This window comes from Rhizobium sp. Leaf341, from assembly GCF_001424325.1.
GTDB lineage: Bacteria > Pseudomonadota > Alphaproteobacteria > Rhizobiales > Rhizobiaceae > Ferranicluibacter.
The window spans coordinates 77,224-120,312 of the sequence record NZ_LMPE01000016.1 but is presented as its reverse complement, the minus strand read 5'-3'; the positions used below and the strand labels follow the sequence as shown (position 1 = coordinate 120,312).

Genomic DNA, 43,089 nt, shown 5'->3' with positions numbered 1-43,089 from the left:
TTTAGGTGCTAGTACCTTTCCCTTTCGGTAACGAAGCTAATAACCTCAAGACCTTAGCTGGTCCTGGGGTTTTTTGTTGCAAAATTATCTTCAGTAACGTAGACATTCCGTTATCGAAGTGACATTGAAGAATGGAGACATCATGCCCGAAGCCGTTCGCCTGACTCTCGAATTTGCCCTGTGGGCCGTCGTCGCGATGAGCGTATGTGGTGCCACGGTTGTCCCGCTGTACCTCTGGGGCTCCCTTCAGTACCGCCGCTTGATCGCCCGGAGACGGGCCGCTCGCAAGGCACTGTAATCGCTGCGGATTTCTCAAAGTATCTTCGATAACGAAGACATTAGGGCTTCATACAGCACATCCGAACAACCCGAGCCACCGATGAGGCCCGACATGACTGACAACGACCTATACCGCGCCGAGCTGGCCCTCGAAGAGGAGGCTCGCGGACTGACTATCTCCAGGTTCCATAAGGATCACTCTAAGGGAACTGAGAGTGAAACCTTCAGTGAAACCTTCCTTGGTTCTCACTTCCTGAAGAACTACCTTGTCCCTGTAACTCAGGGTGTCTCTGAGTGGCTCAAGGCCTCCAACACCGGCAAAGCTGGAAGGCGCAGTAGAGCGGCTGTCCTGATCGAACACGTCGATCCGGCCCTCCTGGCCTTTCTGTCCCTGAAGGGCATCCTGAACAAGGTAGGCGTCTACCAGGAGAACAAGGCTTGCACCTTCACTGGTCTCGCCATCTATGTCGCCGGGCTTGTCCACGACGAGCTGCGGCTCCAGGCGTTCGACGCCGAGCACACCAAGCTCTCCCGCCGCATCCATGCAGACTTCGCATCCCGTGAACTGCCCCGCATCAAGCGGGAGGAGTACATGCAGCGCGTCTTCGTCAAGCAGGGCATGGAATGGGCGGTCTGGAGCAAGACCGAGATGGTGCAGGTGGGTGCGGCCCTCCTGGATGTCTTCCGGGCAGTGACCGGCGATATCGAGGTGATCACCGAGGGAAGCGGGAAAGCGAAGCGGGACGTTGTCCAGCCGTCGCTCGGTCTCCTCCAGGCGGTGGAGCTTTGCGCCGACCACTGCGAAGCGATGTTCACGACCTACTTCCCGACCGTCATTCCGCCCCGTGAGTGGACCGCAGACACCCTGGAGTGCGGCGGCTATCACTCGCACAACGTGACGCCCTATCCGCTCGTGAAGGCGTCCAAGCGGGTCTACCGGTCCATCCTCCGCAAGGCGGTGGACGAGGGCAGGGTGCATCGCGTCCTGCATTCCCTCAACGGCCTCCAGAACACCCGGTGGCAGGTCAACGTCCGCGCCCTGGATGCCATCGAGCACGTCTACGCTCGCAACATCCGCTGCGGCAAGCTGCCCCGTGCCGACCGCCTGATCCCCGATCCGGCCCCCACGTCCCTCGAAGGCCTCGCGGCTGACCATCCCGACGTGAAGGCGTATCGCGCCTATTGCTTCGGGGTCCACGAACACAATCGCCGCATCATTGGCAAACGGGTCATGGCTCAACGGGCCTTCACCCTCGCACGGAAGTTCTCGCAGTTCGATGCGATCTACTTCCCCCACGATCTCGACAGCCGGGGCAGGGCATATCCCAAGCCCTCCGGCCTAAACCCTCAGGGACCAGACTATGTCAAAGGCATCCTTCAGTTTGCGGACAGCAAACGTCTCGGCAAAAGCGGCCTCTTCTGGCTGGCAGTGCACGGAGCTAACTGTTTTGGGAAAGATAAGCTACCTCTGGACGAACGTGCGGCTTGGGCAAAAGCTAATCTGGACCTCGCCCGGAGTGTGGCCCGGAACCCACAAGAAGACACCCGGTGGGCTGGATGTGATAACCCTGTCCAGTTCCTCGCGTGGTGCCTCGAATGGGCGGAAGCCCATCTCCTCGAAGACCCGACCCAGTTCCAGTCGCGACTTCACGTAGACCTCGACGCGACATGCTCGGGCCTCCAGCACTTCTCCGCAATGCTGCGGGACAAGGTGGGCGGTTTCCACGTCAACATGACCCCGAACAATGTCCGCCAGGATGTCTACGGGGCTGTCGCCAAGGTCGCCCTGGAGCTGATCGAGAATGATGACGATGCCGACAAGGTGGCCCTCAAGGACGCCTGGAAGGTCTTCGGGATGACCCGAGGGACAACCAAGCGTTCCGTCATGGTCAAGCCCTACGCTGGCACCCGCATGTCCTGCACCAACTACGTGTCCGAAGCCGTCGAGGACGAGCTGAAGGAGGGCGTGGCGCTTCCTGTACCGAGGGAGATGATGTGGGAGTTCAAGATGTATGGTGCCGACAAGGTCTGGAAGGCTATCCCCAAGGTAGTCGTCGCGGCCGATGGTGCTATGCAGTGGCTCATGGCCGTGTCCCGCCTCGTCGGCCGGTCGCAGCCGAAGGAACGCCGTATCGAATGGGTGACCCCGATGGGCCTCCCGGTGCACCAGTACAAGTTCGACACCGCGTCCCGTCAAGTGAAGACGTTCTTCGACGGCTCTATGATCCAGCCGCGCATCACCGAGGACCTCGACACCCTCGATCCCCGACAGATGGCAACCTCGGTTGCCCCGTCGTTCGTCCATTCGCTCGATGCGGCCCACCTCCAGGGCACCATAAGCGCAGCTATGGACGCCGGTATGACCCACTTCGCCGCTGTCCACGACAGCTTCGGGGTCCATGCCGCCGATGTAGAGGACTTCACCCTGATCATCCGTCAGGCCTTCGTGCAGATGTACGAGGAGCATGACGTGCTGGCTGAGTTCCTTGAAACCGCAATGCCGCTCATCGCCAAGGACCTCCAGGAGGAAATCCCGGCGCTGCCAGCAAAGGGCTCACTGGACCTCCGGGGCATCCTGGAAAACCAGTTCTTCTTCTCGTAACCAAATACCTTCGTTAACGGAGATAATCATCATGACTGACTTCAAAGTAGGCGATACGGTCCGTCGCATCAAAGACCCTTGGGGAGAGTTCAACCTTGGTGACGAGGGCGTTGTTACCCACGTCTCCTCCGGGGGCAAATCGCTGCGGTTTGCGGTTGATGACCGCTCTTACGCCGCGAGTGCGTTTGAACTCGTAGAGCCTGTCCCGCAGTCTCTCCCGATCACCGCGATCCTCCGCATGGACCGCGCCATTGCATCGGCCGGGGCGGCACCTGACACCCTTGAGCGTTACCTCGACCTCCCCCTGAAGGATTTCGTCGAGAAGGTGATGATCCCGAACGGCATCACCTTGCACAAACACGCCTGAGTTTTGACCCGATCTCTTCGTTAACGAAGGGATTAGGGCTTCATACAGCACATCCCAAGTTTCCCTCCAGATCGAAAGAACGATCATGACCAACATCCTCAAGAACCTGTACCGCCACTTCACCACGCCGAGCACCTCCAAGGCCCTCGGTGGCCTGGACAAGGCCCTAACGCAGCTCAACAAGGCCGCTGCGCAGCATGAGCGCCGGGCCGCTGCCTCGCTTCGGCTGATGGAAGCGTTTGCCGAGAAGGCCCTCATCGAGAACTCTCAGGCGAAACGCGCACACCGCGTCTCCGAGCGCCTCGAAGACCTCCTGGCCTAATCCTCCCGTTCCCTTCTTTTTTCAATTATCTTCGTTAACGAAAGTATCCGCATGACCCCGACTGCACAGCTCCGCACGATCCGTTCCAACACGCGCTACGTCGAAGCCTCCGTCCACTACAATCGCCGCAAGTTCGACAAGAAGTACGAGATCGTCGCCCGGCTGTACGATGACGCCCTGGAAGACCTCGGCGTCACCATCGGCGGCGAAGTTGTCCTGGCCGTCTTCGAAGACCGCCACGATGCTCTCGACGCGGTTCGCTTCTTCCGCAACCAGGGCTGATCCATGAGAGCCCGTCGCTGCACCTCCTGTGGCCTCCGGTTCTACGTGAACCCCGAGGCCCCCTCGGCCACCTGCCAGGAGTGCGATGGGTCTTATGACCCGTCCGCTCAGGCCAAGGCCGACGCCGACCGCATCGCTGCGGTGAACGACAGCCGTACCCTCGGCCGTCGCAAGCAGACCTTGGACATCAACGTCCTGCGCAATGCCACCGAAGCGGTCACCGCTGAAGAGGCACCTGCGGTTACCCCGAGGGGACGCGGCAAGAATGCGTCGTGATATCCCGTTCTATCTGATCGCTCGCGAGAGCTGCTTCGAGTTTCTCGAAGACCAGCACGAGATCATCGATCTCCTGGACAGCCAGCTCTCCGACGATCCCTCCGTTCAACGGTTCTCCGACGCCATCTCCGAAGAGTGGGATGACGAGGAGCTTCGCCTTCAGGTCTTCGGCCCCGACTTCACCGAAGAGACCCTCAAGGACACACTCGACCTCTGCGAGGCGGTCGAGGCAATCAACAAAGGCTACATTCTTTAAATGGCAAATCCCGTACTGACATCCACGAAGGGTGTCGCAGTTTATCCGGCGCTGAATCGACCGGACACCAAATTCGACGAGCTTGGCCAGTACAAGGCCGACATCAAGTTGTCCCAGGAGGCAGCAGCTCCGCTCGTCGCGGCGATCCAGAAGGTCGCCAAGGAGCACATGGGCAAGGTCATGCCGAAGGCGAAGAACTCGTGCTTCGAGTCCGTGCTCAATGACGACGGCGAGGAGACCGGCGAGGTCCTCTTCAAAATCCGCGTCAAAAACAAGCTCCGCAAGTCCGATGGCAAACTGTGGGACCGCCGTCCCCTGATCATCGATGCCAAGAAGAATGATCTGCCGGTCGCCGTCGCCATTTGGGGCGGCACGACCATGCGGGTGCAGTTCGAGGTCTACCCGTGGAACACGGGTGCCAAGAAGGGCATCTCGCTCCAGCCTGTCATGGTGCAGGTGATCGACCTCGTTACCGGTGGTGGACGTGGTGATGCCAATGCCTTCGACGAGGAGGATGGCTACGAGGCCGAGGAAGAGTCTTCGGTTTCTAAGAATGCCTTCGATAACGAAGACACCGACTCCACCCCCGCCACGGACGATGACGAATACTAATCGTTACCGCTCCGGCCTGGAACGACAGGTGGCCCGTCAGCTTGAGCTGGCGGGTCGCCCCTTTGGGTTCGAAGAGGACAAGATCGAGTACGTCAAACCGGCTCGACGGTCCAAATACAACCCCGACTTCCATGTGCTCAAGAAGCGCGATGGGTCGAAAATGTATATCGAGAGCAAGGGCCGGTTCCTCACGGAAGACCGCGCCAAGCATCTCCTCATCCGAGATCAACACCCCGAGTTGGACATCCGCTTCGTGTTTCAGAACGCGAACGCGAAGATCAGCAAGACCTCGACGACCACCTACGCAAGGTGGTGCACCGACAAGGGCTTCAAGTTCTCCGACAAGGGTCAAATCCCCAAAGACTGGCTGAATGAGTGAAGCGATCCTGACGCACCAGCCGTGCGACGACTGTGGCTCCTCGGATGCCCTCTCGGTCTACCCCGAGCACACCTACTGCTACTCCTGCGAAACAAGGACGAAAACCGATGGGGACAGTCCATCCCATTCCCATTCTGCCAAAGCTCCTTCCTCATCCGCGTCACTTTACCGATGCTCCTACTCGGCACTCGCCAAGCGGAACATCAACGAAGAAACCGCGCGATTCTGGTCCTACGGCAAGACTGACGTAAACGGTAAGACCGGCGTCCACTGCGCCAACTACCTCGACGAGAACCGCAGGACGGTCGCGCAGAAGCTCCGCTTTCCCGACAAGACCTTCCCCTGGACGAACCGCCAGGACTTCAAGGGCCTCTACGGCCAATGGCTTTGGCGGGACGGGGGCAAGCAAGTCGTGATCACCGAGGGTGAGATCGACGCGATGTCCGTCTCCCAGGTCCAGGCGAACAAGTGGCCCGTGGTGTCCCTCGTGGACGGCGGCGGGAAGAACGCGGTGCGCCCGATCAAGGAAGCCTACGAGTGGCTCCAGAAGTTCGAGAAGATCATCCTGTTCTTCGACAACGACGAGAAGGGCCGTCAGACGGTCGAGATCGTCAAGCGTATGCTGCCCCTCGGCAAGGTCTACATCGCGTTCGCCCCTGAGGGCTTCAAAGACGCAAACGACATGCTGATGGCTGGCAAGGGCAAGCAGATCATCGACTGCATCTGGGGTGCCAAGCAGTACCGCCCCGAGGGTCTCGTGAGCGGCTCGGCGGTCCTCGACCGGCTCCGCAAGCAGGAGAACACGGTCGCCTTCGCCTATCCCGATTTCATGGACAAGCTCAACTACAAGACCGGAGGCGGTATCCGCCTGGGCGAGCTGGACACATGGACCTCAGGGACGGGGATGGGCAAGACGACCATCATCAAGGCCCTCCAGAACCACTTCTTCCACACGACGGACTTCAATCAGGCCCTCATCCACCTTGAGGAACCCCTTGAGGACACCGGCAACGACCTGATCGCCTACGAAGTGGGCAAGCGTTTCCAGATCGACGACCCGGCCTACCGGGAAACCCTGGAATACAACGAAGCGGCCGAGCGCCTCTTCCTGGCCAAGGACGAGTTCGGCAACGAGCGGCTCCAGCTCTATGACGCCTTCGGCTCCATGGAGGACGACAGCCTCTACGAGATCATCCGCTACGCCGCCAAGGCGATGAACTGCAAGATCATCTGGCTCGACCACCTGTCCATCCTCGTGTCGGACATGGGCGACGGGGCAGGGACCGACGAGCGCAAGCGGATCGACAGCATCATGCACAACCTCAAGTCCCTCACGGTTGAGCTTGGCATCTACATCGGCCTCATCTCCCACCTCAGGAAACCCCCAGGCAATGGCAAGAGCTTCGAGCAGGGCGCTGTCCCATCTCTCGATGACCTTCGCGGTTCTGGCGGCATTAAGCAGCTCTCCAATGGCGTCTTCGCCATCTCCCGAGACCAGCAAGCCACCGACCCCGAGGTTCGCAATACTTCCACGGTTACCGTTCTCAAATGTCGAAAGACCGGACGGACTGGGACCGCGGATTTTCTAACCTTCTCGGACGCCACAGGGCGCATCGAGCAGGGCAAAGACCCCGCACTGTCGGACGGCAAAGCCGCTTTCGACGACGAAACCCCCGGAGAATACTAATGGACATCAAAACCTTCCGCGACCTGTGGTGGGACGACATGCTCACCTCTGTAGACAAGGATGTTGATGACGCTTGGCGGCACGGCAACTATGTCAATGAGGTCTTTGTTGATGAGCACGGTCAGTATTGGCAGGTCTTCTATCAGGTCACCGGCGACGGCGAATACAACTCGCTTCGGGAAGCCGATTGCGACGACCCGGTGCGTGTCTATCCGCACACCAAAACCGTGACGGTCACCGAGTATCTTGCCACCCCCGCATCCTGACGAGCCCTTTCACAGGGCCGAGCGGCTGACCCTTGAGGCCACCGCCGAACCTCTCCTGATCCCCCAATACCAAGAAGCAATGCAACTCGCTCGGACGCTCGAAGGCGCTCCGGGTTGGAAAGGACGTACTAAAATGACTCAGGTCGAGAAAATCCTCAACCACATCAAGAAGAACGGCTCCATCACGCAGCGCGAGGCTTACCTCGACTACGGCATCCAGAGCTTCCACCGCCGCCTCTCGGACATCCGCGAGATGGGTATCAAGTTGCTCCCGGTGCAGAAAGTCCACCCGACATCCGGGCAGGAATACACGCGCTACTACCTCGCTGGCGACAAGGCCAACGGCAAGGTCCGCAAGGCCGCATGACTTCGTTCCTCTTTGCCGTCGCCCTCACAGGGCTCGCCGCTTTCCTCGGGTGCGTCATGGTTGGCGCACTCACCCTCATGATCAAGGACCTCGCATGGCCGGACCTATCCTGATGTTCCTCGGCATCCTCGCCGGGCTGACCGCTTGCGTCACCTATCAGCCGCCCGGCGACGGGCTCTACCTTCTCCTCCGCTGAAACCGAAAGCTCCCCCTATGATCCGTAAGTTCCTCGCCGTGTCTCTCGCGGCCCTCATGATGACCGCTGGCATTGCCGAGGCTCGCAGCAGCTTCAGCAGCCGCTCGTTCTCCAGCCGGTCCTATACCAGCCGTTCCTACTCGGCTCCTCGACCGGCCTACCGCTCGACCACGGTGAACAACAACACCTACATCCGGCAGAGTTCTGGCGGCGGCATGATGTCGAACATCTTCGGCACCATGATCGGCATGGGTGCCTACAACTGGTTGTTTGGTGACGATGAGAAGCCGGTGGAAACCCCGGCTGTCCCTGCCGCCCCTGTGGTGCCCACGGCTCCGGCAGTGGCTCCCGCGCAGTAATGCACGACCACACGAACGAGAACCTACCCAGTGATCTCAAGGTCTCCCGCAAGGGGGACCTTCTCATTTTTAAGACCCGCACCGCGACGATCCACCTGGACTTCAAGCGCCGTGCCGAGCTGATCGAAGCGATCCGCAGTCTTACCTAAGCGTACCGGGGCAACCCATTGACAACTTTGATATTTGACATCGAGACCGATGGGTTTCTCGAAACGATGACCCGTGTCCACTCGCTCGTCATCAAGTGCGTAGAGACCGGAACCGTATGGTCATGCACTGACGTAGCAAACACCCAAGATCGCGACCCCGAGCGTTATCCGACAACAGAGGCGGGGCTCCGGGTTCTGATGTCCGCCGACTGCATCGTCGGCCACAACATCATCAAGTTCGACCTCCCGGCGATCCAGAAGGTTTACCCCTGGTTCACCTACGACCAGTCCAAGGTCTTCGACACCCTGGTCGCCTCCCGCGTCATCTGGACCGCCATCGTCGATACCGACATGGGCAAGATCAGGAACGGGACGACAACCCTCCCACCGAAGCTCGCCGGTCGCCACGGCCTCGAAGCCTGGGGCCACCGCCTGGGCAACTGGAAGGGCGACTATGCGAAGATGATGGAGGAGCGTGGTCTCGATCCCTGGGCCGAATGGTCCCAGGAGATGCAGGACTATTGCGAGCAGGACGTAGAGGTCAACGCGGCCCTATACCAGCTCGTCCTCGGCAAGGACTACTCCGCTCAATGCCTTGAGCTGGAGCACCGCATCGCCTTCATCATGGCCGAGATGGAGCGCAACGGCTTCGGCTTCAACGTTGATAAGGCCGAGAAGCTCTATGTGGACCTCGCCGGAAAGCGCGAGGAACTCTCCCAGTCCCTCCGAGACCTCTTCACGCCTTGGTTCACCAAGGATGGCGTCGTCAAGGAGCCGAAGAAGCCCCACAAGACCCTTGGGTACTGGGGGGACGAAGGCCCCGTGGTCGAGGAGACCTACGTCTCTCACTACACGGAGGAAGGCGAGCCGATCTTCAAAAAGCGGAAGACCCGGTCCTTTAAGGGCTACCCGTTCCAGAAGATCAAGCTCACTGTCTTCAACCCCAACAGCAGAGATCACATAGCCGACCGTCTCCAGACGGTGCGCGGCTGGAAGCCCTCGGATTTCACACCCGGTGGCAAGCCCAAAGTGGACGAAGATGTCCTCAGTGATCTCAAGTACCCCGAAGCCAAGGCGCTGACCGACTACATGACGCTCCAGAAGCGCATCGGGCAGTTGGCCGAGGGGGACAATGCCTGGCTCAAGAAGGTGAAGCCGAACGGTCGCATCCACGGGTCTATCAACCCGAACGGGGCGGTGACCGGCCGGGCCACCCATAGTGACCCCAACGTCGGACAGGTTCCGGCTGTCGGTGCCCTCTACGGCGCTGAGTGCCGGGAGTTGTTCGAGGCCAAGATGAAGGGCCGGGTGCAGCTAGGGTGCGACGTGTCGGGTCTGGAGCTGCGAATGCTCGGGCACTTCATGGCCAAGCACGACGGCGGGGCCTACGCGAACGAAGTCATCAACGGTGATGTCCACTCGACGAACGCGGCGGCTCTCTTCGGCCTCGACGCCGAGCAGTTCAAGCAGGGACGCAAGTGCAAGGACCCGATCCAGTCCATCACGGATCAGGTCAAGGACGCCTACGACTGGCTCCGCAAGCTCCCGAAGGACAAACAGTCCACGAGCCTCGTCAAGGACTTCTACGACAGCCTCAGGAACACCGCGAAGACCTTCATCTACGCCTTCCTCTACGGCGCTGGTGACGGGAAGATCGGCAACATCGTGGGGCAGGGCCGTAAGGCCGGGGGCCTCCTCAAGAAGAAATTTCTGAAGCGTCTTCCCGCACTCGCCAAGCTCATCCAGGGCGTCGGCGCAGCAGCCGAAACCCGTGGGCACCTCAAGGGTCTCGACGGGCGTCTCCTCCATGTCCGCTCCGCGCACTCGGCCCTCAACACGCTCCTCCAAGGGGCAGGGGCCATCGTCTGCAAGCAGTGGATCGTGGAGTTCTACGACCTCCTCACCGCAAACAACCTCCACAACGTCGTCAGCATCGTGGCCTGGGTCCACGACGAACTCCAGATGGAAGTCGTCGCTGAATACGCCGAACAAGTCGGTGATCTCTGCGTACAAGCCATTGTTATCGCAGGGGAAAAACTCGGCATCCGTGTGCCACTCACAGGTGAATACAAAATCGGTAAGAACTGGAAGGACTGCCACTAATGGCGAAGACAGCACTCATGAAAGAACGCCGGGTCACCCCCGGCTACCTCGGGCTCTCCCGTGGTGACCGCACAGTCAACGCCATCATCTACGGCGCAGACTTGTGCTTCTACTTCTACCCCATCACCCCCGAACAGGCCCGGCTCGTCGAAGACTGGGCCATCGACGGCGACGAGCAGGACCTCCGCAAGGCGCTCCCCGAGGCCACCGAGTACGACCTCGATATGTTCTATGCTGGAAAGGAAATCGTTGAATGATCCCCTGGCTCTATGTGTTTTTCACACCGCACTATCGCAAGAACCTCAAGACGCTGAAGGACCACCCCGAACTGGCGGACATGCTCCACCGGTGGGCAGGGTTCCGCATTGCGACATACCTGACGGTGGTGCCAACGTTCATCCTCTTCTCGCCATACATTGTGCTCGCGCTCACAAGCATGGCCGCTGAGTGGCTCCTGAAGCGGATCGATGGGGTACTGCCCCGTCCGTGGGTGCGCTTTAGCCGCAAGGCTGACTCGATCCACTGGGAACTCACCCAGGCGATCCGGGAGAAGAGGGCTCGCGGTTGAAGACCCTACTGATTGACGGCGACATGCTCGTCCACCGGTCCACCGTGGCCGTTGAAAAGGACACCCGGTTCCTCGACCGCTACCACATCTTGTTCTCGGACGCCGAGAGCGCGTGGAACGTCCTCATGGAAACCCTGGGGGAACTCCAGGCGGCTGCGGACACCTCCGAGGTGCTCGTGACGTTCTCGGACCCCGAGGTCAACTTCCGCAAGGTTCTGGCCGGTGGCGACTACAAGTCCCACCGCGCCGGGTCTCGCAAGCCGCTCGCCTACTGGGAAACCCGCAAGCGAGTAGAGGAATCCTTTCCTAGCCTAACACTGCCCGAGCTGGAAGCCGACGACACCATGGGCATCATGATGACCCGGCATCCGGGGGACTACATCTTGTGGTCCCTCGACAAGGACCTGAAGCAAATCCCCGGTCTACATCTGGTAGACGACGAGGTCATCAAGCGGCCTCTCTCCGAGTGCGATCATTTCTTCTACGTCCAGGCGCTCGCTGGCGACGTGACCGATGGTTACTCGGGGTGCCCTGGGGTGGGCATGACGGGAGCCGAGCGCATCCTCCGCGCTGGCGTAAAGCCTGTGGCCTACCAGCACGAACTCAAGAGCGGCAAGCGCAAGGGCGAGGTCGAGATCAGGTGGGACGAAGTTCCCGCCGACAACCAGTGGGACACCGTCCTGTCCCACTACCTGAAAGCCGGTCTGGCTGAGGAGGACGCCCTTCTCAACGCCCGGATGGCTCGCATCCTTCGGGATGAAGACTACGTGAATGGAAGCATTATCCTTTGGACACCGCGCTCATAAAGTCGGACGGCGGATCGACCGACTACTACCGGCTCCCGGCATACGCCACGGAGCTGAGACACCTCATCCAAGCGAAGAACATGAACTTCGCCATCGGGAACATCTTCAAAGCTTGCTATCGCCTAGGCGAGAAGGACGGCAACGATTTGGAGTATGATCTCAACAAGATTATCTTCTTCGCGCAGGACGAGATCGAGAGACTACGTCGTCTGCGAGGATGAAGCACTACAAGGGGTCTCTTCGGAGGCCCCTTATTCGTTTTGTCAAGAAGAAAATAATTAGGGCTTCATACAGAGAGACTACGAAATAAATCTATGTCCAGTGTTTTGAACAGAGAAAATAAGTTACCTCAAGTAACTCAAGAACTCTTAGACCACCTAAAGACCAAGTACCCTCTGAGATTATTCAAGGAGATGAAGAGTTATGAGGAGGTCAAAGAATACCAAGGGAAACAAGAGGTCATCGACTACCTCGCGACCCTCCTAGATCGCTGAGGAGCCACTCGATGTGCTTCAATAAGGAACAGAAGGTCGAAGCTCCCGCAGCTCCGGCCGAGACGCTCAAGCAGGTTGCCCCGGAAAAGAAGACCGCCGCAACCAAGGACTCAAACCCCCTCACCATTGGCACCAAGAAGTACCGCAACGAAAGCGGTCTTGGAACCAAGGGCCTAAACGCTGGCGCTCCGTCAGGCATCTCGCTTTCCAAGTAAGTCCCCATGACCGACGCCGCTATCGAAACGGCGGTCACGGACGCTGACGCTGCGCTCTACTCTCGTCTGGAGAGTGACCGCGAAGACTTCCTGTATCGAGCGCGTGAAAACGCCAAGCTCACCATCCCATCCCTGATGCCCCCTGAGGGGCACTCTTCGGCCTCCGCGCTCTACAAGCCGTGGCAATCCATCGGTTCCCACGGGGTCAACACCCTGACCGCCAAGCTCTTGATGACCCTCCTGCCAGCGAACTCTCCGATGTTCCGGTTCTCGGTCAGCGATCAGGCTGTCGAGGAACTGGCGCAGGACAAGAACGTCCGCGCCGAGGTGGAGAAGAAGCTCAACGAAGTCGAGCGATCAGTGCAGGATGAGATCGAAGGTCTCAGCATCCGAGCCGCCCTTGTGGAGGCCCTCAAACACCTTGTGGTGTGCGGGAACGTCCTCCTATACCTCCCCAAGAAGGGGAACCTACGAATTTTCCGCCTGGACCGCTACGTTGTCCAGCGCGACTACGAAGGCAATCTTCTCCGCGCCATCATTAAAGAGACGGTGGCCAAAGAGACCTTGCCCGACGACATCCAGGCAATGCTCTCCAAGCCCTCAGAACTCCCCTCCGACAAGCCGGGGCAGGTGGCTGAGAAGGAATACGACGTTTACACCGTGTTCCACCGCAAGGGAGACCGCATCCACACCTACCAGTCGATCAAGGGCATGAAGCTGCCCCGGTCGGAGGGCTCGTGGAAGCTCGATAAGTCGCCCATCATGGCCCTGCGCTGGACCTACCTCCACGACGAGGACTACGGCCGCGCTTATATCGATGAGTACATCGGGGACCTGACGGGTGCTGAGGCGCTGTCCAAGTCGCTGCGGGAAGCCGCTGCGGCCTCCTCGAAGATCAACCCGATGGTCAACCCCACGGGACTGACGCGAGCACAGGACGTTGCCGACGCCGAGAACCTCGAAGTCATCTCCGGCCGTGCCGACGATGTCACCATGCTTCAGTTCGACAAGCAAGCCGACATGGCGATCACCCAGGGTGTCCTCCAGGACCTCATCACCCGCCTGTCCTACGCTTTCATGATGAACAAGTCCGTCCAGCGAAACGGAGAGCGCGTCACGGCCGAAGAAGTGCGCACCATGATCTCTGATATCGACGACGTGCTCGGCGGTATCTACTCGCTCCTCGCTCAGGAACTTCAGCTCCCGCTCGTCATCCGCATCATTGATCGGATGGAAGGCGAGCGTAAGATTCCGCGCCTGTCCGGTCTCAAGGGACCCGATGGGAAACCTGTCGCTCGACCGAAGATCGTGACGGGTATCGAGGCGCTCGGACGTGGCCACGACTACAACAAGTACCAGACGCTCATCCGTGACGTTCTGGCCCCCATCGGTGACGCCGCGTGGGGCGAGGTCAATCTCCCCGACCTCATCAAACGAGCCGCCGTGTCCCTATCGATCGACACTGACGGTCTCCTCAAGTCACCCGAAGACAAGCAAGCCGAACAGCAGCAGCAGATGGGTCTTCAGCAGGGTCAAGCGAACCAGCAGATGCTCATGGATATGGTCAAGGGCGCAACGCCTCAGGTCGCCAAGGTGGCCTCTGAGGGCATCGCGAACCAAATCCAAGGAACAGAGTAATGGCATCATTCTCCTCTGCCTTCTCGTCCGCACGGAAGGCCGGTAAGTCTAGCTTCGCGTGGAACGGGAAAAGCTACAACACGAAGCTCGCGAAGGGCGCGAAGCCGGGCGGCAAGACCGCCTCGTCCAAGAAGGTCCCGACGCCAACGGCGAAGCCGACCAAGGCCGCATCCGGCCCCGCCCGTACCGACAAGCTCGCTGACTACCCGCGTCCCGCCAAGGCCGTAGGCATCGCCAAGGCAAACTCCCCGATGGCCCGTGCGTCTGCCGCTCAGGCGAACAAGCCGGTCAAACCCGCTCCGAGCCGTTCGCAGCTCCCGGCACAACCCGCCAAGGACCGGACGCCCCAGAAGGGCCGCGTCAAGTCGCCCCAGGGTCCCGTGCCCGAGGGCGTTTGGTACGCCGCCAAGGGCTCCGCGATGTCCATCGCCGCCGCTCGCCGGGCTAACAAGCCCGTCAAGAAATAAAACCCCCGCCTTACGGCGCTTCCCCCGGTCTTCGGATCGGGGGCCTTACTTTCTCCATCCCCCAACGAGAGCAAACCATCCATGACATATGCAAACGCAGAAATTCCCGCTGACGGTGCTACAGGCCCGTCTCTCGAAGAACAGTACGAAGCCCTGAAGGCCGAAGGTCTGGTCTCCGACGACGATACCGGTGCCAGCACTGGCGCGACCCCAGTTGCTCAAGGGGGAGCAGAAGGCGACCACGAGGAGGCCTCAACCGATGACGAGCGCCCCTCGTGGTTGCCAGCCAAATACAAGACCGTCGAAGAGTACGTCGCCTACGTGTCCGAGCTTGAAGCCAAGCAGGGCGGTACGGCCGACGACACCGCTGCCCCCAAGGGCAATGAGCCGACCGCCGAAGAACGCGCAGCCGCCGAGGCCGCGACGACCAAGGCCGGTCTCGACCTCAACACTGTGTCCCAGGAATGGGCTGACAATGGTTCCCTGACGGCCGAGACCTATACCAAGCTGGCCGACGCCGGTTACCCGAAAGAGATGGTGGACATCTACATCGAGGGTCTGACGAACCGGGCGAACGCCGTCCAGTCCCAGGCCTTCGAACTCGTGGGTGGTGCCGATAGCTACGGCGAGATGATCGACTGGGCCATCCAGAACCTCTCCGACGAAGACCAAGCGGCCTTCGACAGCGCCGTCAATTCGAACAACCCGCGACAGGCGATGCTCGCCATCAAGGGCCTCAAGGCCGACTGGGAGGCCTCCCTCATGGAGGACCTGTCCTACGAGCCCGAGTCCCCCGTGAGCACCAAGGGTGCCGCCCCGGTCAACACCTACCAGTCGCTCGACGACTACATGGAAGACCTCAACGACCCCCGCTACGACACCAACGAGAGCTTCCGGGCCTCGGTGATGGCGAAGCTGTCCCGCTCCAAGATCATGTAAGGACCTCCAGTGGCGAGAGACTACGACAAAGAATACGCGGCCTCTCGCCGCCCTGACCGTCGAGCCGACAATGTAATGCGCAAACGCGCTCGTCGGAAGATGATCAAGAAACACGGCGCAGCGGCCGTGAAGGGCAAAGAGATCGACCACAAAAACATGAACCCGCAGAACAACTCGTTCTCGAACCTTTCCATCATGTCCCGCAAGGCCAACCGCTCCAAGCAGCCCAAGCGAAAGTGATGCTCCTCCACCCGGAGGTCGCCTCATGCGTCCCGTAAATCTCCTGGTCTGGCATTGCACCGCAACGCCGGACGGCAAAGACTATTCCGTGGCCGATGTCCGCAAGTGGCATAAGGCTCGCGGCTTCTCCGATATCGGCTACCACTTCCTCATCCACATCGACGGCCGCGTCGAGGCCGGGCGTCCGCTCGACCAGATCGGCGCTCACGTCCAGGGCTACAACAACGGCTCTATCGGTTGCTCCTACGTGGGCGGTGTCGATGCCGACAACGTCAACAAGGCCGAAGACACCCGCACCGAGAAGCAGAAGTCGGCAATGCTCGCGCTCACCCGCAAGCTCGTCAAGGACTTCCCAGGCATCACCCGGATCGCCGGGCACAACGAGTTCGCCAACAAGGCTTGCCCGTCGTTCGATGTCCGCAAGGACCCCCTGGGCAACATTCCGGGCTTCAAGGGCGGTCGCAAGCAGTGACCCGCAAGTCGTCCAAGCGCCGCACCTCCAAGGTGCACCTCGCGATCAACTCCGCGTTGGCCTGGGGCGGCATCTTCTACGCCATCTACTCGCAGCAGGGCGCGACCGTCGTCGCCTCCCTCGTCGGTGTCATCGCGTTGTCCTACGGCTCCTATGTGGGCGTCGGACACCTCGACTACCGGGCGCACCTGCGGGGCCTGATGGCCCAAGTCACACAGGAGCCCGACCATGCTGGTCCTGATTCTTAGACACTGGCCGAAGATCGTCGCCGTCCTGGCGGTGATCCTGACGGTCTGGGCGATCTACGCCAAGGGTGTCTCCGACACCAAGTCCGCGCAAGCGGTCGAAGACCTCCGCGTCGAGAAGGCCCTCAGGGAAACCGAGAAGGCCGCTTACGTGGCCGACGCCGAACGTGCGGACGCCGCCTACAATCGCCTCCGGGCGCTCAACTCGAAAGTCGAGGGCCTGAATGACTACGTTCGCATCAATCCGACTTCTGGCAATCAGTGTCTTGACGGCGCTGACACTGACCAGTTGCGCGACCTCTGGAAGTAAACTCCCGGTTTACCCCCAGTTACCCGCAGACCTCCGGGTTTGTTTCGATACGCAGGTTCCAGCCCCCAAGGCCGGTCCACTGTCCAAGGGTCAGGTGATGTCTCTCATCGCCGCCCTCAAGAAGTCCGAGATGGAAAAGACCGAATGCGGTCGCCGCCTCATTGCCTTCTACGAAAGCCTGTCTCACCCACGCTAGGGTGAGGCACGAGGCTGTCTCAAAGTATCAGTCAGGAAGATCACGATCTGAAGCCGCTCCTCTTTAGGAGGGCGATCTCCCTTTTGATTTAGCACAGAGAATACTTGCCAGTAGTTTCCGGCCCCCTCGGGGATAACCGCTGAATGAACACGAGTTTTCCGAAGCCAAATCACACCGCGCCGCCTCGGCCGCGCACCTGATTACTTCAGAGAACTTTAATGCCTCAGTCTACTACCACGACCGCCGCAAATCCGGCAGGTCCGTCGATCTCCGACAACCTCTTCCTCAAGGTCTTCTCCGGCGAGACCATGAAGGTATTCAACAAGCGGACGGTCCTCAAGGGTCGCCACCGCGAACGCACGATCACCTCGGGTCGCTCTGCGCAGTTCCCGGCTATCGGCAAGGCGGCGGCTGAATACCACCAGCCGGGCAACCTCATCCTGGGCCAGGACATCAACCACGGCGAAAAGGTCATCACGATTGATGACATGCTGATCAGCTCGACCTTCGTGTCGAACTATGAAGAAGCCATGGCCCACTACGAGGTCCGCTCGGAATACGCCTTCCAGATGGGCGACAGCCTTGCTCAGGCCTACGACCAGCACCTCTTCGCAATCGCCACCAAGGCGGCTGTCGGTGGCACCACGGGTGCTGTCGCTGAGATGGGCTCGGCCACCGAGGTTAAAATCGGCGCAACGCCGTCCATCTCGGCCGTCGTCGATGCGATCTACGACAGCGCAGCCTACTTCGATGCGACGAACATCCCGGATACGGAACGTGTGGCCTACGTCACGCCGTCCCTCTACTGGGACCTCGTGCAGGACGGCTCGTTCCTCGACCGCGACTTCGGCAACGAAGGCAACGGCTCGAAGGCCAAGGGCGGCATCTACCGCGCCGCTGGTATCGAGATCGTCCCGACGAACAACCTCGCCCTCAACTTCGGCACGGCCACCCTCACGGGCAAGCGAGCCGGTGCTGATGTCACCGACTACACGGTCGATGGCACTAAGTCGCTCGTCCTCATCATGCAGAAACAGGCCCTCGGCACTGTCAAGCTGATGAACCTCGCGACCGAGAAGGAATATCAGGTTGGTCGCCAGGGCACCCTCATGGTGTCCCGCATGGCTTGCGGCCACGGCGTTCTGCGCCCCGAGTGCATCCGCCTCGTCTCCGCAAAGGTCTAATCAGCCGCACCTCTAGGGAGGCCCTTAACGGGGTCTCCCTATTTTTTCCAAATGGGAGGTTTCCCGTGGCAGTTCTGCCCTATACCGAGCTGGAGGCGGTCAACCTCATCCTCCGAAACATGGGCGAAGCCCGTGTGAACTCCCTCCTAAATCCACCGCTGGATGCCTCTGAGGCCCTCGGCACACTCCGGGAAATCTCCTTGGAGGTGCAGAAGCGCGGCTGGTACTTCAACACCGAATTTCACCGGTTCCCACCGGATACCTCTGGGCTCATTGCGCTCCCGAAGAACACCTTGGATGTCAAATCCGCTGGCCCGGATCGCGCCCTGAAGGTCACCATTCGCGGTGAGCACCTCTACCGCCTTGAGGCCTACAACAACGGTCCCGTCTTTATCGGCCCCGTCCATGTGCGCCTGATCCTCGGCCTCGACTTCGACGACCTCCCGGCCTCCGCTCGCTCCTACATCGCGATCCGCGCCGCCCGAGTGGCTCAAATCCGCTCCGTGGGCGACCAGATGAGCGCCCAAGAGGACAACGCTGACGAGACCCGTGCTCTCGCAGAACTCCATTCCGAACAGCTCTCCAACGAGCGGCTGTCGCTTCGAAACTCTTCGGGTGTCTCTCAGGGACTCTCGGGAGGCGTCTTCGTCCTGGGGCAGTAAATGACCGCAGTTTCCGGCGCTATCGCCAACCTTATCGGTGGCGTCTCGCAGCAGCCGCCCGAAATCCGACCACCAAACGCCGCTGAAGCACTCGTGAACTCGTGGTGCGACGTGGCCTCCGGTCTATCCACCCGACCCAACGCGAAGTTCGTCGCTAAGGTGACGGCCGCTCCGGTCGGTGCTGAGACACTCGCCACCCACATCATTCAGAAGCCCTCGGGCAACTTTCAGATCACCATCAAGAACGGCGCACTCTTTGTCACCGATCTCACGACGGGCGTGGCCAAGGCCGTGACGATGACCGGCACTGCCGCCGCATACATCGCGACAGTCGATCCCGAACGCAGCATCCGCTTCGTGACAGTGGGCGACACGACCTTCGTCTACAACCGCTTCCGAACGTGCACTGTCATGAAATCCCAGGAGACCGCCCTGGAGCGCAGCGGCATCCTGGACGGCGGCGTGAGACGCCTCAACCCGAACCTCCTGGCCACCGTGTGGGTCCGTCAGCGAGTGGGATACGAGGCGAACTATGCCATCTACCAGTCTGATGTCCGCAAGGCGCTCGTCGTGGCCGACACCAAGAAGACCGGGGAGATCGCTCAGTCTCTCCTGACTGTGGCGACTTCGAACGGGATGTCTGGGGACATCAAGGGAGAGAACGTAATCTCCTTCCAGTTGCCCACCGAGGCAGACTGGGTGACCTCCCAGGACGACCTAGCCAACACCGCCATGTTCTCCTTCAACGATAGCGTGGCCGAGTTCACCAAGCTCCCCAACGTAGACCGACAAGGCCGTCTCGTTAAGATCGCGCAAGCGGAAGATGAGAGGGCTGACGACTACTGGGTCTGGTACAAGAAGGGCATCTGGGCCGAAACCTTCGGATGGAACTGCTACGAAAAGCCTGACCCGGCCTCGATGCCGCACGTCCTGGTGGACAACGGTAACGGAACTTGGACGCTGAAGCCCCACGACTGGCCCGGCCGTCTCGTCGGGGATACCGACAGTAACCCCAGTCCGACCTTCGTAGGCCGCACAATCAACCGCATGTTCCTCTACAGGGGCCGCATGGTCATCCTGTCCGATGAGAACTTCATCGCGTCCGAGATCGGCAACTACGAGAACTTCTACCGCACGACCTGCACTCAGCTCCTCGATGACGATCCGATTGACGTGGCCTCGCCCAACAGCCGAGGAGCCGCGCTTCACACGGGAGAAGAGTTCGACGGCAAGTTGCTCCTGTCGAGCAAGTTTGACCAGTTCGTGGTCGATGGCTCGAATGACGACATCCTGTCTCCGAACACCGTGACCATCAAGAAGGTCAACGCCTACAATATGTCTCCTGACGTTGTTCCGGCTTCAGTCGGCCCGAACTTCGTGTTCGTCGATGACTTCGAGACACGCGGCTACGCTCTCCTCAGGGAGTACCAAGTGGAGCGCGTCTTTGGACGGCAGGTGGCCCTCTCGGTAACCGATCAGGTCCCCGAGTACATCCCGAGTGGCGTCTACAGCCTCTCGGCGTCTGCCTCGGATGACGTGCTTGTCGCGTTGACGCGCGGCGACCGTACCCATGCTTGGCTCTACAACTACTACTTCAACAGCGACGGGAAGGTTCTGTCGTCCTGGCAGAAGTGGGAGTTCCCATTCGCCATCCACGGCGGCGGGTTCCTCGATGACCGGCTCCTCCTGACGGTAGGCTTTGGTGCCAACACCTATATCGTGTCGATCTCCTTCGAGAGCGGCGTCGATGCAGTACTGGACAGCAACAGCATCCTCCTGGACATGGCGGTCACCTCGGGAAACCTCCCGGTGACATTCGCCAACAACCAGACGACCTTCGTGCTTCCCTATGCGATCCCCTCGGGTTCCGTGCAGGACATCCGGGCCGTCGTGGTTCCTGGAACGACCGGCGAGGGACAGAGCCGTGCAGCGGTTTCCACAGTGGGTAACTCGGTCACCTTCGCGGGGGACCTGAGGAACACGCAGCTCGTCATTGGCCTCCGGTTCCGCTTCTACTGGAAGCTCAGTCCGATCTACATGCGCGATCAAAACCAAGTGGCGATCCAGGACGGTCGGCTCCAGCTCCGCTACATTTCGATCTTCTTCAATCACTCCGGCCCCTTCGACATCCGTGTCACGCCGGAGGGCCGCGAGACCTTCACGGCTCGCTACGCCAACTTTGTCCTGGGCGACAGCACAAGCACAATCGGCGGGTTCCACCTCAACTCCGACAAGTTCCGCGCTGCGGCGTTCGGGGAGGGGGAGAAGACCGACATCGAAGTCGAAGCCTATACCCCTTGGCGCGTCCGCTTCTCCTCCCTCGAATGGGACGGGGCATACCGCGCCCGTAAGAAGAGAACCACATAATGAACTATGAGATACGGGGGGTTCGGGAGGGCGACCTCCCGTACCTCGCCGCCCACCTGCGAGCAGCCGACGCTCGCGAACTCGTGGCAACCTATGGCAACGCCGGGTTCCTCGACGCTCTAAACCAGTCGGCCGTCAATTCTCATGAGGTTGCGGTGTGTGAAGGGGACGGTGTCCCCATGGTCCTATGGGGCCTCCACCGCCTCAACCCTACCAGCGGCCTCATTTGGTGCTGCGCTACCCCCCTTGTGACCAAGTTCCGTCTCGCCTTCGTCCGCGAGAGTCGGGCCATCATCCAGCGATGGTTCGACGAGACCCCAAGCCTCCAGACCTTGTTCAACTACTCCCACACCGCGAACACGCTCCACCATCGGTGGCTTCGCTCGTGTGGCGCGACTGTCCTCCCTGAGGTCCCCATGGGACCCTTCGGTGAGCCCTTCAGTCCCTTCGTTATTCGGAGAAATCCATGTGTGACCTCGGCCTAGGTTTAGGCATCGCCTCCGGTATCGCCGGGGCAATGGGTGATAGCCAAGCCGCCAGTAAGAACGCTGGCATCATCAAGCAACAAGCCAACCTGGAGTACGCCGCCCAAGAGCGCGAGCGCCTCGTGGAAAGCGACGGTGCCCTCAAGGAGGGCTATCAGGCGCAGCTCGAAGCTGACCGTGGTGTCTCCGCAGTCCGCGCCAAGGGCGAGGGCATGGGCGGGTCTACCGCTGCCCTCCAGGTGGCGGAACAGAAGCGCCAGGGCGCTCTCTCTATCGCAAACGCCAAGGATCGCCAGCAAGCCGCTAACGCGAACTACGCGATGGCCGGAAAGAACACCCAGATCGGCGCTCAGAACCGTATCGACACCCAGACACCCAACCCGTTCACGCAGATCACCAATATCGCGACATCGGGCCTCCAGAACTACGGAGCCTTCAAATAATGGCCGCACCGCAACAGTCCACGGTTCCTGTCTACAAGGAAACGTCCAACATCCCGAACCCGAACACGGCATACTTCATGCACGATGCTCGGGACACGCCCGGAGCGGCCCTCGGGAAGCTCCTCGGGGTATCCGTGGATGCGCTCCAGAAGCAGAAGCAGCTCGACGAGAAGCCTAAGTCCCAGATGGAACAGGACCAGCTCGCCGCCCTGGCGACAGTCGGGGCCGAGAAGGACCGCCTGAAGCTGGCCGGTGGGCAGACGATGTTCGGCGTCATGAAAGACCCCGATGCCTCCATGGACAGCTACGAGGTCAACCGTGGCCGACGCGATGCCGACCTGTGGGCTGGCAAGCTCCGCGATGAGTACGCAGCCTCCGGGCTGGCCGACAACGATGACCCCAAGGCTTTCCAGGCGTTTGTCCAGAGCAAGCAGAAAGAGATGTTCGATACGACCCTCAAGGACGTGGACCCCTCCTACTACCACGGCTTCCTTACCCGCGTGTCCTCCTCCTACGAGGACATGGGCAAGGCTCACGCCGGTAACCTCGACACCTTCATCACCGCCAAGAACAAGATGGCGATGGAGAGCCGGATCGGGGCCAAGGTCGAGATCGACATGGCCACCAACAAGGAGACCTCCGCGTTCGGGCAGTTCATGACCGAGATCATGGGGGCCGAGAGCGGCAACAACTACAACGCCTTTCACGGAAACGGCAGCAACCAGTCCATCCGCTTCACCGATATGTCTATCGGAGATGTCCTGAAGTGGCAGTCGAGCGGTGAGTGGAAGCGCCTTGGCGGGAAAAGCTCCGCAGTCGGCAAGTATCAGATCATCGAGAGCACCCTGAAGGACACCGTCCGTGCCTCGGGCATCGACTTGGACACCAAGTTCACCCCGGCCGTGCAGGACAAGCTCATCATGTTCCGCCTCTTCGACACCCGCAAGATGGCCGATTATCTCGATGGCAAGATTTCCGACGAGGATATGGTGGACAAGCACCTCGCGGCCGAGTTCGCCGGTCTCAAGACCACGAGCGGCAAGGGGATGTACGACGGAGACGGTCTCAACAAGGCCAGCCTCTCCGCTCGCCGCACCATCGCCGCCCTTCAGCAGTTCAAGGCCGCGTACATGCGGGACCCTGCGACCGTCGTCAAGAAGACCGAGGACGGCAAGCTGATCATCGGGGGCGACAGCCCGTCCGCTATCGGCGCTGAGGTGGAGAACGCTGAGTCCGAGTTTGGTCTCCCGCAGACGGAAGTCCGCAACGCCGCCGCTAACGCCATGATCAAGATGCTCGAAGCCGACCCCACGTTGGCCGAGCGTGATGACCTTGAGGACGTGATGGCCAACGCCAAGCTCTCCCGAGCCGAGCGCGACCGTGTCCATGAGACCCGTGACCGTCTCCGCGAGGAGAACTCGACGAAGTCCAAGATTGCCGAGAAGGAACAGGAAGCTCGCCTCGTGGCCGCTGCGGACAAGTACGTCCAGAGCGGTGACCAGTCGGCCCTCCAGGAAATCCGTCAGGCAAACCCCGACGTTTACCAGAAGCTCCTTGCCCTCAGTGCCAACCCGGCCCCCGCCAGCGAGTACGCCGAGGGCAACGCCGAGTTTACCTCAGGGGTCTCCTATGAGGACCCCGAGACGCCCGTCAACACCATGAGGGCCTACTCGGAAGGCAAGATCGACAAGGCTACCTACGCCAAGGTCATGAAGCAATACAACGTCGTCCAGAACGCCAAGGATGTCCTCGACCTCCCCGGCGTGGACGCCTTCGTCTCCTCGCTCGAACAGAGCCTACCAGCCTCCGTGCGCAAGCAGTTCAAGCAGGGTCTAGCGACCGTTGCTGAAGACCTCCGCGAACAGAACGAAGGCCGACGCCCCTCGGTGACAGCCATCATGGAGGAGGCCCAAAAAATCCACGGCCTCCTGTCTGCCTCCGGTCAGTCCGACCAGCAGAAGCGCATGGCTCAGTACGAATAAGGAATATCAATGCCGTCTTGGGAACCGCAGAAGGATGGGACCTTTCTCCCGTCCGCTGAACTCATGGAGCGCGTCCGCGCTAACCCGCAGAAGTACCCCAATGCAGTTGCCGACTTCTCCAAGATCACCGGTAAAACCGAGGAGGAGGTCCAGGCGATCTTCGACAACCCAGGCTCCTCGGGGTTCTGGGGGACAATCGCCGGAACCGCCGTCGATGTGGGGCAGGGTGCCATCAAGGCTACCGCCGTCGCCGCTGAGAACCTCGTGCCCGAAGAGTACCTCGGGGACACCGGGAAGGACATCGCCGCCTACGGTGAAAGCCTCGACCCTAAGTTCGAAACCGAAAAGAGCGTGGGTGAGTCCCTTGCTGAGGGTGTCGGTCAGGCTCTCCCCGTTGTCGGTGCCACGGTTGGCACTGGTGGGTGGGCCGGTCTCCTGGCCGGTGCTGGCGTTGCCACGCTTACCTTCGAGGACGAACAGAACCTTGCGAACACCCTGGAAGAGGTTGCCCCTGGGGTCACCCCTGACATCCTCGTGGTCAAGCCTGAGGACGATGAGCTGACCGCCACCTCCAAGGCACTCGTCACCAACATCCTTACCGACGCCGTCTTCATGGGGGCTACCCATGTCGTCGGCAAGGCGATCCGTGCGTTGTCCCGAGGGGCAACCCCGGAAGAGATCAAGGTGCTCGCCAAGGAGGCCGAAGCGGCTATCGCTGACACGGCCACGCCCTATACCGAGGCCAAGGTCATCTCCCAGACCGCCGCTCGCAAGCGTCTCCTCTCCCAGGTCGAGATGCGCGAGAAGGTCGGCCAGAGCATTGCCCCCGCCGTGAAGGACCCCGCAGAACGCAAGGTGTTCCACGAGAGCGTCTGGGGTGCCTTCAAGAAGCTCTCCGACCGCAGCGCCGATACCAATCCTGGCCTGGACTTGTTCCATAACAGCCGCAAGGCTGACCTCACCTCGTATGCCGACAATGTCATGGACAGGTTGGCTCAGGGGGACGCGGCCGGTCTCGTGCAGGTCCTCACCAAGGGCGTGAAGGCGAATGACGCGGTCGAAGCGGCCTACGTCAACACCTTCCAGAACTCGGTCCTCAAGGTCACCCTGGAGAAACTCAACGACAGCTTCGACGAGACCGTGCGTCTCCTCCGCGAAGACCCCTCGTTGCAGACCAAAGCCGCCTTCCGTGAGACGATGTCAGCCTACCAGGACACCGTTGCCGACATTGGCGAGGTCTACCGCCTCTATGGCTCCTCGGCCTCCTACCAGCTCCTCACCCGCAAGGGCGTGATCCCGGCCGGTGGCTTCGAGGAAGTCCTCGCCGCCGAGCAGTGGGTCAAGGAAACGGTGAAAGACACCGGCTTCGACCTCTTCTCCGACAAGGTGGAGTTCGTCTCCGCTCAGGCCCTCAAGTGGGACAGCCTGGGCATCGACGCCGCGAAGGTTCTCCCCGAGCTGGACGATATGTTCGCTAAGTTCGACATCGAGCGCCAGGGCGTCCTCGCCAACCTCGGCCAGAACGCCACGTCCAAGATGTCGCCGGAACAGCGCATGGGCGCGATGGCGTCCTTCGTCCGCATGGTCAAGGACATCCAGTCCACGGCTCTCCTGGGGCAGCTCTCGACGACCGGCCTCAACGTCGCGTCCGATACGCTCAACAACGTCCTCCTGCCGTTCCTCGAACACGGCCTCGCCAAGGGCAACTTCAAGCGAGCGGGGACGGAGTACGCCGGATACGCCGCCGCCCTGAAGACCTCGACGGCAATCGCCAAGAAGGCCTTCCTGTCGGGCAAGGGTGTCCTCGACGACTTCGATCTCATGGATGGCGCACACTCCTCGGTCCTCGACTACGAGAACCTCTCGGGAATGCCGCGCCTCATGGTGCGTCTCTTCAAGTTCGCCACCGACCTCTCGCTGGCGTCCTCCGAGTTCTGGAAGTCCACCCGCGCCTTCGGCCTTGCCTACGCGGACGGTCTGGAGCTGGCCCTCAAGTCGGGGCAGGGAAGGGTAGAAGCCAAGCGCATCGCCCGTCAGTACGCTCAGGATCAGTTCGATGCCTCGGGTGCCCTGACGAACGCCATGTATCGTAACGATGTCTCTCGGACCTCCTGGCAACAGGCGTTCGACACGCGCTACGTCACGGGCCGACTTGCTCAGGCCGTGGACAACGTCCGCAACCGCGACGACGCCGTGGGACTCCTGGCCCGTGCCGGTGTCCCGTTCTTCCGAACCATCGTCAACATCGGCTCCGACAGCCTCCAGTACATCGTCCCTCCGGGTCTCCCTGCCGCGCTCCGCGTGATGGCCAAGGGGAAACAGGGCGGATGGCTCCAGGATAGCCTCAAGGTCATCAAGGCCCTCGACGACTTCAGCGGAAACAACGGCGCAGCGGCTCAGGCCCGAGCGATCGGTAGACACCGGATGGGCATGGCCCTGACGGCTACGGCCCTCGGCGCAGTTGCCCTCCACGATAACGTCGAGATCACAGGGGCCTCAGGGCTGAAGCGGTGGGATGCCAAGAAGCGAGCCTTCGAGGAGTACCCGCCGAACTCGATCATCATCAACGGTGTCTCGACCGACCTCAACCGTCTCATGCCCTTCTCCGCTCCGCTCATGCTGGCCGGGATGATGCGAGACATGGAGATCGAGAACGAGCTTCAGATGAAGGACGGCAACTTTGCCTCGGACAACGGCCCCGCCGATGCCCTGGTCAACTTTGCGCCAGCCTTGGCCTACACGACGCTGACCCTCTTTCAGGACAGCGCCGCGATGCAGGGTGTCTTCGATCTGTCCTCCGCGTTCGACGAAGCGATCTCCGAGGGGAAACCCGACGCGCTCGTGAAGTACGGCCAGAAGTACCTCCAACAGTTCACTCCTGGGACGGTCAAGATGGCGGCGAAGTCCACCAACCTCGACCAGTACGAGGGGTTCGACTTCTTCACCAACTATGCAGCAGCAGCCGGTTTCCCGGTGGGCTTCAAGCGCCTCGACTTCCTGGGCGAGCCGATCACCTTCGGCGTTGGCCGTGGCCTAGACCCGCTCAACATGAAGAACATCGACAACGAGAGCGGCGTCCGCAAGGAGTTCATCTTCCTCAACAAGACCGATGGCCTGGCACTCGTGCCGCCCAAGCCCGATGCCGTGTTCGACAAGGCATTCTGGAAGGCCCTCGGGGTGGACACAGGGAACGCCTTCAGCAGCGGCAAGATGCCCTCCCTGGTTACCCTCAAGACCACCACGGGGAAGAACGGGTGGGACGCCTACCGCGCCTACCTATACCAGGGCCGATTGTCCTCGAACAAGGAAGTTCCCACGGCCAGCCAGGGAGACCGTGTCGATATCGGCAAGGTGCTCATCAAGAAGGGCGAGAACTTCCAGGACGCGGTCACACGCCTCGTGGAAACCCGGAGCTACCAGGGGCTTACCCCCGACGCTCGGGCAAAGGTCTGGAACGCGGTCTTCGGCTACTTCAAGAAGCAAGCGAAGGACCAGTTGTCCGACGAGATCGTCGTTGATCCCGAGGTCTTCGAGGGGAGCCGCTACGGTTCGCCCATCAAGAGGCCCACCACACTATCCGACACTGAAGGTCTCGCTGAGACGCTCGGTGCTGGCATCCAGCAAACCAAGGGGTCACCCCTGGATGCTGCCTTTGAGATCAAGAAATAACCCCTTTAATGGCAACTAACGTAATCTACCCCAACCAAACTGGGGTGCAAACTGATTACCCCATCACCTTCGATTACCTTTCCAAATCACACGTTAAGGCAACTATCGATGGGGTCGATATCGACAATGTAACGTTCATCGGGACATTCTTGGTACGCATCACACCCGCGCCTGTGGGAGAACTCCGCATCTATCGGGACACCCCGAAAGAACAGCCGGTCAACTCCTACAACGACGGGTCCGTACTTCTCTCCACCGACCTCAATTCCTCGTTCTCCCAGGCGGTCTTCATTTCTCAGGAGGCCAGCGAACGGTCCCCGATGCGAGCCACGTCTGGCAACTGGGACATGGGCAACCTCCGCAGCACCAACCTGGGGGAACCTGTCTCCGCGAAGGACGCGACGACCAAGGCATACGTTGACGCGAAGGACGCTGAGACCGCTGCCATCGCCGCCCTGGATGCGCAGGTGGCCTCCACAAGTGCATCGGTGGCCGTGAGCAACGCGGCTGCTGCGATAGCAAAGGCATCCGAAGCTGCCGAGAGCGCCTCCACGGCTACGGCCAAGGCCTCCCAGGCGGCTTCGAGCGCGACCAGCGCAGCGGCCGACGCCTCCACGGCGACCACCAAGGCAGCGGCGGCATCCTCCAGTGCAACCGCCGCAGCCGGTAGTGCCACGACGGCGACTACCAAGGCCTCGGAAGCGTCAACCAGCGCAAGCACTGCCACCACCAAGGCGTCGGAAGCGGTGGCGAGCGCCAGCACCGCGTCCACCAAGGCATCCGAAGCTGCCGGTAGCGCATCGACAGCGTCCACCAAGGCATCCGAGGCCTCTACCAGCGCCTCCAACGCCAGTGCTTCCGCAACGGCCGCGAACACCTCCAAGGTGGCCGCTCAGGCTTCTGCCGACGCGGCGGCTGCGGTCCTCTCTTCCGCTAACATTCCGGCTCTGGGTGCGCCTCTGGCTAGCATCCGCACGAAGCTTGATGGCACCGGGCGGGAAAGCTACGACCCGAACGCGGTCCCGAACCTGACATCGTTGGGACTGGCGTTCGGGCTACCGGCTGCCGATTTCAACTACCCGTTCCCCAGTGGCCGGTTCATTGTTGGCAGTAAGTGGGCTAACGGTCCCGCAGCGGTGGAGGGTGCCCGTAAGGACAGCTCAACCTGGGGGTATCAACAGTCAGTACGATCTGTCGTAGGCGATGACACCAAGCTCACGCCGACCACGACCAATTCGGCCCACGCAGCACTTCCGGGTAACGGCGGGATTGCCCTCGTTAGCGGAGACGTTGGCTATTTCTCGTGCTGCGCGAAGGCAAGCGGCTACAAGTTCCTGAGCGTTAACATCGAGAACTACGATAACATCGTGGTGGATGTCTCCACAGGCGTAGTCGTGCAGGGAGCGAGCGGTCCCTTGATGACCTGCACCGCCAAGCTGCTTGAGAATGGCTACTGCTACGTCGCCGTCTACTACGCGGCGAACGCGGCATTCACCTTCAATGCGTACCTCGGGGTGAACAACAACACCGGTGGCCCTGCCGGTAGCTCCTCTTACGCTGGCGACGGCACGAGCGGCATCCTCATCAACACACAGTCGGTGAGTATGCAGAAGTGCCTCACGGTGGCCGGGGTGTGCGCAGTCTCCTGGCGCACAGGGAACAGCTACGACTACCGCTACGATCTCCAGCTCGTCGGAGGACTTACCCTCTATCGTCGAGCTACCGGAGTACCGGCGCGGTGGGAAACCTGGGCAACCGTGTTCGACGAGACCGCCCTCGGGGCTCCCGTCACTATCGCCAAGACCCGCCTGATTGACCGCAACGACATCCGGGACTACCAGCCCGGTATCAGCCTCTTCAGCACCTCGGGCAACGCTGTCGATAAGTTCAAGGCCGCTGCCGCAGCCTTCACGGACGACGGCGAGGCCCTCTCGGTTCTCAATGTCCCGCGTGGCCTGATCTACTTTGGCGACACATGGCTCATCAACAAGATGGGCTTCAAGATGCGCGGCGCTGGCCGACAGCACTGGGGGAGACCTTATGGGGAGACCACAGGCGGATCAGCGCATCCGCTCATGGGAACCCAGATCACAACCGTTGGGGCCGGTGTGGCGCGACGGTGGAGCGACGTGGACGGCGGCAGCACGGGGGACGCGGCAAAGAAACCGGTGATCGCCCTCGGAATGCCGGGCATCGAACTCCGGGGTTTCTCCGTGGTCACCCCGAGAACTGGCGCAACCGCCAACATCTGGGACAACGGTATCCGCCTCCTAGGGGTGGACGGCTGCAAGCTCGAAGAGTTCAATGTCTACGGCGGCTTCGCCCAAGCTGGCATCATGCTCGACGCTACGCACTCGAAGCTCAATGCGGCGATGAACGCATTGATCGATAGCTACAACCTCGCGCCGACCCGCGACAGCAACCTGATGTCCTACGGGATCACCGACAACCTGTTCGCTGACTTCGAGGCCTCTGGCGTGAGCGCAATCCGCCTCCAAGGCACGACCCGGAACAAGGGTACGGCCGGTCAGTACGATGAGACGACGTGGCTCTGGTCTCCGAATGGATGCTCGGACACGCGCTTCAGGAACTTCCGGCTCTACCAGTTCGGAGACACAACGGCCCGAAAGGCTGGCGGGGCTCTGATCCACCTGGACTACCGGGTGTTCACCGGGGGCACCCCTAACAACTCCGGCCAGAACATCGGGTTCGACAACGGGCGTCTGGATGGGGCCGGTAAGTGGGCGATCTACCTGGACAACATCGACTTGGTCTGGTTCAGCCGGATTTTCGGTGAGACCTCCAACAGTTGGTCAACCGCTCAGTCTCAGCGCAACATCATCGAGCGAACCGCAGCTTGCGGCCCCGAGCGCCTCTTCAGCCAGTGCAAGATGTTCTTCAACTACGTGTCCAACGGCGGTGCCGAGACGACGATGGCGAACAACTACTGGGATGGTCGCGGCCTCGCGTAAGCCTCTGCGAAACTCAAAGGGACCGGCTTCGGCCGGTCTCCTCCTCTTCCTATTTCGAAATAACATGGACACCTCCGACATCAATGAACTTCAGCGGTCCCTCGGCCGCATCGAGGGCAAGACCGACGCTCTGCTACTCAACCAGGATCGCCTCCGCGAAGACTACGACGGCCTCAAGAAGGAACTGTCGGCTCTCAAGCTGAAGGTCCACAGTTACGCCGCTGGCCTCGCCGCCGTTGGCTCTATCGCGATGCTCTTTAAGGATCGCCTCGTTTCCATCGTGACTGGATAAGCCATGAGTGCAGCCTCTCTCGACCTGATGGCCCGTCTCCACGGTGTCGTCGCAGAGGAGCTGATGAACCGCATCGCGGATGGCACGGCGACCGCCGCCGACATCTCGAATGCCATCAAGTTTCTCAAGGACAACGGCGTGGAAGCTCGCGCCGACAAGAACGCAGCGGTCGCATCGCTCGCGTCTCAATTCCCCGTCTTCCATGACGAGGACACGGAAAACCTTCGGAGCCACTGATGGCCGTTGATACTCCCGCCGCGTTTGCGTGTTCCGCAAGCGCATGGACACTCGTGGCTTCCGCCAAGACCAGTGTCCTCATCCAGAGCCGCACCATGGGTGGCTTCAGGGTCTTCGTCGGAAGCGCCGCACCTGCGGTGACCGCCGAAACCTACTTCTCGGTTTCCTCCAAGGAAGGCTCCCTCGCCATCAACGGAATGACGGGAACTGAGAACGTCTACGTACTCGGTGATGTCACCGTAGAAGTCCTGCGAGGCTAACGGATGCTAATCTTCGGAAACCGCGGAGCTGCCTCCAGGCGGCGATCCTTCAACGTCATCGCGAGTATTGGTGACAGCACGGTAGCGCAGCAATACCTCGACACGAACTTCGCCAGAAACCGCTCGGTCTACAACCACTTCTTCGTGGGCAACGCGCTGGCTGGTAACCGCATCGCCCGGAACTACTGCTTCGGCGTCTCCGGCGAACGCACCGACCAGACGCTCGCTCGGCTGCAAGCGGCTCTCGATACGGGGGCAGGGGTTCTGTATATCAGCGAGGGTATCAACTCCATTGCCCAAGCTCCTTACACCCACGCCGTGAGTGGCCAGACCGTTCCTGCGGCGACTGTCGGGGCTTCAGCCTTTGCCGATACGCTGACCAAGGTAGATGCCGCGCTTGCCCTCGGTATGCGTGTAATCGTCGTCCTGTGTCACGGTGCTGCAAACTACTCAGCCGCACAGATCAAGCAGCTCGTCATCTACAACGCCGCGCTCCGTCGCATGGCTGAGTTGCGGCCGAACGTCTGGCTCCTCGACGCCCCGGCGATCCTCCATGACCCGACCTCGTCACCCAACGCCCTCGTGTTCCGCACGGGCTACATGCGGACAGGGGAGGCGACCCTCGTCCACGAGAGCACCCTAGGGGCTTACTTCGTCGGGAAGGCGTTCGCTAAGGTCCTAGCCGAGGTCATGCGTCTCCTCCCCAGGAGTGCGGTGGATGGTGGTAATCAGCGCGTCAATGGTCAGCAGCTTCTCTTGAACCCGCTGTTCAACGCCACATCGGGCAATGCCGGTGCAATCATCGGCGCTGGCGGTAGTCTCGCATCCGGGACAACGGCCGTTCCGTTTGAGTGGTATGTCGCTCGTGCGGCCGGAGACTCGACGACCACGTTCACGATTGGCGTTGAGCCAAACGCTGAGGGCAATGGCAACGACGTGGTCATTACCTACAACGTGACCACGGTCGGCGGCGGCGTTCGTCTCTACCAGGACCTCGCCGGTACGAGCCCTAACGGGGACTACTGGACACCCGGAGTTACCCTTCAGGGCTTCGGCAAGACAACCACGGTTTCCGGCTCCGTAGGCTTGGCATTTGTCCAGCCGCGAATCGAAATGAACGGGACCCTCGGGGGCGTAGGCACGACGCTGTTCACCCATAGTCTCCTAGGGGACACCGCCAGTGGCCTTCTCCCATCGACGGAAGGCTACGCTTTCGAACACGCCACCGAACTCCTCCAGGTTCCGGCCTACACCGCCCGAGCCTACCTGAGCTTCCGTGCACTCGATCTCGTGTGCGGCACTCCCGGCACGGGAACGGTGCGTGTGAACATGCCCCAGATGTCGGTCATCTCTTCACTGATCCAGTGACCATCGATCCTCGGGGAGCCTTCGGGTTCCCCGGAGATACCTCTCCTCCCTGAGCAACCCTTTGACCTATAAGGACGCACTGAAGACCTCCACCGCAGGTGTCGAGGCCGACCCGCTACGAGCGGACTTCCGCAAGTTTATGTGGCTGATCTGGAAGTACCTCAACCTTCCGAACCCTACCGCCACCCAGTACGACATCGCCCGGTTCCTCCAGACCGGCCCCAACAAGATTTGCATCGAGGCCTTCCGGGGCGTCGGCAAGTCCTACGTAACCTCGGCCTTCGTGCTCTGGGTGCTCTACTGCAATCCGCAGATGAAGATCATGGTTGTCTCGGCCTCGAAGAACCGAGCGGACAACTTCGTGAAGTTCACGATGATGCTCATCCAGGTCATCCCCGAGTTGGCCTTCCTGCGCCCGTCGCCCAACCAGCGGTCCTCCAGCGTCGAGTTCGACGTAGGCCCGGCGCAGCCCGACCAGACACCCTCAGTGTTCGCTAAGGGTATCGATAGCCAGCTCACCGGGGGTCGCGCAGACATCATCGTCTCGGACGACGTAGAGGTCTGGAACAACTCCCAGACGGTCGCCGCTCGCGACCAGCTCATCGAGAAGACCCGAGAATACTCGGCTATCTTGAAGCCGCTGGCCCATGCCCGGATCATCTACCTGGGCACCCCGCAGACCGAGGACAGCATCTACAACAAGCTGCCCGAGACCTTCACGAGGCGCATCTGGCCAGCTCAGGTGCCTACCCAGGAGGAGCGCCCCGGCTACGGTGACGATCTCGCCCCCATGGTCGAGGTGATGTTCGAGGCGCGGCGATACGGTTTCCCCGTGGACCCCGAGCGGTTCGACGCGGACGAGCTGATCGGCCGTCGCTCGGAGTACGGAGCCGCTGGCTACCAGCTCCAGTTCATGCTCAACACGAAGCTGTCCGACGAGGAACGCTACCCTCTGAAGCTGAAGAACCTCATCGTCATGCCGGTGCCCCCGGAGAAGGCTCCTTATGAAGTGCACTGGCTCCCCAACCCCGACAGGCACCTCAAGGACCTCCCGGTTTACGGGATGGCCGGGGACAAATACTTCTCCTCCGCTGGTCACTCCCCGCAGTTCGAGGACTACCAGCACCGAGTTATGGCCATCGACCCCTCCGGCCGAGGTAAGGACGAGACCGGCTACGCTGTCGGCTTCATGCTCTCCTCGAACATCTGGGTCCCCAAGGCCGGTGGTTTCCAGGGCGGCTACGAGCCTGACACCCTGGAGGCACTCGTGGCTGTCGCTAAGAAGTTCAAGGTGCAGACCATCGTCATCGAGAGCAACTTCGGGGACGGCATGTTCGGAAAGCTCCTGGAGCCGGTGCTCCTGAGGGCAGGGGTCTACGCCGAGATCGTCGAGGTACGCTCGAACACGATGAAGGAGATGCGCATCCTGGACATCCTGGAGCCCGTCGTCTCCGCGCACCGCCTCATAGTGGACCCCTCGGTGATCGAGAGTGACCACGAGACCATCCAGGTCTACGAGGGCCTCGTGCGCTCGCACAAGAGCCTCTTCCACCAGATGACCCACATCTGCCGACAGAAGGACGCCCTGCGCCACGACGACCGCCTGGACGCCCTGGCTATGCTTGTGGGACACTTCGTCGAGCTGATGAACCAGGACGCTCGTAAGACAGCCGACAAGGTTCACGCTGACAGCATGGCACAGTATCTTTCCAAGTTCCACGACAGTCCTCTCAACAAGGGCTTTAGTTCTCACAGGGTAACTTGGGGTGGACGAAGCGGACTGATCTGAGACAAGGAAAGTGTGAAGACAGGAGTATTGACTACTGCTCTTTACTTATGCTACCCTATCACACTCTAAGTTAACCTGGAGACATCCCTAGTTATCTAAGGTTATTAGAAGAGGAGTATGATAAGGTATTCCTCCTGAGTATCCCCTAGAGTGACACCGAGAGTGAACCGAGAGTTCCCTCGAAGTGTCTCTCAGGGGTCTCTCTCCTACTCCTTCCCCACTGTCCTGATACTTGGTTTGATGTCCCGTTTTGCTTTGGCACGGAGAGCCCCCTGGAGGGCCTCTGAGGGCTCCCTGCGGTAACCCTAGCCGAGCACCTCTCCATCGCGCCCCTGGGGCTCCCTGGAGTCACTGTGAGGGCACCCGAGGTTTCCCCGAGGGAACTGCGGCTATTTTTCCGAAAACTGTGCATCGCTATACGTATATGTACCCCCATGCGAAAACCCCCCGTGGTGCCCCTAGGGGCGGCGGCAAGTGCCCTATGCCGGGCACCGATTGTGGCACATGGCATGGCTAACCCATTGTAATCATTAGGTTGCCTACTTGATACGGTATCAGGTGCGGCAGGGTATCGCGGGTTATCGCCAGCTATTGAGGGGATAGCGGCCGCGAGTGAGGGCGCGTTCATGTGCTCTCCCACATTTTTCGGCCTAGGGTGCACCCATGGGATAACCGAGAGGCACCGAGAGACCGCAAGGCCGGTGCACCGAGAGGCACCGAGAGTGTCCCCGAGGGTGATCACATCGTGTAACAGAGTGTAACACACGGCCCATCGATCAAGCTCCCTATATGGAATAACGCGCGGTCATCCCCTGACATGGCGTCGTCCTATACCGCCCAGCCATGCCGTAACATTTCTTCAAATACCCTGTTGACTCCGATAACGAAGATATGCCAGTATTTGGTCACGGTGATCGACACGGTCACCGGCAGGGGCCGCAAGGCTCTTGGGTTCTTCGAAATCGCTGGTCATGCACCCTTAGAAACCCTTAGGTTTTCCACCGGTCCAATCGGTCCTCTCGTTCTAATCGCTACGGCAACTTGAACATGGCACTGACGGATACGGCAGGACGAAACGACCTAAAAAAGTTTCACACGGGCAATTGACTTCGATAACGAAGAGAACTAGCTTTTGAGTACGAAACGAGCGGCGGTCAGCCTACTGACCTAAGCGGTCCCGGTGAAAGCCCGAGCGTTCTTTGACAACTGAATAGGACTGTTGGTGTGTGCACGAAGATGCATATCGGGAGAACCGAGCACCCCTCAGTCCAGCCGCTCGCAGACCGTCTTGAAATGTCTGCTGACCACAACGGTCTCACACTGAGTGAGCCATGCGGTGAAAGCGCGGAAGGCGTAACGGGTCCAAACGTTGCGAGAGACTAGTAGGCGGGATGTCCCTGTAAGGCGGGGATTGAATGCCGAACTGCGTGATTAAGGCAAGGCTAGGTAGGAAAGAGGCCATGTGACGATTGTCTTATAGGAGGCACCTATACCGGGTGCCTCTCGGTAAACCAATCTCAGCCAGAGCGGAGCACGGCTATGAAAACAGCCATCCTTGAGAATACTAATATATTCCGTGTCGATAGTCACGGTAACGGTACTGCGTTTTCAATGCTGAATAAGGCGTCCATGATGGAGGTCTACGTCCAGGGCGATGACGCGGCGCGGTTTGATGAGGTCCTGCAATCCCACCTTCGAGCCTATGGGAACCCTGAGCACAGCTACCACTACATGACCTTGAATGAGGTGCTGATGTTTATCTGGCAGGTCTACGCACCGGTCGCAGCTCCCTACGGCTGGTCCCATGCCGGACCTCTAGCTTCAACAGGGTCCATCTGACATGTCCGCAGTTACCGAAAGTCTCATCATGCTCGCCGCGTCAGGCGGCATCATCGCGCTCGGCATCTTTGCCAGCATAGCTTTGTCCTGATCTCTACGATAACGAAGAGATCGCAACCAACGAAGGGAAAACCGGATATGACACGCAAGGACTACGTCCTGATCTCAAAGGCCATCAAACGAGCCGTGGATCAATGGTCTGGCCTGACGCCAGAGCGGGGGGATGTCGAAGCTGCCCTCTCGGACCTCGCAAGTGACCTCGCGGGGGAACTCGCGGCTGACAATCCGCGCTTCGAGGCGAACCGCTTCCTCTCGGCCTGTGGGCTCGATTGATGGGAGTACTCGCCGTGGAAACCTATACCCGTCTGCACATGGAAGCCGTGGCTTGTCTATGGGAAGCCATGATGGAAGCCGACCGGCACGACGTGGCAAGCTCGATCCATCGGGCCTTCCGCGACTGGGGCACGGTGCACATGCGCCACGCCGCCATCGACCTCGCTGACTTTGTATTGCGTGTCTACGAAAGCATGTCCGAGGAGGAGAAGTTCTCCCTCGGTCCCTACGACTGGGAGTTTGTCCCGGCCGTGCTCCGTCAAGTTGACTGGGTGGATGGCTCTGCGGTCCACCTCAATGATCCCCGCGCAGTTGCCGACCTCATTCTGTGGAGACCCGCGTCCTAATGCCTTCGTTATCGGAACTAGCAGCAAGTGAGTGGGCGGGTTTCTACCGCCGCGCCCTCCGCGACATGGCCATCTACGGCCAGTCCACCGGCCAGATCACGGGTCGCCGCCCGGTCCACATCATCCACGACGAAATTGTCTTTGAACCCTTTGGGAGAACCGCCATGACCGAAGTTACCGCCATCATTCCGTCCATCGTCGAAGCACCGAAGGCTGACCGGCCGAAGCTCCCGGAGGGCGTGAAGTACCTCTTCGACGATTGCGATACGATCACCATCACGGATGTCTCCGGGGCACCCGAGGGTGCCTTCAGCAGCGACAACGAGGAATCCTGCGGTTACACCGCCTCCGGCGGGGGATACATTTCGGGAGGCATGGGATATACGGGCATCGTCTCCGCAATGCGGGGGCCGGGCAACGAGACGTACCACTATCACTTCTACCGCCAACCGGCATTGGCAACCTATACCGCGAGCGTCTATGTCTCGGAGAACCCCGCGAACTTTGCGGTCTCCGATGGCAACCCGTGGCGGCGCGAGGCATTCTTCCGCGCCCACTTCGTCCGCACCGTCGAGCACATGATCGCACCCTCGGAGAAACATCCGGGTCTCCTCATGTACTTCCAGTCGCCGGAGAAGCGTGCTCGGGACATCCGCACCCCGATCAAGCCCGGCAAGTACCTGACGAAGTTCTTCAGCGACGTGCTGACCGGCGAGGAGATCAACGATCTCGCGGTTAAGTGGACGATGATGTCCACCCCGCCGAAGGCCGTCATCACGCAGGATGCCGACGAGATCGAACGGGTCTACAAGGGCAAGTACAACGGCTCTTGCATGCACTTTGCCAACGATGGCTACGAAGGCTCGCAGCACCCGGCCCGTGCCTATGCCGGTCCCGATCTCGGCACGGCTTACATCGGGGACATCGACAATGCCGATGGCCGGTGCCTCGTGTGGCCGGAGAAGAAAATCTACTACCCGAAGTTCTATGGCGACTACCGCCGCATGGAACAGGCCATGACCGCCATCGGCTACCGCTCGGCTAGCGAAGATGAGTTCGAGGGCGCTCGTTTGCAGCGCATCCAGTTCGGTAGCCGCTTTGTCGCCCCGTACCTCGATGTCTGCGGCGCTATCCAGGACGACGGCGAGTACCTCAAGATTGCGCACGAGGGTATCCCGTGCCGGGAAACCGATGGCCTGTCTGGTCACACGGGTCGCCGCTGCGCATACTACGGGGGCTCTCGTCGCTTCCCTGAGGACGAAATGACGAACATCCCCGACTACGGATGGGTTTGTGAGGAGGCTTTGGACAACGGCCCGTTCGCGGTCTGCGCCCTTAGCGGCGAGTATGCATACCGGGGTAACATGACGGCCATCGGCGATGACGAGTACATCCGCGACGATATCATGCACTCGGCTGAGTACCGGAGTCGGTGGTTCCGCTGCGACCGTGACGGCGGCATTTATCTGACGGCCAATATGGGGCGCGTCACTATGTATGACGGGGAGGTCTGGGCCGCTGAGAACTTTGATATCTACGGCTCCACCTGCCAGCTCTCCGGCGAGAACTATCCTGACGACGAGGTAACGATCCTCGACAACGGCAAGGTGGTCGCTGACTCCCTCATGGATGAGGAGGATGAGGACTATCGCGCCTTCGCGGGTCTCGATCCCCTCGTTAACGAAGATGCCGAGGAAAATGAAGCTTTGGAGGCCGCGTAAGCGGCCCTCGGGCAACCCTCGAATACCCCCTCATTGAACCCGAAGGAACCTATACCGTGGCCAACCGCAAGCTTTCCGCCGACGAGAAGACCATTCTCGCCATGTTCTCCTACAAGCGCCCCATGGGTTCCCCGACGGAACAGGCGTTCATCGATCGATACCTCACGCCGCTCGGGTTCAAGCGTGATTCGTACAAGAACCTAGTTCTCCGGGTCGGGGAAAACCCGAGGATACTTTTTTCCTCTCACGTTGACACCGTGCACGTCACCGAGGGCATCCAGCAGCTCCATTATGATGGCGCGACACTCCAACTTGCTAAGAGCGCCAGGGCTACCTCCAGTTGCCTAGGTGCGGACTGCACTGCGGGTGTCTGGCTGATGACCGAGATGGTCAAAGCGGCGGTCCCAGGTATCTACGTGATCCATCATGGCGAGGAGAATGGATGCATCGGCTCCGGCGATCTCGCCAAGGGTAACCCGGCTTTCTTCGACGACATCGAAGCGGCGATTGCGTTCGACCGCTACGGCTACACGAGCGTCATCACGCACCAGATGGGACGGCGCACCGCTTCGGATGCCTTCGCGGCGTCCTTCGGAACTACGCTAACTGCGGCACTTGACTGCGATTGCGGCCTAATCGCTGACGACGGCGGGGCCTATACCGACACGAATGAGTACGCCCGTCTCGTGCCGGAATGCACCAACATCTCGGTCGGCTACCATAGCCAGCACTCGAAGAACGAGACGCAGCATGTCCCGTTCCTCATCCTCCTCCGCGATGGTCTCCTCGCGATGGACTGGAGCAAGCTTGTCATCGAGCGCGATCCCTCGGTGATCGACTACGGGTACTCGCGGGGGTTTTATCGCGGTGGCTCTAGCAACACTTCCAGCCGTGGCGGTTGGGCTGACTGGGCCGACCTGGATGACCCCTGGAACGACCCGCAGAACTACGTGCTCCCAGACAAAAGAAACTGTGGATCACTGGAAGACCTCGTCCGCGCATACCCGGAGGTCGCCGCCGATATACTCTCGTCCTACGGCATCACGCGGAACACGATGATGGATGAGATTAGCTGCATGTACGGAGAGGGCGCCCTGGAGGGCGTCTGATCCATCTCACCTATACCGCCGCCAATTGTCGGGACAGCGCAAATGGTTCGTATTCACGAGGAATTTCTCACAAAAGATGCCGCTAAAAAATACTGGCACGATTATCTGCAACGGTTCCCTGCCTCTAAGTGGGGGACCTACCTCCGCTTCTTCCGCGACCGGCTCTCGGGCCTGTGGACAGTGGCGGGTCAACGTTTCACATACGAGAATTAACTATTTACCAATTATCTGCGCTATCGTAGATGTCTTGGAAACGGGGGATGTTTCCAAGCGTCTTGGCTTCGGCCCGTCAAGTCCTATGAGAATGCCGCTCGGTCCTGAAGGGAACCGCTCGGAAACCAAAATTCACGAGGGTATGAATGCGCATTGAGTTTTACGACCACGAGGGAAACAAGGTCCGCGTGGACATTCTGGATACAGATGACCACTGGGAGGCGTGTGAGTGGGGGTTCAACGAACTCCACACGGAAGCCTTGCAAGACGCTGAGGATTATCAGGTCTTTGAAAAGTGAACAGTGTTCACTGTTCCCGTTCCGTTCTCTTGACGCTAGCGAAACCATCACGGTAAATGGGTTTGAATTACAGAAGTAACCGGGAAGATTTCGATGACCACGGATACCACGAAACTGCGCCACCTAATCCAGACACTTCAACGGTTCAATCAGCTCGACCCTAAGATGCAGGTCAGCACGATCCTTGTACTTCTGGAGATTGCTTCGGCGGACGCCGCGAAGGCGGATATTGCCCCGCAAGACCTTGAAAAGCGTACTGGGCTCCTCTCGGGGACCATGACGCGAAACATCTACTATTGGGAGAAGGGTCACGCCGACGTGTCTGGAGCACATGACATGGTGACCGTCTCCATCAACCCACAGGATCGCCGCAAGCGCAGCCTGTCCCTGACAAACAAGGGCAGGGCGTTTGTGAACCAGATCATAGGAGTTCTATCCGATGGCAAGACAGAGAGGCAACCGGTGGCAAGCTGACGTTGTCCTAGACGGAAAGCGGGAGCGCAAGTCTTTCGCATCCGAAGCAGAGGCTCTCGCCTACGAAAGGGCGGTAGCAAGCGGAAAGCCCCTCCCTGGGGCAATCACATTCCACCAGTTCCACCGAGAACACTTCAGCTACCTCTGGGGCGACATCAAGGCCCCGCAAGCCGTCCAGTTCAACCTCGACGCACTCGACAAGCTGATCCCTCCCGAGACACCTATACCGGACATCTCGTCCAGCTACATCATCGGCCTCGTCAACAAAATGAAGGCCAGCGGCTCGTCCAATGCGACGATCAACCGCCGCTTGTCCACGCTTTCGCGCCTTTTGCGACACGCCGAGGCGATGGAGATGATGCACCGGCCGCGCATCGCCTACCTCAAAGAAACCGAGGGGCGCGAGCGTGTCCTGTCGAGGGACGAGGAGGCGAGGGCCATCCTCTTCTTTGAGCACATGGGTCTCTTGGAGGCGAAAGCCTTGTTCAACTTCTTGCTCTACACGGGGTGCCGCCTGGGGGAAACTTTCACGCTCCCCAAGGATCGGGTGAGGGACGGCCGTGTGACTTTCCACTACACGGTGACCAAGACGAGCAAGACGCGGATCATTCCGCTTGTCGGACCCGCAGCGACGGCCTGGGCTGACATCTCGAAGCTCCACAGGGGGCACGAGCGGCCCTTCGGGGGTTACCCGAGGGACACCTTCCGAAACCACTGGAACCGCCTGAGGGACCACCTCGCGCCGGGTGACGACGAGTTCGTGCCGCACATGCTACGCCACACCTGCGCATCGCGGCTAGTCTCCAAGGGCATCCCGTTGCCCCAGGTCATGCTCTGGATGGGTCACAAGAACATCCAGACGACGATGCGCTACTCGCACCTCGCTCCGAAGGACCTGGACATGGCGGCGCTCGCGCTCATGGAAGCCTAGCCGTCGTCTTCCTCAGCCTGACGCTCGCATTCCGCCTTGCATTGCTGCGAGGAGCCGCGAGGGGACTTGCCCTGGTCCTGGCCACCCTGGGTGCACTCATAGACACATTGCTGGATTTCAGCCCATCGCGGGGCCGTGTGCCCCGTGGTGCCTACCAGTGTGAGCGCGAGTGCGATGAGAGCGGTTCGCATTCCTATACCTCCGTCAATTCAGCCCGAGGCGACCGCATCGGGAATCATCCGCCATTGTGGTCTGACACGCTGTCCGCGCCAAGTCGCGCAGCTCGGACCCGGTGACCCACTGCATCACGTTCGCCCCGAGGCTGACCACGAGGGCGATGATGAGAACAAACTGCATTTGTAAAGCCTCCAGAAAACCGCGCGGTTCTAGCGCAGCAAGAAAGGGACGCCAATGGCGAAGACTCTTCGGGAAATCCTTCAAGAAATTTCAGACAACCACGCGAGGCGAATGCGTGACGACCCCTGTTACCGGATCATGGTGGCATACATGCGCACTGCTAGCGAGCCTATCGATCACCCTCGCCACTACGACCGCGATGGGTACTGCGACAACCCCGCCCGAGGGTACTGACCCCGAGGCTCTAATGGAGGCATGAATGGCAACACGATACGACCTCGAAAAGACACAGTTTCTCGTAGAGGACCTGGGAGTGACTACTCGCCTAAGGGCATTCCGCCGCAAGCGTGAGGGTGCGCTTCTCGACAAGGACGGAGGGCTCCTCCGTCTCATCTCCTGGAGAGACTTTCGTAAGCTGTGCCGAGACTGGCCGGAGGAAGCTCAGTCGGACGGTCTACGGTACGCGATTGTCTGGACCCTTGTCCCAGTGGCGGGGATTGATTCCGCTGCCCCTTCGTGACATAGACCGGCCCACGTCGCGGGTATGGCGGAATTGGTAGACGCACCTGGTTTAGGTCCAGACGCGCAAGCGTGGGAGTTCGAGTCTCTCTACCCGCACCAAAACACTGTGCCACAGGGTGTGCCGAAGGGTGCCAACTGTGCC

Annotated in this window: 47 protein-coding genes and 1 tRNA gene; 47 read left to right on the top strand and 1 reads right to left on the bottom strand. The window is 60.4% G+C overall.

Annotated elements, in window-relative coordinates; translation table 11 throughout:
* Nucleotides 1-391: 391 nt before the first annotated feature.
* The 46 genes from ASG03_RS20050 (at nucleotide 392) to ASG03_RS19825 (ending at nucleotide 42,068) form a co-directional block, all read left to right on the top strand.
* Nucleotides 392-2,881: a DNA-directed RNA polymerase gene (locus ASG03_RS20050; protein ID WP_062695529.1), complete on the top strand. Its 2,490-nt coding sequence runs from the start codon at nucleotides 392-394 to the stop codon at nucleotides 2,879-2,881.
* 31 nt (nucleotides 2,882-2,912) lie between these two features.
* Nucleotides 2,913-3,248, top strand: coding sequence for a hypothetical protein (locus ASG03_RS20045; protein ID WP_062695528.1), 336 nt, complete (start codon nucleotides 2,913-2,915; stop codon nucleotides 3,246-3,248).
* A gap of 85 nt (nucleotides 3,249-3,333) precedes the next feature.
* On the top strand, nucleotides 3,334-3,570 hold the full coding sequence (locus ASG03_RS20040; protein WP_062695526.1) for a hypothetical protein: 237 nt from the start codon (nucleotides 3,334-3,336) through the stop codon (nucleotides 3,568-3,570).
* Nucleotides 3,571-3,621: 51 nt separating this feature from the next.
* Nucleotides 3,622-3,852, top strand: a complete 231-nt coding sequence (locus ASG03_RS20035; RefSeq protein ID WP_062695524.1) for a hypothetical protein — start codon at nucleotides 3,622-3,624, stop codon at nucleotides 3,850-3,852.
* Between the two features lie 3 nt (nucleotides 3,853-3,855).
* Nucleotides 3,856-4,128 carry a hypothetical protein gene (locus tag ASG03_RS20030; RefSeq protein ID WP_062695522.1) on the top strand — a complete coding sequence of 91 codons (273 nt, stop codon included), beginning with the start codon at nucleotides 3,856-3,858 and terminating at the stop codon, nucleotides 4,126-4,128.
* The gene (locus tag ASG03_RS20025) at nucleotides 4,118-4,384 is read left to right on the top strand and encodes a hypothetical protein (RefSeq protein ID WP_062695520.1); all 267 of its coding nucleotides are present in this window, start codon (nucleotides 4,118-4,120) and stop codon (nucleotides 4,382-4,384) included. The genes ASG03_RS20030 and ASG03_RS20025 overlap by 11 nt, the downstream gene beginning before the upstream one ends.
* On the top strand, nucleotides 4,385-4,996 hold the full coding sequence (locus tag ASG03_RS20020; protein ID WP_062695518.1) for an ssDNA-binding protein: 612 nt from the start codon (nucleotides 4,385-4,387) through the stop codon (nucleotides 4,994-4,996).
* Between the two features lie 28 nt (nucleotides 4,997-5,024).
* On the top strand, nucleotides 5,025-5,375 hold the full coding sequence (locus ASG03_RS20015) for a hypothetical protein (RefSeq protein WP_244475337.1): 351 nt from the start codon (nucleotides 5,025-5,027) through the stop codon (nucleotides 5,373-5,375).
* A complete protein-coding gene (locus ASG03_RS20010) occupies nucleotides 5,368-7,062 on the top strand; it encodes a DnaB-like helicase C-terminal domain-containing protein (protein WP_062695514.1) in 1,695 nt (564 codons plus the stop codon). Before ASG03_RS20015 ends, ASG03_RS20010 begins: the two co-directional genes overlap by 8 nt.
* On the top strand, nucleotides 7,062-7,328 hold the full coding sequence (locus ASG03_RS20005; RefSeq protein ID WP_062695511.1) for a hypothetical protein: 267 nt from the start codon (nucleotides 7,062-7,064) through the stop codon (nucleotides 7,326-7,328). The genes ASG03_RS20010 and ASG03_RS20005 overlap by 1 nt, the downstream gene beginning before the upstream one ends.
* Nucleotides 7,329-7,461: 133 nt before the next feature.
* A complete protein-coding gene (locus tag ASG03_RS21205; RefSeq protein WP_062695509.1) occupies nucleotides 7,462-7,695 on the top strand; it encodes a helix-turn-helix domain-containing protein in 234 nt (77 codons plus the stop codon).
* Between the two features lie 213 nt (nucleotides 7,696-7,908).
* Complete coding sequence (locus ASG03_RS19995) at nucleotides 7,909-8,250, top strand: hypothetical protein (protein WP_062695507.1); 342 nt, start codon at nucleotides 7,909-7,911, stop codon at nucleotides 8,248-8,250.
* Nucleotides 8,250-8,399, top strand: coding sequence for a hypothetical protein (locus tag ASG03_RS21845; RefSeq protein WP_156381891.1), 150 nt, complete (start codon nucleotides 8,250-8,252; stop codon nucleotides 8,397-8,399). Before ASG03_RS19995 ends, ASG03_RS21845 begins: the two co-directional genes overlap by 1 nt.
* 18 nt (nucleotides 8,400-8,417) lie before the next feature.
* Nucleotides 8,418-10,502: a DNA polymerase gene (locus ASG03_RS19990; RefSeq protein WP_200934722.1), complete on the top strand. Its 2,085-nt coding sequence runs from the start codon at nucleotides 8,418-8,420 to the stop codon at nucleotides 10,500-10,502.
* Complete coding sequence (locus ASG03_RS19985; protein ID WP_062695502.1) at nucleotides 10,502-10,759, top strand: hypothetical protein; 258 nt, start codon at nucleotides 10,502-10,504, stop codon at nucleotides 10,757-10,759. The genes ASG03_RS19990 and ASG03_RS19985 overlap by 1 nt, the downstream gene beginning before the upstream one ends.
* The gene (locus ASG03_RS19980; RefSeq protein ID WP_062695500.1) at nucleotides 10,756-11,070 is read left to right on the top strand and encodes a hypothetical protein; all 315 of its coding nucleotides are present in this window, start codon (nucleotides 10,756-10,758) and stop codon (nucleotides 11,068-11,070) included. Before ASG03_RS19985 ends, ASG03_RS19980 begins: the two co-directional genes overlap by 4 nt.
* Nucleotides 11,067-11,876, top strand: a complete 810-nt coding sequence (locus ASG03_RS19975; RefSeq protein ID WP_062695498.1) for a hypothetical protein — start codon at nucleotides 11,067-11,069, stop codon at nucleotides 11,874-11,876. Before ASG03_RS19980 ends, ASG03_RS19975 begins: the two co-directional genes overlap by 4 nt.
* On the top strand, nucleotides 11,858-12,097 hold the full coding sequence (locus ASG03_RS19970; protein ID WP_062695496.1) for a hypothetical protein: 240 nt from the start codon (nucleotides 11,858-11,860) through the stop codon (nucleotides 12,095-12,097). Before ASG03_RS19975 ends, ASG03_RS19970 begins: the two co-directional genes overlap by 19 nt.
* Nucleotides 12,098-12,381: 284 nt before the next feature.
* Nucleotides 12,382-12,585 (top strand): hypothetical protein, encoded by a 204-nt coding sequence (locus tag ASG03_RS19960; RefSeq protein WP_062695492.1) that lies wholly within the window; start codon nucleotides 12,382-12,384, stop codon nucleotides 12,583-12,585.
* Between the two features lie 6 nt (nucleotides 12,586-12,591).
* Nucleotides 12,592-14,223, top strand: a complete 1,632-nt coding sequence (locus ASG03_RS19955) for a portal protein (RefSeq protein WP_062695489.1) — start codon at nucleotides 12,592-12,594, stop codon at nucleotides 14,221-14,223.
* Nucleotides 14,223-14,690, top strand: coding sequence for a hypothetical protein (locus ASG03_RS19950; protein ID WP_062695487.1), 468 nt, complete (start codon nucleotides 14,223-14,225; stop codon nucleotides 14,688-14,690). Before ASG03_RS19955 ends, ASG03_RS19950 begins: the two co-directional genes overlap by 1 nt.
* 81 nt (nucleotides 14,691-14,771) lie before the next feature.
* Nucleotides 14,772-15,629, top strand: a complete 858-nt coding sequence (locus ASG03_RS19945) for a capsid assembly protein (protein ID WP_062695485.1) — start codon at nucleotides 14,772-14,774, stop codon at nucleotides 15,627-15,629.
* A 9-nt stretch (nucleotides 15,630-15,638) separates the two neighbouring features.
* On the top strand, nucleotides 15,639-15,869 hold the full coding sequence (locus ASG03_RS21615; protein WP_156381890.1) for an HNH endonuclease: 231 nt from the start codon (nucleotides 15,639-15,641) through the stop codon (nucleotides 15,867-15,869).
* Between the two features lie 25 nt (nucleotides 15,870-15,894).
* Entirely contained in the window at nucleotides 15,895-16,341 is a 447-nt protein-coding gene (locus ASG03_RS19940) for an N-acetylmuramoyl-L-alanine amidase (RefSeq protein ID WP_062695483.1), read from the top strand.
* Nucleotides 16,338-16,589 (top strand): hypothetical protein, encoded by a 252-nt coding sequence (locus ASG03_RS19935; RefSeq protein WP_062695481.1) that lies wholly within the window; start codon nucleotides 16,338-16,340, stop codon nucleotides 16,587-16,589. Before ASG03_RS19940 ends, ASG03_RS19935 begins: the two co-directional genes overlap by 4 nt.
* Nucleotides 16,570-16,896, top strand: a complete 327-nt coding sequence (locus ASG03_RS19930) for a hypothetical protein (RefSeq protein ID WP_062695478.1) — start codon at nucleotides 16,570-16,572, stop codon at nucleotides 16,894-16,896. Before ASG03_RS19935 ends, ASG03_RS19930 begins: the two co-directional genes overlap by 20 nt.
* 414 nt (nucleotides 16,897-17,310) lie before the next feature.
* Nucleotides 17,311-18,276: a hypothetical protein gene (locus ASG03_RS19925; protein ID WP_062695476.1), complete on the top strand. Its 966-nt coding sequence runs from the start codon at nucleotides 17,311-17,313 to the stop codon at nucleotides 18,274-18,276.
* A gap of 65 nt (nucleotides 18,277-18,341) precedes the next feature.
* On the top strand, nucleotides 18,342-18,938 hold the full coding sequence (locus tag ASG03_RS19920; RefSeq protein WP_062695474.1) for a hypothetical protein: 597 nt from the start codon (nucleotides 18,342-18,344) through the stop codon (nucleotides 18,936-18,938).
* Nucleotides 18,939-21,305, top strand: coding sequence for a phage nozzle protein (locus tag ASG03_RS19915; RefSeq protein ID WP_062695472.1), 2,367 nt, complete (start codon nucleotides 18,939-18,941; stop codon nucleotides 21,303-21,305).
* Nucleotides 21,306-21,771: 466 nt separating this feature from the next.
* Nucleotides 21,772-22,233: a virion core protein, T7 gp14 family gene (locus tag ASG03_RS19905; protein ID WP_062695468.1), complete on the top strand. Its 462-nt coding sequence runs from the start codon at nucleotides 21,772-21,774 to the stop codon at nucleotides 22,231-22,233.
* Nucleotides 22,233-24,215: a hypothetical protein gene (locus tag ASG03_RS19900; protein WP_062695466.1), complete on the top strand. Its 1,983-nt coding sequence runs from the start codon at nucleotides 22,233-22,235 to the stop codon at nucleotides 24,213-24,215. Before ASG03_RS19905 ends, ASG03_RS19900 begins: the two co-directional genes overlap by 1 nt.
* Before the next feature lie 9 nt (nucleotides 24,216-24,224).
* Nucleotides 24,225-27,884 (top strand): hypothetical protein, encoded by a 3,660-nt coding sequence (locus tag ASG03_RS19895; protein WP_062695464.1) that lies wholly within the window; start codon nucleotides 24,225-24,227, stop codon nucleotides 27,882-27,884.
* Nucleotides 27,885-27,892: 8 nt separating this feature from the next.
* A complete protein-coding gene (locus ASG03_RS19885) occupies nucleotides 27,893-30,856 on the top strand; it encodes a phage tail fiber domain-containing protein (protein ID WP_082475880.1) in 2,964 nt (987 codons plus the stop codon).
* Between the two features lie 64 nt (nucleotides 30,857-30,920).
* A complete protein-coding gene (locus tag ASG03_RS19880; protein WP_062695458.1) occupies nucleotides 30,921-31,148 on the top strand; it encodes a hypothetical protein in 228 nt (75 codons plus the stop codon).
* Between the two features lie 3 nt (nucleotides 31,149-31,151).
* Nucleotides 31,152-31,385: a hypothetical protein gene (locus tag ASG03_RS19875; RefSeq protein WP_062695456.1), complete on the top strand. Its 234-nt coding sequence runs from the start codon at nucleotides 31,152-31,154 to the stop codon at nucleotides 31,383-31,385.
* Nucleotides 31,385-31,645: a hypothetical protein gene (locus ASG03_RS19870; RefSeq protein WP_062695453.1), complete on the top strand. Its 261-nt coding sequence runs from the start codon at nucleotides 31,385-31,387 to the stop codon at nucleotides 31,643-31,645. The genes ASG03_RS19875 and ASG03_RS19870 overlap by 1 nt, the downstream gene beginning before the upstream one ends.
* 3 nt (nucleotides 31,646-31,648) lie before the next feature.
* The gene (locus ASG03_RS19865) at nucleotides 31,649-33,013 is read left to right on the top strand and encodes an SGNH/GDSL hydrolase family protein (RefSeq protein WP_062695451.1); all 1,365 of its coding nucleotides are present in this window, start codon (nucleotides 31,649-31,651) and stop codon (nucleotides 33,011-33,013) included.
* A 61-nt stretch (nucleotides 33,014-33,074) separates the two neighbouring features.
* A complete protein-coding gene (terL, locus tag ASG03_RS19860; RefSeq protein WP_062695449.1) occupies nucleotides 33,075-34,802 on the top strand; it encodes a phage terminase large subunit in 1,728 nt (575 codons plus the stop codon).
* 1,539 nt (nucleotides 34,803-36,341) lie between these two features.
* The gene (locus ASG03_RS19855; protein WP_062695447.1) at nucleotides 36,342-36,641 is read left to right on the top strand and encodes a hypothetical protein; all 300 of its coding nucleotides are present in this window, start codon (nucleotides 36,342-36,344) and stop codon (nucleotides 36,639-36,641) included.
* Between the two features lie 138 nt (nucleotides 36,642-36,779).
* Nucleotides 36,780-36,974 (top strand): hypothetical protein, encoded by a 195-nt coding sequence (locus ASG03_RS19850; protein ID WP_062695445.1) that lies wholly within the window; start codon nucleotides 36,780-36,782, stop codon nucleotides 36,972-36,974.
* Entirely contained in the window at nucleotides 36,974-37,321 is a 348-nt protein-coding gene (locus ASG03_RS19845) for a hypothetical protein (protein ID WP_156381889.1), read from the top strand. The genes ASG03_RS19850 and ASG03_RS19845 overlap by 1 nt, the downstream gene beginning before the upstream one ends.
* Nucleotides 37,322-37,485: 164 nt before the next feature.
* Nucleotides 37,486-39,042 (top strand): hypothetical protein, encoded by a 1,557-nt coding sequence (locus tag ASG03_RS19840; RefSeq protein ID WP_162241412.1) that lies wholly within the window; start codon nucleotides 37,486-37,488, stop codon nucleotides 39,040-39,042.
* A 56-nt stretch (nucleotides 39,043-39,098) separates the two neighbouring features.
* On the top strand, nucleotides 39,099-40,151 hold the full coding sequence (locus tag ASG03_RS19835) for a M28 family peptidase (protein WP_062695439.1): 1,053 nt from the start codon (nucleotides 39,099-39,101) through the stop codon (nucleotides 40,149-40,151).
* Nucleotides 40,152-40,510: 359 nt separating this feature from the next.
* The gene (locus tag ASG03_RS21610; RefSeq protein ID WP_156381887.1) at nucleotides 40,511-40,663 is read left to right on the top strand and encodes a hypothetical protein; all 153 of its coding nucleotides are present in this window, start codon (nucleotides 40,511-40,513) and stop codon (nucleotides 40,661-40,663) included.
* Between the two features lie 93 nt (nucleotides 40,664-40,756).
* On the top strand, nucleotides 40,757-41,137 hold the full coding sequence (locus tag ASG03_RS19830; RefSeq protein ID WP_062695437.1) for a MarR family winged helix-turn-helix transcriptional regulator: 381 nt from the start codon (nucleotides 40,757-40,759) through the stop codon (nucleotides 41,135-41,137).
* Complete coding sequence (locus tag ASG03_RS19825; protein WP_062695435.1) at nucleotides 41,103-42,068, top strand: tyrosine-type recombinase/integrase; 966 nt, start codon at nucleotides 41,103-41,105, stop codon at nucleotides 42,066-42,068. Before ASG03_RS19830 ends, ASG03_RS19825 begins: the two co-directional genes overlap by 35 nt.
* A 204-nt stretch (nucleotides 42,069-42,272) precedes the next feature.
* Here ASG03_RS19825 and ASG03_RS21900 read toward each other — a convergent pair whose 3' ends face one another.
* On the bottom strand, nucleotides 42,273-42,425 hold the full coding sequence (locus ASG03_RS21900) for a hypothetical protein (RefSeq protein WP_162241411.1): 153 nt from the start codon (nucleotides 42,423-42,425) through the stop codon (nucleotides 42,273-42,275).
* A 538-nt stretch (nucleotides 42,426-42,963) separates the two neighbouring features.
* On the opposite strand from ASG03_RS21900, the gene ASG03_RS19805 reads away from it, so the two are divergent.
* Nucleotides 42,964-43,046 (top strand) — tRNA-Leu (locus tag ASG03_RS19805).
* Nucleotides 43,047-43,089 lie beyond the last annotated feature (43 nt).

Coding starts and splice junctions, on each gene's coding strand:
- ASG03_RS20020 (WP_062695518.1), top strand. CDS start 4,385: ATGGCAAATCCCGTACTGACATCCACGAAGGGTGTCGCAGTTTATCCG.
- ASG03_RS20025 (WP_062695520.1), top strand. CDS start 4,118: ATGCGTCGTGATATCCCGTTCTATCTGATCGCTCGCGAGAGCTGCTTC.
- ASG03_RS19925 (WP_062695476.1), top strand. CDS start 17,311: ATGCCTCAGTCTACTACCACGACCGCCGCAAATCCGGCAGGTCCGTCG.
- ASG03_RS19995 (WP_062695507.1), top strand. CDS start 7,909: ATGATCCGTAAGTTCCTCGCCGTGTCTCTCGCGGCCCTCATGATGACC.
- ASG03_RS19855 (WP_062695447.1), top strand. CDS start 36,342: ATGAAAACAGCCATCCTTGAGAATACTAATATATTCCGTGTCGATAGT.
- ASG03_RS19895 (WP_062695464.1), top strand. CDS start 24,225: ATGCCGTCTTGGGAACCGCAGAAGGATGGGACCTTTCTCCCGTCCGCT.
- ASG03_RS20040 (WP_062695526.1), top strand. CDS start 3,334: ATGACCAACATCCTCAAGAACCTGTACCGCCACTTCACCACGCCGAGC.
- ASG03_RS19875 (WP_062695456.1), top strand. CDS start 31,152: ATGAGTGCAGCCTCTCTCGACCTGATGGCCCGTCTCCACGGTGTCGTC.
- ASG03_RS19940 (WP_062695483.1), top strand. CDS start 15,895: ATGCGTCCCGTAAATCTCCTGGTCTGGCATTGCACCGCAACGCCGGAC.
- ASG03_RS20030 (WP_062695522.1), top strand. CDS start 3,856: ATGAGAGCCCGTCGCTGCACCTCCTGTGGCCTCCGGTTCTACGTGAAC.
- ASG03_RS19865 (WP_062695451.1), top strand. CDS start 31,649: ATGCTAATCTTCGGAAACCGCGGAGCTGCCTCCAGGCGGCGATCCTTC.
- ASG03_RS21900 (WP_162241411.1), bottom strand. CDS start 42,425: ATGCAGTTTGTTCTCATCATCGCCCTCGTGGTCAGCCTCGGGGCGAAC.
- ASG03_RS19880 (WP_062695458.1), top strand. CDS start 30,921: ATGGACACCTCCGACATCAATGAACTTCAGCGGTCCCTCGGCCGCATC.
- ASG03_RS19850 (WP_062695445.1), top strand. CDS start 36,780: ATGACACGCAAGGACTACGTCCTGATCTCAAAGGCCATCAAACGAGCC.
- ASG03_RS21845 (WP_156381891.1), top strand. CDS start 8,250: ATGCACGACCACACGAACGAGAACCTACCCAGTGATCTCAAGGTCTCC.
- ASG03_RS19830 (WP_062695437.1), top strand. CDS start 40,757: ATGACCACGGATACCACGAAACTGCGCCACCTAATCCAGACACTTCAA.
- ASG03_RS19980 (WP_062695500.1), top strand. CDS start 10,756: ATGATCCCCTGGCTCTATGTGTTTTTCACACCGCACTATCGCAAGAAC.
- ASG03_RS19950 (WP_062695487.1), top strand. CDS start 14,223: ATGGCATCATTCTCCTCTGCCTTCTCGTCCGCACGGAAGGCCGGTAAG.
- ASG03_RS20045 (WP_062695528.1), top strand. CDS start 2,913: ATGACTGACTTCAAAGTAGGCGATACGGTCCGTCGCATCAAAGACCCT.
- ASG03_RS19955 (WP_062695489.1), top strand. CDS start 12,592: ATGACCGACGCCGCTATCGAAACGGCGGTCACGGACGCTGACGCTGCG.
- ASG03_RS19930 (WP_062695478.1), top strand. CDS start 16,570: ATGCTGGTCCTGATTCTTAGACACTGGCCGAAGATCGTCGCCGTCCTG.
- ASG03_RS21205 (WP_062695509.1), top strand. CDS start 7,462: ATGACTCAGGTCGAGAAAATCCTCAACCACATCAAGAAGAACGGCTCC.
- ASG03_RS19915 (WP_062695472.1), top strand. CDS start 18,939: ATGACCGCAGTTTCCGGCGCTATCGCCAACCTTATCGGTGGCGTCTCG.
- ASG03_RS19870 (WP_062695453.1), top strand. CDS start 31,385: ATGGCCGTTGATACTCCCGCCGCGTTTGCGTGTTCCGCAAGCGCATGG.
- ASG03_RS19900 (WP_062695466.1), top strand. CDS start 22,233: ATGGCCGCACCGCAACAGTCCACGGTTCCTGTCTACAAGGAAACGTCC.
- ASG03_RS19985 (WP_062695502.1), top strand. CDS start 10,502: ATGGCGAAGACAGCACTCATGAAAGAACGCCGGGTCACCCCCGGCTAC.
- ASG03_RS19905 (WP_062695468.1), top strand. CDS start 21,772: ATGTGTGACCTCGGCCTAGGTTTAGGCATCGCCTCCGGTATCGCCGGG.
- ASG03_RS20005 (WP_062695511.1), top strand. CDS start 7,062: ATGGACATCAAAACCTTCCGCGACCTGTGGTGGGACGACATGCTCACC.
- ASG03_RS20035 (WP_062695524.1), top strand. CDS start 3,622: ATGACCCCGACTGCACAGCTCCGCACGATCCGTTCCAACACGCGCTAC.
- ASG03_RS21610 (WP_156381887.1), top strand. CDS start 40,511: ATGCGCATTGAGTTTTACGACCACGAGGGAAACAAGGTCCGCGTGGAC.
- ASG03_RS19960 (WP_062695492.1), top strand. CDS start 12,382: ATGTGCTTCAATAAGGAACAGAAGGTCGAAGCTCCCGCAGCTCCGGCC.
- ASG03_RS19825 (WP_062695435.1), top strand. CDS start 41,103: ATGGCAAGACAGAGAGGCAACCGGTGGCAAGCTGACGTTGTCCTAGAC.
- ASG03_RS20010 (WP_062695514.1), top strand. CDS start 5,368: ATGAGTGAAGCGATCCTGACGCACCAGCCGTGCGACGACTGTGGCTCC.
- ASG03_RS19845 (WP_156381889.1), top strand. CDS start 36,974: ATGGGAGTACTCGCCGTGGAAACCTATACCCGTCTGCACATGGAAGCC.
- ASG03_RS19885 (WP_082475880.1), top strand. CDS start 27,893: ATGGCAACTAACGTAATCTACCCCAACCAAACTGGGGTGCAAACTGAT.
- ASG03_RS19840 (WP_162241412.1), top strand. CDS start 37,486: ATGACCGAAGTTACCGCCATCATTCCGTCCATCGTCGAAGCACCGAAG.
- ASG03_RS19945 (WP_062695485.1), top strand. CDS start 14,772: ATGACATATGCAAACGCAGAAATTCCCGCTGACGGTGCTACAGGCCCG.
- ASG03_RS20050 (WP_062695529.1), top strand. CDS start 392: ATGACTGACAACGACCTATACCGCGCCGAGCTGGCCCTCGAAGAGGAG.